We start from the raw sequence: 57,671 nt of genomic DNA on the forward strand, positions 1-57,671 counted from the left end.
GGCCCCACTCGTCACGGAAGACGGCCTCCAGCGCGGTCAGCGCCGCACCACCGGCCTGACCTCGACCACGCCGCCGAGCCTGGCGGCCGGGATCCGTGCCGCGATTTCGACCGCCTCGTCCAGGTTGGCCGCCTCGACGAGGCAGAAGCCGCCGAGGACCTCTTTGGTGTCGGCGAACGGGCCGTCGGTCATCAGTGTTCTGCCCTCCGACACGCGTACGGTGGTCGCGGTCTCGACCGGCTGCAGCTGGGCGCCGCCGACGCAGCGCGGGTCATCGCCGAGCGCGAAGTACTCGGCGTACATGGCCTCGCGCTCGGCCTCCGACACCGTCTCGGCCAGGCCGGGCTCGGCATAGATCACCAGGGCGTATTGCATCGCGACCTCCAGATCGTCTCACCGTACCTCTGACGACGAACGGCCCGGCGCCGGGGGGACGGCCGGTTCCATGAGAATGCGCCCGCGCGGGAAGTCGAAGGTGATCGCGTACGGCTTGAAGAACCGGTGTGTGGGCAGTCCGCCGATGCGGAAGTCGAAGTCGTGCTCGAACCATGAGGGGAACGCGCCGGTCAGGCCGTCCACGTCGCGGCCCGTGGCCGAGCCGAGCGTCACCTCGCGCAGGGTCACCGGATGGAATCCCCCGCCCGCAGGGATCTTGACTCCGGCGGCGGTGAAGGTGGAGGGGGGTGCGGTGAACCCGATGTCGCCGCCGCCGGTGTCGACGAAGAACACCATCGGGTCCAGGTCGTTCACGGTGCCGCGGGAGAGCAGGTAGTGGTCGCCCACCCACCACAGGGGCGCGCTGTGCCGGGCGTGTATGGCCGGGCGCCGGTCCCTGCGCAGGACGAGTGCCCGGCCCGGGTAGTCGAGGGTGGGCAGGAACCGCGCCAGGACGCTGGTGCCGATCGCGCCCTGGGTGGTCCTGCCGTCGGGCGCGGTCAGCCGGATGGCGTCGGGGATCGTGTGGACCGGGACGTTGCCGATGGTGAGGCCACCGGCCAGGGCGAGGGTGTCGACGCGGCCCTGGTGGGCCTGGTGCTCGCCGTACATCGTCCGGCCGGTGGTGTGGCCGTAGGTGGGGATGGCGAGCCGGTCGGCGTAGTCCTGGTTGAGGGCGAACAGGGCGCCGGTGTCGAGGAAGAACAGTTCGGGCGGGGCGCCGTTCAGTGACACCTCGATCATGGGCAGCGGGTCGGCCGCCGCGAACGGCACCCTGACCGTCGCGGGGCCGGAGATCGTGTACGGCCGCAGGCCCGCGAAGCTGCGCAGTTGTGCGGCGGTGGCGGTGGGGCCGTCCTTTTTCACCGAGGGCAGCAGTGCGGCCAGTTCGGCGAACTGGTCGGCGCGCCACAGCGCGTCGGCCAGGTTGCCCAGCGCGCGCGTGTTTCCCGGGTCGAGGCGCAGGACGTGCTTGAGCAGGCGTTTGGCCAGGGGCAGGTGGCCGGTCATGAGCGTGATGTAGGCGTGCCGGGCGAGCGCGTGCACGTGGTCGGGATCGCCGCCGAGGACCTTGCGGTAGAGCGCGCCGGCGGCGGCGAACTCGCCCGAGGCGAACAGTTCGTCCGCCCTGTCGAGGGCTTTCGGTGACGTGGCCGCCGCCAGGCCGGTGGCGATGGCGGATTTCAGGAGTGTACGGCGTGTGGTCATGACCATCCTTCAAATACCGATGAGTATCTGGATACCGATCAGTATTCGTATACTCTTGAGAATGTCAACAGCGGGGAAGGGATCGGTGCGGTGACAGATCGGCTCACCCGGCAGGAGCAGCGCGAGCGCAACCGGCTCAGGCTGCTGGAGGCCGCGGAGAAGGTGTTCGCGGAACGCGGCATCCAGGGCAGTTCCCTCGACGAGGTCGCCGCCGCGGCCGGTCTGACCAAGGGCGCCGTCTACTCCAACTTCGACGGCAAGGAGGACCTGCTGCTGGCGGTCATGCGCCACCGCCTGGGACAGGAGGCGCGGGCCCAGGCCGAACACCTGCTCCACTCCGGGCGCGAGGCCGGCGAACTGGGGGAGGAGTACGGGCGCTACTGGGCCGAACGGGCGCGCGGGGGCGAGCAGGACACGTTCGCGCAGATGACCGTCGAGCTCATGATCCACGCCACGCGTCATCCGGAGGTGCGCGCGGAGCTCGTCGCGCTGCTGTTCCCGCCCGGCGCTCCGGGCCGCCATCCGCTGGCGCCCGAGGGCAGCGCGCTGGGCGAACTGCCGTACGAGCAGGCGGACGCCGTCCTGAAATCTCTCGACATCGGGATGCGGCTGCTCACGCTCCTGGCCCCCGGGCACTGCCCGCCGGAACTGTTCGCGACGGCGCTGCGCCTGCTGACCGCCTCCTCAGGCGGGCGACCAGACCAGAGCCAGGAACGTCCGGCCCCCGCCGTCGGCCCCCGACAGGACTAAAACCCCCGCCACCTGCCCGTCCTCGTCCTCGACCAGCCGGCCCGTCCTGTCCAGGGTCGTGGTACGGCCGGCGAACACCCCCAGCGCCCGCGGCCCGCGCGTGGGCCCGGGCGGATCGTCGCGCAGCAGGCGTGCGTGGATCCGGCGCAGCTCGGCGCCCGGATCGGTGCCCAGTTCCTCGGCCAGCCGCAGCCTCAGCCGCTCGTACTGGGCCAGCGCCTCCGCCTGCCGCCCGCACCGGTCGAGCACGACCAGCAGCCGCTCCCACAGCGACTCCCGCAGAGGGTGCCGCGAGGCCAGGTCGAGCAGCTCCGCGACCAGCTCGCCGTGCCGCCCCCCGGCCAGGCGCAGGTCGATCCGCCGCTCCGCCGCGCTCAGATACAGCTCCTGCAGGTACGGGGTCAGGCTCGCGCACAGCCAGTCCGAGTCGATGCCCTCGAACGGCGGGCCCCGCCACAGGCGGTTCGCCTCCTCCACCAGCGCCGGCTCGGCCGCCGTGCCACGCGAACGTGCCGCGTCGTCCAGCAGCCGGCGAAAGCGCAGCACGTCGACCCGCTCGGGATCGGCCTGCAGCCGGTAGCCGTCGGGCATCGTGCGGATCGCCGCCCGGCCCACGACGCGGCGCAGCCTGGCGACGTAGGTCTGCACGCTGCGCCGCGCGTTGGCCGGCAGTCGCTCACCCCACAACGCCAGGGCCAGGCGCTCGAAGGTGACCGTGTCGCCGGCCGAGACCGCCAGCGTGGCCAGCAGTGTCCGCAGCCGGCCGGTGGTCAGCCGGATCGGTGTGGGGCCCAGCCGTACCTCCATGGGGCCCAGGAGCGCGACATCAAGACTCATGCGTTCACTGTCCCCGGCGGGGCGGCGCCGCACATCGGCCGCGCGATGCGCGCGAGGCTACACCCGGCGGCAGAGACGGCCGCCCCGGGCGCTGCCACGCCGGGATGACTCCGCGGCGCCCGGCTGCCGCTCCGGGCGCACCGCCGCGGAGCCCGATCAGCCCCGGCCGGCGCGTTCGCCGAGCTCGGCGATCAGGGCGCGCTGGTCGGGGATCAGGGAACGGGCCAGCGCGGTCGTGGGCACGTGCTCGCCCCGCGCGGTCACGGTCTCGGCCATCCGCACCCCGCTGCCCAGGTGCGTGGCCAGCAAGGACGCCCACAGCGTGTCGAACTCCGCGCCGCTGCGGCGCTTCAGCTCGGTGATCTGGACGGGGGAGAGCATGCCGGGCATGGCGTGACCGGCGGCCGGGGTGGTGGAGGGCACCGCCGTACCCCAGGAGCGCAGCCAGGAGGACATGAGCTCGATGTCGGCGCGCTCCTTCTTGATCAGCTCACGCGCGACGCGCCGGACGTAGGTGTCGCCGGACTTCTTCTCGGCCAGTTGCGCCACCTGGATGGTCTGCAGGTGGTGGGGGATCATCTGCTGGGAGAAGGCCAGGTCGGCGGTGTTGTATCCGGCGCCGGAGGCGATGGGCGCCCCCGCCGCCCGGCCGCAGCCGCAGGCCAGGGCGGCCAGGCACAGGGCGACGATCGCGGTTCGCGCTTTGCAGGAGCCTGTCATGGTCGATCCCTTCGGGAGCACTCATGACCGGATACGCGGCTCCCGCCGGACAGGTTCGGTTTCAGGCGGCGCGCAACTGGTTGAGCAGCCCGAGCCGGTCGATGACGGCGTGGCGTTCGCTGATGCGCTCGCCGGCGAAGCGGAACAGCGCGAACGCCTCCATGGACACCTCCCGGCCGGTCGGGGGGACGCCGAGCAGTTCGCCGCTGTGGGTGGCGGTCATGCGCCAGCGCACGGCGACCTGGTCGCCCTCGCCGAGGATGTCGAGGATCTCGAACCTGGGCGCGGCGTGCGTGGCGTGCACCTCGCGGATGGCCTCCTTGAAGCCCCGGGGCCCGACGATGTGCTGGTGCTCGCCTTCGGTGGTGATGAAGTCGGAGGTGAACAGTTCGTCGGCGATGTCGACGTCGCCGAGCTCAAGGGCCTTGTAGAGACGCCTGACGGTGTCCTTGCGCGCTTCGATGCTCACGAGGTCTCCTGTCGAGTTTCTGAGTGATTACTCAATAAAGCTACTCTTTCCTGAGCGATTACTCAATAAATTTGGGAGTGAAGCGATGACGGAATCCAGGCGCGGCCGCCCGCCCACGGGCGTACGCGAGGCGGTGCTGAAGGCGACGGAGCAGATCCTCGGCGAGGCGGGCCTGGCGCTGTCGACCAAGGAGATCGCCCGCCGGGCGGGGGTCGTGGAGTCGAGCATCTTCTACCACTTCGGCAACCGCCTCGGCCTGCTGCAGGCGGTCATCACCCTGCACCTGCCGGTCTTCGCCGACGCCACGGTGGTGCTCGGCCGCCCCGGCCGCAGCGGGGATCTGCGGGCCGATCTCGCCGCGGTCATCGGCGGCCTGGAGCGGTTCTACCTGCGGATCATGCCGATTCTGGGCGCGTTGCAGTCCGACCGCCAGCTCCGCGAGCTGCTGGTCGAACGCGAGGCGGAGGTGGGCCCGCATCTCGCGCTGAAGCCGGTCGCCGAGCTGCTGCGGGCCGAGCAGCGGGCCGGGCGGATGCGCGCCTCACTGGACCCGGCGGCGGGCGCCCTGCTGCTGATCGGGGCCGGGCATCAGCGGGCGTTGCACCGGTACCTGCTGGGGGATCTGGCCGCCGGCCTGCTGCCTTCGGTGGAGTCGGTGGCCGGGGCGTTGCTCCCGGCGTTCCGGGAGGGGTGAGCTCTTACCCGATGGCGCACCGGATGAGGGTCTCGGCCGCGGCGCGGGCGTGCGCCGCGGTTTCGGGGTCGCGCGTGATCGCGGCCGTGGCCTGGGCGCCCTCGGCGAGCAGGGCCAGCTGCGGGGCGAGGTGGTCGGGGCCGCCCGCGTCGCGGACCAGGCCGGCGACGTGGCGCAGGAAGGACGTCTTCTGCTCGCGTACGGCCGCGGCGACCTTGGTGTTGCCGCCGCCCAGTTCGCCGAAGAAGTTGATGAAGGCGCAGCCGCGGAAGTCGTCCTCGCGAAACCACTCGGCCAGGAAGTCGAAGACGGCCAGCACCCTGTCGCGCGGTGTCGCGGCCGCCGCGACGGCCTTGGCGATACCGGTGTTCCACTGCTCCGTCCGGTGCCGGAGCACGGCCAGGACCAGATCGTCCTTGGAGGGGTAGAGCGCGTAGATGCGCTTCAGCGACACGCCCGACGCGGTACGGACGGCGTCCATGCCGACGGCCTGGACTCCCTGGGCGTAGAACAGCCCGTCGGCGGTGGACACGACGCGGGCACGCGCCGCCTCCTCGTTGTTCATGACAGCTCCCGGGTTGCGCAGAGAACGTACGTTCTCTACTGTAGACCACAGAGCGGGAGAACGATCGTTCTCTGCCAAAAGGGAGGAAAGATCTCATGGGCCACATCAAGGTCGGAACGGAAAACAGCACCCCCATCGAGCTCTACTACGAGGACCAGGGCGCGGGTCAGCCGGTCGTGCTCATCCACGGCTACCCGCTGGACGGCCACAGCTGGGAGCTCCAGACCCGCGAACTCCTCGCCGCCGGCTACCGGGTCATCACCTACGACCGCCGCGGCTTCGGCCAGTCCAGCAAGGTGGGCGGCGGCTACGACTACGACACCTTCGCCGCCGACCTGAACACGCTGCTGGAGACCCTCGACCTGCGCGAGGTCATCCTCGTCGGCTTCTCCATGGGCACCGGCGAACTCGCCCGCCACGTCAGGAACCACGGTCACGAACGCGTCGCCAAGTTCGCGTTCCTGGCGTCGCTGGAGCCGTTCCTGGTCGAGGCCGACGACAACCCCACCGGCGTGCCCCGGAAGGTCTTCGACGGCATCGCCGCCGCGGCCCGTGCCGACCGCTACGCCTGGTTCACCCAGTTCTACAAGGACTTCTACAACCTCGACGAGAACCTCGGCACCAGGATCAGCCAGGAGGTCGTCACCGCGAACTGGAACACCGCCACCACCTCCGCCCCGGTCGCCGCCTACGCGGTGGTCCCGGCGTGGATCGAGGACTTCCGCGAGGACGTCGAGGCGGTACGCGCGGCCGGCAAGCCGTCGCTGATCCTGCACGGGACCAAGGACAACATCCTGCCGATCGACGCCACCGGACGCCCCTTCCACCGGGCCTTCCCCGAGGCGGAGTACGTCGAGGTCGAGGGCGCCCCGCACGGCCTGCTGTGGACGCACGCCGCCGAGGTCAACAAGGCACTGCTGGCCTTCGCCGGCAGGTGAGCGGTTCGTTCAAGACCGGAGCCCGACGCGGGATGAAGACTGCCCGGCATGACCGGACGAGCCTTCACTCCCGCCTTGGGCCGCTTCGCCCCCACCCGGCTGTACGACGCCGTAGCCGCGCTGACGCGTGAACGTCTGTGGCGCGGCCTGCTCGCGATGCACGCCGCGCCGCGGCCCGGCGACGTGATCGTTGACGTGGGCTGCGGCACCGGCTCGCTGGCACTGCTGCTGAACCGGGTCGAGCCGCGCGCCCGCCTCATCGGCGTCGACCCCGACCCGGACGTGCTGGCGCTGGCCCGCCGCAAGGCCGCCGCCGCGGGCGCCGGGCCGGAATGGCGCACCGGCATGGGCGACGCGCTCACCGAGATCGTCGAAGCGGGCTCGGCGAGCACGGCCGTCTCCAGCCTCGTGCTGCACCAGTGCCCGGTCGCGATGAAGCGGGCCGTACTCGCGTCGATGTTCGCGGTGCTGAGACCGGGCGGCCGGCTGGTCATCGCCGACTACGGGCTGCAGCGCACGGCGCTGATGCGCACGGCCTTCCGGATCGTCCAGCTCGCCGACGGCAGAGCCGACACCCAGCCCAACGCCGACGGCATCCTGCCCAGGCTCATGACCGAGGCCGGGTTCGGCGACGTGCGCGAGGCCGAGGTGGTCTCAACGATCACGGGCTCCATCTCGGTGTACGTCGCCCGCCGCGGCTGAGCGGCGCAGCAGGGGCGCCACGGCGGCCGGGGTGAGCCCCATCATCTCGCGCAGCCGCCGGGTGAAGTGCGCCTGGTCGGCGAACCCGCCCGTGATCGCCGCCTCGGCCGGCGACTGCCCGGCCCGCATCGCCTCGGCCGCCCGGCGCAGGCGCACCCAGATCCGCCAGCGCGACAGCGGCATGCCCAGCTGCCGCCGCGCCAGCGCCCGCAGCCGCTGCGGCGACAGCCCGACCCCGGCGGCCAGCGCGGGCATCGAGACGCCGACGCCCGGCCATCCGTCCCGATCGGCCGCGGCGGGCATCGTGGCCGGGGCGGGTGTCGCATCCTGGCCGGCCAGGGCGCGCATCGCCGCCACCAGGCGCGGGTCGAGCTCGCCGGACGGGTGCGCGCCGCCGCCGCGCACGTCGCGCTCGCGCAGGCCGCGCAGGTCGGCGGCGGCGGTGATCCCGGTGCCGCCGCGCGCCCGCAGCCGGTCGGCGAACGCGCAGTGCGGCTCGACGAAGAACGTGAGCAGGTTCTCCATCGCGAGGATCCGGTGCCACACCATCGGCGGCACCACCAGCGCCGCGGCGCGGTGCCGGGTCCGGCCGGCGTCCAGCATGGACACCTCGCCCTCGACGGCGATGGCGATCTGGAAGGCGGCGTGGCGATGCGCGACGCTGTCGGACACCGGGCCCCGATACAGCGCGTACCCCTCGTGGACGGCGAAGTACGGCGCCGCTCCGTCCCCGGACGTCACCCCGCCGATGCTGCCAGGTGCTGTCGCCGGTGGCGTCAGGGGGTGGCGGAGGCGTAGGCCCGGGCGAGCTTCGTCCAGATCGTGCCGGCCACGTCCGAGGCGGCCATCCGGTTGGTCACGACCATCAGCGTCACGCCGCGCGCGCGGTCGGTGGCGCCCATCGAGGTGAATCCGCCGTACGCGCCCGCGTGCCCCTGCCAGGTGCGCCTGCCGACCTTCGTGCGTTCGGTGGCCATGCCGTAGGTGCCGTCGGCGGCCCGCGACTGGGGTGAGGGCGTGGTCATCGTCTTGACGGTGGCGGGGCGCAGGAGCCGCCCGTCGGTGAACAGGGCGTCGAGGAAGCGGGCGCCGCCGGTCGCGGTTCCGGCGAACATCCCGTCGCCGAACGGCAGGCCGTACAGATCGGTGGGGATGGCCTTGGCGCCGTGGGCGGTGAAGAAGTCGGTCAGGGCGCCGCCGTCGCCGACGGTGTAGCCGTGGGCGAAGCGGGAGAAGGCCCGGCCCGAGCGCTCGGCGGTGAGGGAGTCGCCGGTCGTCGCCGCCCCGCGCAGGAAGCGGCGCAGGTCGCGTTCGAGCGCTTCGCCGCCGCCGGAGGCCTTGCTCAGCACGTGGGCCAGGACGATGAACCCGGTGTTGGAGTAGTCGTAGCGCTTGCCGGGGTTCACCGGCTTACGGATGCCCGGCGCGAGCATGGCGAAGGTGTAGGGCCGGTCCGGGTCGTACTTCTTGCCGCCCTCGAACAGGGGAGCGGTCTTGGGGTCGGCGTACATGTCCGGATAGCCGGCGGTGTGCGTGAGCAGCATCCGGAGCGTGACGACGGTCGAACCCGCCACCTTTTTCCCGACATAGGCGGAGATCGGGGTGTCCAGCGCCAGGACCTTCTTCTCGGTCAGGCGCAGGGCGTACGCGGCCAGGATCGTCTTGCCGAAACTGCCCAGGCTGAACATCGTCGAGCCGGTGACCGGAGCGGACGGTTCGTTGATCGCCCGGCCGGACCTCGCCGACCAGATCACCTTCCCGTCGCGCATCGCGACCGCCTGGGCGCCGGGATCACCGACGCTCGCCGCCGCCTTGGCGAACGCCTTGTCCAGCGCGGTCGTGAGCGGCACCTGGGCCGAGGCGGGCACGGTCAGCCCGCCCACGAGAAGGCCTAACGCCGGCACGAGTGTCCTGAAGATCATGGTGGTCCCTCCGTGTGTCGGTGGTCAGTGTCCATGCTTGTTCACGAACGCCGTGAGCGCGTCGAGATAGCCGGGGACATACAGGGACCGCGGGGCGGCGACGGCGGTGACCGCACCCCAGACGCTGCCGGGATCGTCCAGTTCGTGCCTGGCCGCGCTGTGGGAGCCGCCGCGCAGGACCTCGACGGTGAGCAGGTCACGGGGAAGGCTCGCGCGGTAGGCGGCCTCGGTCTCCTTGACGTCGACGTTGCGGTCGTGGTCACCGAGCAGGAGATACGTCGGGACGCGGACCCCGGGAAGCTGGTCGGTCACGTCGGCGCGGAAGTTGCGGAGCACGAACTGCCAGCGGTCCTTGCTCATCGGCGGGTCGTCCAGCCCCGAGGCGAGGTAGCGGTCGTGGCCCACGCCCGCCTCCAGCAGGCGGATCTGGGCGGCGCGCCGTTTGAGCTCGCCGTCGAGCGTGCTCTGGCCGCGCAGTTCCGCCCGCAGGTTGTACTCGCCCTGCCGCAGCCAGTTCACCGCCGGGCCCACGAGGATCATGAAGCGCACGTCGGTACGGTCACCGGCGACCTTGGGCAGCACCCAGCCGCCCTGGCTGATGCCCCAGAGCCCGAGCCGCCCCGGGTCGATCTCCGGCCGCTTCTTCGCCCAGTCCAGTGCCGCCTCCACCTCGGCGCTGCGATCGTCCATGCTCTGGTCGAGCCAGTTGCCCGGTGCGCCGCCGATTCCCGGCTTGTTCCAGGACAGCGACGCGTACCCGGCACGCGCGAACGCCTCCCAGATCGGGCGGTAGAACCCGTCCCGGCTCGCGTCCGCCTCGCCGTCCCCATGCGCGAAGACGACCAGCCCGTGCGGCCCCTTCCCCCGCTCCGGCAGCGCGAGCACCGCCTTCAACGGCTGCTTGGGCCCCGGGATGCTCACCTCCACCTCGCGCACGGCGAAGTCGTTCTGCACGACGACCCACACACCGGTCCCCGCGAGCAGGGCGAGCAGGCAGAGAACAACCCACGTTCTAACTCTCATATAACTATCGTAGCTGATGCGATCGTAGAGTTAGCGAACGTTGTGAGTGAGAGTGAGCATCTCGGCCACCGAACCGGCCGGATCGGTGATCGGGAACTGCACCGCCCGGATGACCGCGCCGGGATCGGCGAGCAGGCTGAGCCGCTTGAACCGGTCGACGCCGGCCGCGCGGAACGTCGGCAGCAGCAGCCCCGCCGCCAGCTTGCCGTCCTGGTCCGACAGGAGGGGATAAGGCAGCTTGGCGTGCTCGGCGAAGGCGGCCAGCTGATCGGGCCGCTGGGTGCTGACGCCCCGGATCTCGGCTCCGGCCGCGGCGAAATCGGCCCGCCGCGCGGCGTACGTGAGGGATTCCAGCGTGCAACCGGGCGCGCCCGGGATGTCGCCCCAGCCGGGCGGGTGGCCGTGCGTGCCGGGGGCGAAGGCACCGGGGAAGAGGTAGAGCACGCTCCAGGTATCGCCTGGCGCGCCGATCGCGACGGGCCGGCCGTCGTGGCGTTCCAGGACGACGTCCGGCAGCTTGCGGCCCACCAGATCGTGCACGCGGCGCGACTCCGCCGACCCGGGCTCACCGGTGGCGGTCAGCGCGCCGTCGCCCATCACGTGCCTGGTGCCCCAGTCCTGCAGGGCGATCAGCACCGGCAGCAGGCCCTCGCCCTTCGGGGTCAGCACGTAGTCGTGGCGCGGCGGCCGCTCGGAGTAGGGCCGCTTGTCCAGCACCCCGTGCGCGACGAGCCCGGCCAGGCGCTCGGCCAGCGCGCGCCGGCTGACGCCGAGCTCGCGCTGCAGGTCGTCGAAGCGGGTCGTGCCACCGGCGACGTCGCGCACCACCAGGAACGTCCACCAGTCGCCGATCACGCCGAGAGCTTGGGCGATGCCGCAGTCGGCGTCCTGGAGTTCAGCGCGCTTCACGCGCCCACTATAGTGCGTTTCAAAATGGAACTCACTAAGGGGGAAGCCGGGATGGCGAGCGTCTTCTGGCGGTGGTGGAGCGCCGGCACCACCAGCGCGATCGGCTCGGCGGTGGGCGGGGTGGCGCTGCCGCTGACCGCCCTGACGGTGCTCGACGCCTCCGCGTTCGAGATGGGCCTGATCGTGGCCGCCGGCTACGTCGCCTGGATCGTGATCGGACTGCCCGCCGGGGTGCTGGTGCAGCGGCTGCCCATGCGCGGTGTGCAGATCGCCGCCGACCTGGCCCGCGCCGCGGCGCTCGTCTCCGTCCCGCTGGCCTGGTGGTGGCAGGCGCTCACCGTCGCCCAGCTGGTGGCCGTGGCGCTCGTGATCAGCTTCGCGAACGTCGTCTTCGACGTCGCCAACTCGACCTTCCTGCCGTCCATCGTGAGCAAGGAACAACTGCAGTCGCGCAACAGCCTGACCTCGGGCACCCACGCCGTCACGCAGCTCGGCGGACCGTCCGTGGGCGGCCTCGTCGTCCAGTTGCTGGGAGCGGTCCCGACCCTGCTGGTGGACGCGGTCAGCTATCTCGTCTCCGCGCTGCTGCTGCGCACCCTGCCGGAACGGCGGGCCGAAGCCCCCGCCGAGTGGCCGCCGATACGCGCGATGATCGTCGAAGGCTGGCGCTTCGTCGCGCACCACCCGGTGATGGGCCCCTGCATGTGGGCCGCCACCGCGGCGAACGCGGTCTGCGGGGCCCAGCACGCGCTCTTCGCCCTGTACCTGGTGCGCGAGCTGCACGCCTCACCCGCCCTTCTCGGGATCCTGCTGGCCGCAGACGGGGCCGGCACGCTGATCGGCGCCGCGCTGACCAGCCGGATGACCGCCCGGTTCGGCAGCGCCCGCGCCCTGATCGGCGCCGGGTTCGTCGCGGTGGCCGGGGCGCTCGTCCTGCCCCTGGGCACGGGCGTGCCGGGGTTCACCGCCTTCGCCGTCGGCAGCGCCGTCTTCGCGGCCGGCGTGGTGGTGCTCAGCGTGGTGACCCGCACCTACCGGCAGCTCGCCAGCCCGCCCGCGCTGCTGCCGCGGGTCATGGCGACGGTCCGCTTCGTCTCCTGGGGCGCCATCCCGATCGGGGGGCTGCTCGCCGGAGGCGTCGCCGGCGTTCTCGGCGGCCGGGCCACCCTGCTGCTCTTCGTGGTGGTGGCCGCCGGTGTGCCGCTGATCCTGCTCTTCTCGCGTGTACGCCGCCTGCGCGACCTCTCCGACTACCGGCACGCCGCCATGTCCCCAGAATTGGGGTGAAACACTCTGCCGAGTCCGGACACGTACCCGGTGTAGGTGTTCAGGAAGAGAGAAGGCAGCGTGGACCCCCGTGATCGCAAACGGCGTTTCGAGGAGATCTACGCTGCCCAGTATCCCGATATCTTGGCGTACATCCGGCGGCGCATGGACGACCATGACGACGCCGCGGACGCCCTCGCCGAGACGTTCTCCATCGCCTGGCGCCGCCTCGACGACATCCCCGAGGGCCGAAGGGCCCGCCTGTGGCTGTACGGCGTCGCCCGCAAGGTCGTGGCCAACGGCCACCGGGCCGAGTCGCGCCGCGGCGACCTGGTCGAACGGCTCGGCCTGCACCTGGCCCAATGGGCGGAGGCCGCCGGGCCGGAGGACGTCACCGACGTACGGAAGGCCTTCTCGCGCCTGAGCCCGGAAGACCGCGAGGTGCTCTCCCTGGCCGGCTGGGAGGGACTGAGCTCGGCGGAGATCGCCACCGTCCTGGGCTGCTCGCGCGGCGCGGCCAGGATCCGCCTGCACCGCGCCCGCAAACGACTGGCCAGGGAACTCGAGGAGTCCGGGCTCGACCTGGCCCGCTACGGCTCGCGCGCGATCGCGCTGGCGAAAGGGGCGTTGTGAATGAACCGCATCGATCGCCTGGTCGCCGGCATCGCGCCCGACCCCGGGCCCGCCGCGGGCCCGCTGGCCGCCGAACTGATGGAACAGATCACCGCGCAGCCGGTACCCCCGAGTCCCGCCCGCTCACGGCGCCGCCGGTTCGTGGCGCCGGTCCTCGCCCTGATGACGGTCGTCCTGGCCGTGGGGCTGGGCCAGGCGCCGGCCGCCGCCCTCGACATCGACCAGGTGGGCGACCACTACGTCATCACGGTGAACGACCTGTTCGCCGATCCCCGCGTCTACGAGTCCGAGCTCAGGGCCCGCGGCCTGCGCATCACGCTCAAACTCGAGCCGACCTCGGCGAGCCTGGCGCGCAGCATCCTGGTGATCAACGATTCCGAACGGCTGAGAGCCGGCCACCGGGTGCCCGGAGAAGGCCCGGTCACGACGATCGAGGCGCCCGGTCCGTGCGACCGGTTCGGTGGCTGCCCGACCGGCCTGAAAGTGCCGATTAACTACGATAAATCGGCGGAAATCATCCTGGGCAGGCGGGCGCAACCCGGGGAGAGGTACACCCTGCCACCCGGCATCGCCATGCCCGGAGAACCCCTGCACTGCGTGGACTACGTCAACAAGAGCGTCGCCGAGGTCACGGCGCTGCTCCGCGCCCGCGACGTCGAGCCCGAGTTCATCTCCTACGGCGAGCGCGGCTCCAAGCCCGAGGCGCCCGCGGGCTGGTACGTCCACGACGGCGTGATGAGCGCCGACGGCCGCGCGCTGCTGCTGACCGGCCCGCGCCCCGGCCCCGCCCCGCAGAAGGCCGGCTGCTCCTGACACCCGCCTGCTCCTGACACCTTCCTGCTCCTGACACCCGGCTGCTCCTGACCTCTTCCTGCTCCTGACCCCGTCCGGGACCGCGCATGCCGCCATGCGCGGGTCCCGTCATGCCCTGATCCCGATCGGATGACGCGTGCTCACACAAACCCGGGTGATCCCGGCGGTACGGCGCGGCGCGCCGGCCGGCCATGGCGCGTTCGTCGTGCTCCTCGCCCTGGCCGCCGCGCTGCGCGTGGTGACGATGCTCGGCTACCGGCCGGCCCGGCTCTACTGGTACGACTCCTTCACCTACCTCGACACCGCCGTGCACCTGGCGCCGTCGGCGTCCTTCCACCCGATCGGCTATCCGCTGTTCCTGCGGGCGCTGCTGCCCTTCCACAGCGTCGAACTGGTCGCCGCCGTCCAGCACGCCCTGGGCCTGAGCGTCGGCGTGATGATCTACGCCGTGCTGCGCCGCAGGTCGGTGCCCGGCTGGGCGGCCACGCTCGCCACGGTGCCGGTGTTGCTCGACGCCTCGTTCCTGCGGCTCGAACACGCCGTCCTGTCCGACACCCAGTTCATCGCGCTGGTCGTGGCGGGTCTGGGCGTCCTGATGTGGTCGCCGCGCCTGAGCACGCGCGCCGCCGTCGTGGCGGGCCTGCTGTTCGCCCTGGCCGCGCTGACCCGCACGATCACGCTGCCGTTGCTGCTGCTGGTCCTGATCGTGCTGGCGGTGCGGCGGGCCGGGTGGCGGCGGCTGACGGCCCTGGCCCTGGCGGGCGTCCTGCCCTTGATCGCGTACGCCACCTGGTACGGCACGCACCACGGCAGATTCGCGATCAGCGGAGCCGACGGCGTCGCCCTGTGGGCCCGCACGATGACCTTCGCCGACTGTTCCGTCATCCAGCCACCCCCCGACCAGGCCGGGCTCTGCCCCAACGCGACCGTGCTGGACGCCGCCTCCGAGTACGTCTGGGCCCCGCGAGCCTCCCTGAACCAGCTGCCCGGCGACCGCTTCTCCCACAACGACCTCGCCCGCGCGTTCGCGATCCGCGCGATCCTCGCCCAGCCCCTGGACTACCTGGGCGAGGTGGTCCGCGACACCTCCATCGCCTTTTCCTGGACCCCGATCGCCCACCCCGCCCGCACCACCCCGGCCTTCGGCTTCGCCAAGGGCCACTGGCCCCTGCCCGAACAGCCGCTGATCGACAAGGTGAGCAAGGAGTACGACTCCGGTATCCGCGGGCTGTCGTCGGCCGGGCCGTACGCCGACTTCCTGGTCGTCTACCAGTACGGGGCCTATCTGCGCGGCCCGGTGCTGGCCGCGATCCTGCTGCTCGGCGCGGTGGCGGCGGCCCGCCGGCCGCGCGTGGCGCTGCTGCCCTGGGCGCTGGCGATGGGCCTGCTCGTCGGCCCGGTCGCCGTCCTCGACTTCGACCACCGCTACGTGCTGCCGGTGATCCCGGTCGCCTGCCTCGCCGCCGCCCTCTGCGTGCCCTGGAGGCGCCGTTGAGCGGCCCGCGGGTCAGGCGGAGCGGGCCGCCGACCGTCTCACGTACGCCCCCGGCGTCTGGCCGAAGTGCCGGCGAAAGGCCAGGATGTAGCCGTTCGCGCTGGTGAAGCCCACTCTGGCGGCCACCGCGCTGACCAGGTGCCCGCGATCCAGCAACTCCAGGGACTGGTTGAGACGCAGCCGCGTACGCCACTCGGAGAAGGCCAGGCCCGTCTCGGCCCTGAAGGCCCTGCGCAGGCTCGTCGAGCTGCTGTGCAGGCTGCTCGCCCACTCGGCGGCGGTGCGCGGGTCGCTGGGCGTACGGCTGAGCTGCTCGGCCACGGCCGAGGCCACGCGGCTGCTGGGCCGGGGGAGAGGCAGGCTGGCCCGATGGCCGGCCGACAGCGCGGCGAACACCTCCGCGTCGTCGGCCGGGGCCGATCGGCGCATCCGGCTGAGCAGCAGCCTGCGCTGCGGGTCGGTGACGTTCACGGTCGTGACCTCGGTGTGCGGCAGCCGGTACAGATCCGTCTCGAACGTCTCCACGACGATCAGCGAGTCGGGGCCGAACCTGGCGCTGTGCGGCACCCCCGCCGGGATCCACACGCCGACCGACGGCGACAACCGGTGCTCGCAGCCGTGCGCGGTGACGGTGATGCGCCCGAGCGGGACGTACAGGAACTGGTGGAAGTCGTGCGCGTGCGTCGGATGACCCCAGTCCGCGACGAACTCGTCGTCGGCCAGGACCTCCGGCGCGGCCACTGTCTCCGTCACGGTCGCACAACCTCCTCGTGGATGGGTGGCCCCTGAGTGTGAGCGGCCGCCCGCCGCGTTGGACCCGCCCGAGTAAGGTAAGGGTAACCTAATCTGCCGTTCGCCAGGTTAGGAGCCCAGGATGACCCATGACTGACACCCCGCAGCAGCCGAAACCGGTGCTCACCCGCGGCGTGGCGGTCGCCCTGCTCGCCGTCCTCTGCCTGGCCGTCGTGACCGTCGCGGGCATCGCCCTCGGCGCCCGCGACATCTCGCCGCTGGAGGTCGTCCGCGTCCTGGCCGACCCGGGCGGCGACAGCTACAACGGCCACGTCCTGTGGACCGAGCGCATCCCGCGCACCCTGCTCGGGCTCGCGGTCGGCGCCGCGCTCGGCGCCTCCGGCCTGATCATGCAGGCGCTCACCGCGAACCCGCTGGCCGACCCCGGCATCCTCGGCGTCGAGCAGGGCGCGGCCATGTTCGTGGTGCTGGGCATTCTGTTCTTCGACATCACCGGCGTGGGCGGCTCCTTCTGGGCGGCGCTGATCGGGGCGGGGCTGGCCGCCGCCCTCGTGTACGCCGTCGGCACCCGCAGCGCCATCGGCAGCACCACGATCGGGCTCGTCCTGGCCGGGGTCGCGGTGGCCGCCGTCATGAGCTCGCTCATCACCCTGCTCGTCGTCCGCGACGAAGCCGTCTACGCCCACCTGCGGTTCTGGTCGGTGGGTCAGCTCACCGGCCGGGCCGAGATCCTCGACGAGATCGCGCCGTTCGTCCTCGCGGGGCTCGTGCTGGCGTTGCCGCTGGGCCGTACCCTCAACATGCTCAGCATGGGCGACGACGCGGCCGCCGCGCTCGGCGTCAAGGTCGGCAGGGCGCGGCTGGGCGGCGCGGCCGTGGCGGTGCTGCTCTGCGCGGCGGCCACCGCGGCGGTCGGCCCCGTGGCCTTCGTCGGACTGGTCGGCGCGCACTGCGCCAGGATGCTCGTCGGCGCCGACCACCGCTGGTCGCTCCCGCTGTCCATGGCCTGCGGGGCCGTGGTGCTGCTCGGCGCCGACATCGCCGGGCGGCTCGTCCTGCGCAACGGGGAGATCCAGGTCGCGGTGATGACCGCGGTCGTCGGCACGCCGTTCTTCTTGTGGCTGGCCCGCCGCGGGAACCTGGTGCGCGTCTGATGAACCTGCTCGGTACCCGCGTGGGCGCGGGCTCCTCCGGCCGTGCCGCCGTGCTGGCCACGATCAGGCGTACGCGGCGTGGCCAGGTCAGGCGGCTGGCGGCGCTGGTCGTCCTGTGCTGCGCGCTGCTCATCACCCTGCTGATGGCGGCGATCTTCCTGGGCGGAGCACGCCGGGTCGATCCGGCCGACATCCTGCCCGCCGCCTTCGGCCTGCGTACCGGCCTGGCCGACTACGTGGTCTTCCAGAACCGGCTGCCCAGGGCCCTGGCCGCGTCGCTGTCCGGCGCGCTCTTCGGCCTGTCCGGCGCCCTCTACCAGCGGCTCATCCGCAACCCGCTGGCCACACCCGACATCGTGGGCATCTCGGCCGGCGGCGGAGCCGGCGCCACCACCGCCCTGGTCCTGGCGCCGTCCCTGCCCCTCGGCATCCCGCTGGCGGCGCTGTGCGGATCGTTCCTGCTGGTGGCGGCGATCCACGCCATCAGCTGGCGCCAGGGCGTGGACACCTACCGGCTGGTCCTGGTCGGCATCGGGCTCAGCGCCGTCTGCGTCGCGTACACCAACTACGTGCTCACCGCTGCCGACCAGCACAGCATCGCCATCGCGATGCGCTGGCTGGTCGGCAGCGTCAACGGCGTGAGCTGGGAGGGCGTCGCCACCCTCGCCGTGGCGCTGGTCCTGTGCGCGCTGGGCACCACGGCGCTGGACCGCCCGCTGGGCGGCATGGTCCTGGGCGACGACCTGGCCACCGGCCTCGGCGCCGCCGTGCCCAGAACCCGTGTCGCCACCCTCCTGCTGGGCGCGGGCGCCGCCGCGCTGGCCACCAGCGTGGTCGGGCCGATCGGCTTCGTGGCGCTGATCAGCGGCCCGATCGCGGTCAGGCTGACCGGCGGACGGCACACGCTCGCCCTGGCACCGCTCGTCGGCGCGGTCATCGTGCTCGGCGCCGACTTGCCGGCCCAGCACGCGCCCGTCATCAGCCCCGTGCCCACGGGCGTGCTCACCGCGCTGCTCGGCGCGCCCTATTTCTTCTGGCTGATCCTTCGCCGCGGAACCGGAGCCCCCTCATGACCCACCAGCTCGACACGGGCTACCAGCTCGAAGCCCGCGCGATCAGCAGCGGCTACGGCACGTCGCTGATCATCAAGGAGCTGTCCGCCGGCATCGCCGCCGGCCGGATCACCGCCCTGGTCGGGCCGAACGCGTGCGGCAAGTCGACTCTGCTCAAGTCCATCGCCCGGCTGCTGCCGCTCGCCGCCGGCGCGGTCCTGCTCGACGGCGCCGACATCCACGCCACCCCGACCAAGGAGGTGGCCCGCAGGCTCGGCGTCCTGCCGCAGTCGCCCGTCGCGCCGGAGAGCATCACGGTCGGCGACCTCGTCTGGCGGGGCCGCCACCCCCACCGCCGCTTCGGCCGGCGCCGTACCGCGGCCGACGAGGAGGTCATCGCCGACGCCCTGCTGGCCACCGGCACCGCAGAGCTGATCGACAGGCCCGTCGACCAGCTCTCCGGCGGCCAGCGGCAGCGGGTGTGGATCGCGCTCGCGCTGGCCCAGGACACGCCGACGCTGCTGCTCGACGAACCGACCACCTACCTGGACATCGCCCACCAGATCGAGGTGATGGACCTGCTGGCCGAGCTCAACGAGCGCACCGGCAAGACCATCGTGCTCGTCTCCCACGACCTCAACCAGGCCGCCCTGTACGCCTCGACCATCGTCGCCATGCGCGACGGCCGGATCGTGCGCCAGGGCCCGCCCGAGCACGTGCTCACCGAGGAGACCGTCGCGGAGGTGTTCGGCCTGACCTGCGCGGTCGTGCCCCACCCCGTCGACGGGACGCCACAGATCTTCCCACTGTCAAGGAGAAACCGATGAAGAAGCTCGTCGCGGCGGCCGCGGCCTGCCTGGCCCTGGTCACCGCCTGCTCGGCACCGGAGCGGCCCGCGGAAAAGGCCGCCGCCGCAGGCCCGGCGGGGGGCGCGTACCCCGTGACGCTCACCAACGCCTGGGGCCAGGACACCATCGACAAGAAGCCGCTGCGCGTGGCGACCGTCTCCGACGGAGACACCAGCATCGCCCTGGCCCTCGGGCTGGTACCGGTGATCACCCCCGACGCCGAGGACGGCGGGGCGATCCCCGAGTACAAGAAGCGGGCCATGGACAAGCTCGGCGTCAGCAGCCTGAAGACCTACGACGACACCGACGGCACCGACTACGAGGCCATCGCCGCCGAGGCGCCGGACGTCATCCTCGGCGTCAACACCTGGGGAATGGACACCGACTACGCCAAGCTCGCGCCGATCGCGCCGGTGGTGACCTACGCCCAGAAGAAGGACGCCGACACCCTGCCGTGGCAGGAGCGGCTGAAGGTGGCCGCCAAGGCGCTGGGCATGAGCGCCGAGGCGGAGGCGGTGATCGGCGCCAACCGCAAGGTCATCGCGGACGCCGCCGCCGCCAACCCCGCCTTCCGCGGCAAGACCTACACCTACGTCGTCGTCCACCCCGAGCAGATCACGTTCATGTCCTACGCCGGTCAGGACCCGGGCATCTTCGAGGATCTCGGCCTGCGCAAGACCGCCAACGCGGCCGGCTACACCGCCAAGGACAACGGGGTCAGCCTGGAGAACCTCGACCAGCTCGACGCCGACGTGGTCCTGGTCACCTACCCGTTCGGCGACAAGGGCCTGCTCAGCGCGTCTGAGCTGGCGGGCAACAAGCTCTTCCAATCGCTTGAGGCGGTCAAGAACAAGCACGTCGCGGTGGTGCCCGCCGAGAACACACTCTCCTCGGCGATCGCCTACCCCGACGCGCTCAGCTCCTCCTGGGTGGTCGAGCAGCTCACCCCGATCCTGGCGAAGGCGGTCGCCGGAGGCTGACGTCCTCCGCGGGGACGGTGAGCAGGCCCGCGGGCATGGACAGCAGGCGGCGGCCGCGCGCGATCGTGCCCGCCCGGTGGGCGATCACGATCAGGGTCCGGTCGCTGGCCGCGGCCGACAGCGCCCCCTCGATCATGGCGGCCGTCTCGTGATCGACCTCGGCGGTCGCCTCGTCCAGGATCAGCACCGCGGGGCCGGCGAGGGCCGCCCTGACGATGGCCACCAGCTGCCGCTCCCCGGCCGACAGGCGCGAGCCGTGCGTGCCCACCCTCGTGTCCAGCCCGCCGGGCAGCGCCGCCACCCATCCGGCCAGCCCGAGCTCGCCCAGCGCCGCCTCGACGCGGCGGCGGTCCGGGGGGACGGGCAGCATGGCCAGGTTCTCCGCGAGCGTGCCGTCCACCAGCAGGACGTCCTGCGGGACCAGCACGATGCGGGCCCGTACCCGGGCGGGATCCACGGCGGCCAGATCGTGCCCGGCGAAGCGGACGGCACCGGTGTCGGGCGCGTACAGCCCGGCCATGAGCTTGCCCACGGTGGACTTGCCCGAGCCGGTCCGTCCCGCGATCACCAGGCGCTCGCCGCTCGCGACGGTCAGCGACAGGCCGGCGACGGCCGTGCGCGTGCCGCCGTAGGAGAAGCCGACGCCGGACAGGGTGAGCTCTCCCCGTGCGGGCAGCTCGCCGCCGTCCGTGCCGCCGCCGGTGGGAGCGCTCGCCTCGATCAGGTCGAGTACGCGTGCCAGCCGTACGTGAGCCTCCCGCGCCTCGCCGATGGAGGCGGCCAGATCCTCGAAGCGGTGGAAGATGTCCCGGGTGGCCAGGACGAACACGACGGCCACGCCGACGCTGAGCAGGTCACGGCCGACCAGCCACGCGCTGAGGGCCAGCACCACCGCCACGCAGGCCGCCTGTAGCAGCGCGAGCCGGTTGAGCTCCAGCTCGGCGCGCACCTGCGCCGCCTGCGCGCCGAGCAGCCGGTCGTTGTCGGCGCCGAAGCGCGCCAGCCAGCGCGGCACGGCGCCGTTGACGCGCAGCTGCTCCTGAGCCGGAAGGGACTCGGCGAACCGCGCCGCGACCGTGGCCTCCGCCGCGGCGACCGCGCCGTACGCCACGCCGGCCCGAGCCTTGAACCGGCGCACGATCAGCACGGCCGGCGGCACGAACGTCACCAGCATCACCCCGGTCAGCAACCACGAGTACGCCGCCAGCATCACCACGGTGAACACCAGGACCGCGGCGCCGGTGACAAGATCGGGCAGCGTGGCCCCGGCGAACGAGCCCAGCCCGTTGATCTCTCCGGTCACCCGGCGCAGCAGTTCGCCCCTGCGGTTGGCCTCGACGAAGCGCAGCGGAGCCGCGCCGAGCGCGGAAACGGCCCGCTCGCGCAGCCCGGCGAGGGCGTGCTCACCCACTCTGACCAGCCAGTACCGCGACAACCACGCGAGCACGCCCCCGGCCGCGACCAGGGCGAGCAGCGTCCCCGACCACAGGGTCAGCGCGCCTGCCCGCCCGTCGCCGGCGGCGTCGATCACCCGGCCGATCGCCGCGGTCACGCCGACCGCCAGGGCGGCTCCGGTCAGGTTGAGCGCCACGACGGCGGCCAGCGCGAGCCGGTGCCCGCGCAGGAACACCGCCGCCCGGCGGAAGACGGCCCGCTGGTCCGGCAGGTCGGCGAGGATGGGCTGGTCAGGCATGGGTGGGCTCCTGCGTGAGTGTGCCGCCCGCGAGCGTGACCCGCCGGTCGGCGCGGGCGAGAACGGCCGGTGAGTGGCCGGCGAAGACGACCGCCTTACCCGCCGTCGCGCGGCGGAGCCGGTCCAGCACTCGTGCTTCGGTACCGGCGTCCAGCGCCGAGGTGACGTCGTCGAGCAGCAGCACGGGGCAGTCGCGCAGCAACGCCCTGGCCAGCACGATCAGCTGGCGCTGCCCGCCGGACAGCGCGCCGCCGCGTTCGCCCACCTGCGTGTCCCAGCCGTCGCCGAGCCCGCTCAGCGCGAGGTCGAGCCCGGCCGCGAACGCGGCACGCTCGATCTCGTGATCGGGGTGGTCGCCGCTCAGCCGCAGGTTCTCCGCGATCGTGCCGTGCAGCAGCAGCGGCCCCTGCGGGACGAACCCGAGCGTGCGGTAGAGGTCGCCGGGGTCGCTGCCCCGCAGCGCGACCCCGCCGAACGACGCCTCGCCCGTCGAGGGCACCAACTGGGCGATGGCCCGCAGGAGCGTGCTCTTGCCCGACCCGGTCGCACCGGTGAGCACGACCCACTCGCCGGGCGCGGCGCTCAGCTCCAGCGGGCCGAGCACGGGCCCGCCCTCCCGTTCGACGCTCAGCCCGCTGACCCGCAGCAGCCCGGCGCGCGGCAGGGCTCTCCCGCCCTCGGGCACGCCGGGCAACGCCAGGATCTCCTCGATCCGCCCGGCCGCGACGCGCGCCTCGGCCCGGTCGCCTAGCCTGGCGGTCATGACGGTGACCGCCAGCGACACCGTGCCCATCCACAACACGAACGTGGTCAGTTCGCCGACGGTGAGGCGTCCCTCCAGCGCCGCGTACCCGCCCGCGAACAGCCCGGCCACGACCGCCAGCCGGGGCACGACGAAGACCGCGGCCTCCCAGGCGGAGCCGGCCGAGGCCAGGCGCATCGTGTGGCGGCTCACCTCGGCGCTGTGGCGGTGATGGCGCTCGACCATGAGCCGGTCGGCGCCCACGCCGCGCAGGGGGAGCAGGGCCGTCAGCAGGTGCTCGGCCACCGACCCGCGCCCGCCGTGCGCCAGGGCCAGCTCTTCCGCGCGCCGGTCGAACAGCGGCGGGAAGACCCGGTTGACCGCCAGCAGCAGCGGCACGGTCAGCGCGGCGATCAGGAGCAGCAGCGGGTCGAGACCCGCCATCGCCGGGACCAGCACCAGCCCGGTGGCGCCGATCACCACCCACGTGGTGAGCCCGTGCACCCAGACCTGGACGGTGTCGACGTCACGCGTGGCCCGGGTGCTCAGGTCACCGAAGCCGCCGGCGTCGCGCCGCATCGTCTCGGTGTCGACCGCCAGAATGGCCCGCAGCAGCCGGGTACGCAGCCACGCGCCCGCCCGGACGTCGGCCAGCGTGGCCCATTTCTGCCAGCCCCGCATGCCCGCGTACTCGGCGGCGGCCACCACGACGAAGGCCCCGGCGTAACCGGCCGCCGCGGGCAGCGAGCCGGCCCGCACACCCAGGTCCACCGCCCGCCCGAGCAGCCACGGCAGGGCCAGGAAGGCGAGCTGCCTGACCACCGCCGCGGCGACCGCGCGCAGCAGATCCGCCCTCACCCGCACCAGGCACTGCCGCAGCAGCCGCCGTCCTCGCCGATTCGTCACGGCCGAAACCGTAGGTTCCGCACCCGCCCGCTGCTCCAAGGCAGAGCGCACGCCGTCGAAGCCGCCGCCCGATCGTGCGCGACAGTGGCACGGGCTGGACGCCTGGTTGGATCGCGCCCATGCCACCCGCCCTAACCTGGCGGTGTCGCCACGAGAAAGGAGCGGTGCGGATGCCCACCCGCAACCCCCGTACGGTCGTCACGTTCCCCATCGTGCTGAGGGAGCTGACCGTGCTGCGCGTCACGGATGTCACCCCGGGGATGCGGCGCGTCACGCTCGGCGGCGCACAACTGCGCGCCTTCCACCGCGACGGGTTCGACCTGCCGCCGCTGCGTTCGGAGGGCTTCGACGACCACGTCAAGTTCTTCTTCGCCGCCGATGACGGGGGCCCTCCCGTGCTGCCCCGCCAGAACATCAGCAGCCTCGACTGGCCGGCCGGCGAACGCCCGATCGCCAAGGACTACACCCCGCGCCGCTACGACCCCGACGCCGGGGAGATCGACTTCGATTTCGTACGGCACGGCAACGGCCCCGCGGCATCCTGGGCCGAACAGGCCACGCCAGGACAGACCGCCTGGATCGCCGGGCCGAAGATGTCCCACCACCACCCCGAGGGCGCCGACTGGATCCTGATCGCCGGAGACGAGACCGCGCTGCCCGCGATCGGCAGGTGGCTGGCCGAGATGCCGGAAGGCCTCAAGGCGAAGGTCTTCATCGAGATCGGCGACGACACGCACCGCCAGGACCTGCCGACCCGGGCCGCCGCCGACATCACGTGGCTCTCGCGCCGGGGCGCTCCGGCGGGCACGACCGACCTGCTGGAGCGCGCGGTCAGGCAGATGGACTGGCTGCCGGGCACCGTCTTCGCCTGGGCGGCGGGCGAGGCGGTCACCCTCAAGGGACTGCGCCGCCACCTCGCCACCGAGCGCCAGGTGCCGCGCGAGCAGACCCACATCACCGGCTACTGGCGCCTGAGCGAGGCTCCGCACGCCGCAGCGGAGGAGGACGACGGCGCGCACGAAAGGCTGCACGAGCTCACCGACCTGGCGCCGGGCTTCGCCATCAGGGCGGCGGTCACGCTCGGGCTGGTCGACCTGGTCCACTCCGGCGTGCGCGAGCTCGCCGGCCTGGCCGAGCGCACCTCGACCGACCCCGCCGGGCTCACCGCGCTGATGGACTACCTGGTCGCGATCGAGGTGTTCGCCGCCGGGCCCGACGGCCGGTACCGGCTCACGCCCGTCAGCGAGGAACTCGTCGAGGACGACCACTCGGCCGAGGAGTACCACCTCGGCGGCGCTCGGGCCGCGCTCGACCTGTCGCTGTCCGGGCTGGTGCGGACGCTGCGCACCGGCCGCGCCGGGTACCGCACCGATGCGGGCGAGCCGCTGGCGGCCGCGATGCCGTCCGACGCCCGCCTGGGCGGCTCGGCGCGCGAAGCCGTCGAGGAGAGCGCCCGCTGGGTCGCGCCCGGCGTCCTCGGCGCCTACGACTGGGCCGCGGTGAAGTCGCTCACGGCGGGCGGCAACGGCGCGGCGACCATCGTCAACGCCCTGGTCAAGGCCGACCCGGGACTGCGCGTGCGGATCGCGGCGATGCCGTCGGCGCTCGGCGTGCTGCGTGAGCGGATCCTCGACGCCGACGTGCTGGAGCGGGTGGAACTGGTCCCCGCGGTGGAGCCGGTGCCGCCCGCCGGGGACGACACCATCCTGCTGGCGCACGCGCTGACCTGGCTGTCCGACGAGGACGCCGAACTGGTGCTCGCCGAGACCGCGAAGAGGCTGCCCGCGGGCGGGACGCTGGTCATGGTGGAGGAGTTCCGGCCGGAGGGTCTCGACGACCCCGACGTGGTGCTGCACGATCTGCGGCTGCGTTGCGCCTTCGGCTCCGGCCTGCGTACGGCCGGCCGTATCGGGGAGCTCGCCGAGCGGGCGGGACTACGCGTGCGGACGGCCCGCGACATCGGGTGGGACCACCGCATGTGGGTCATGGACGCCTCGCCGGAGGGCCGGTGAAGGCGGACGGCGTGATCCTCGTGCACGGCGGGATGCACGGGTCGTGGTGCTGGTCACGGGTGCTGCCCCGGCTGGAGTTACCCGCCGTGGCCGTCGACCTGCCCCGCGACGCCGGCCTGGACGGGTGGGCGGACACCGTCGCCGGCGCCGCGGCCGGCATGCGGGCGGCCGTCGTCGTCGCCCATTCGCTGGCGGGCATCGTGGCGCTCCAGGCGCTGGCCCGCGCCGGGGACCGGATCCGCGGGGCCATGTTCGTCGCCGCCGTCGTCCCGCGCGACGGTCAGTCCTACTTCGACACGCTCCCGGCGCCCCTGAACCGCCTGCGCGCCCTGCTCGGCGTCGGCAGGCGTGGCGGCATCGTGATGCCCGCGCCGCTCGCCCGCCTGCTGCTGTGCCACGACCTGCCGCCGGACGACACCCGTACGCTGGTCGGCAACCTCACGCCCGAGCCGGTCTCCGTCCTGGGCACGCCGGTACGGCACCGCCTCCCCGACGGCGTCCGCCTCGCCTACGTGCACACCACCCGGGACCGGGCCGTCTCGCGCCGCGCCCAGGAGCTCTACGCGGCCCGGCTCCACCCTGCGGCCGACCGGCTGTACCTGGACTGCGGCCACAGCGCCTTCTTCAGCCGCCCGCACGAGCTCGCCGCCCTGGTCAACACGTGGTGCGCCGGCCTCACACCGGCCTGACGCGGATGACCGCCGTCATTCCCGTGACGCCGACGACCTCCAGCGTCACCGCCGGAGGAGCCGGTCTCAGGGCCGGAGGAGCCGGCGGATCTCGTGCACGATGACCTCGGGGTCGGTGAGCGGGACGTAGTGGCCGGAGCGGGGGGCGATGACATGGCGCCCGGCCGGTGACCGGGACGCGCGGTGGGCGTGGGCGGCGTTGGCCGCGGCCCTGGTGGCGGCGGGCATGCCGTTCCCCGCCCGGCCGCCGGAGACCACGGTGACCGGAAGGTCGCCAAGGTGGGGCGGGCTGAGCCGCCAGGCGGCGAGCTCGTCGAGGAACGTGCGTACCTGGGCGCGATGGGTGCGCATGGCGGCCGCGGTGAACGCCTCATGGCGCATGTCCCGCCGCGCGTCCGCAGGCAATGCCAGCATCGTGGACCGGTAGGCGAACCCGAGCAGGCCCAGGTGGGCCAGCAGGAGGTTGACCCGGACCGCCACCCTCTCCACCCGCCGGAAGGCCGGGCTGAACAGCACGTCGGCGGCCTCGTCGGCCGGGTCGACGAGCACCAGCCCGGCGACCCGCTCCGGGCGCGCCGCTGCGGCGAGCCGGACGATCGGGCCGCCGGCGCTGTGCCCGGCCAGCACGTACGGCCCGGCGCCGAAGTGGTCCAGCAGGTCGCCCAGGTCGCCGGCCATCCGGTGCAGCGTCCGCGAGGCTGGATCGGCGGGGGAGCGGCCGAGCCCGGCACGGTCGTACACGATCGCGCGCGCGAACGCGCCCACCGCGGGCTGCACGAGCGCCCACGACGACCGGCCGACCGCGGCCCCGGCCTCGAACACCACCGTCGGCGTGCGACCGGGCACCCCGGCCGACCCCGGACCGGCGGGGGCGCCCGGTCCGGGAACAGGCGCCGCCGTCGGTCCGGGACCGGGCAGCACCATGGCGTGCAGGCGTCGGCCGTCGCGCGTCGGCACCCACTCCGGCGTGCCCTGGATGTGGCTCACGGCCGCCCCCGATCAGTCAAAGTTACGCACCCTAACTTAGGGTCGCCTAACCTGAGCGGTCAAGCGGGTCACCCGAGAGGATCCCCCTCGCCGTCGTGGAGCCGCGCGGAGATGACCGCGCCGATCTCGGCGAGCGGTCCCGGCCCGGTCAGGTCCTTGGGGTCGCAGGCCACGTCGTGCGCGTCGATCACGCCGGTGATGTGCGGGCGCCACGCCCCGGCCGGCCGGCGGTCGTGGAGGGTGTCCGCGGTGGCCCGGAAGTACAGGGCGTCTCCCTGGTACACCCTCGTGTCGTGGCCGCGTACCAGCCGGTCGGTGTTGAGGTGGACGTCCCTGAGCTCGGCCAGGGCACCTGGGGGCAGAGCGGCCAGCGCGCTGCCCTCCCCGCGCAGGATCTCCGCGACCCGCTCCAGGGTGGGCGCGGCGCCGGGGGCGCGGCCGTCCATGGCCAGAAGCGCCTCCAGCGCCTCCGCCTCGTCGGGGGGCGGCAGCTCGCGCAGCGCCTCGGCGGGCCGGGCGTCGAGGATCGCCAGCAGCTGTACGTCGGCGAGCATCACAGCCAGTTCCTGGGCGATGACGCCCCCGGTGGACCAGCCGAGCAGATGGTAGGGGCCGTCGGGCTGGACCGACCGGATCTGGGCGGCGTAGTCGGCGGCCAGGTCCGTCAGCGACGCGGGCAGCGGGTGGCGGCGGGCCTGCAGGGCGTAGATCGGGCGGCCGGGCAGGTGCTTGATCAGCCCGCCGTAACACCAGCCGAGCCCACCGGCCGGGTGCACGGCGAACAGCGGCGGTCGCGACCCCGCCTGGCGCAGGGGCAGCAGCACGCCGAGGGGGTCCGCGCGGGTGCCGCCGTCGATCAGGCTCAGCAGGGCGGCCGGTGTCTGCGCCGCGAACAACGCGCCGACCGGCAGCGTGGTCCCGAGCACCTGGCCGATGCGGTCGATCAGCCGCACCGCGGCCAGCGAATGCCCGCCCAGCTCGAAGAAGCCGTCGTCGACGCCGGCCCGCGGCAGCCCCAGCACCTCGGCGAACAGCTCACGGAGGATCTCCACCCGGGGACCGAACGGCGCGCGCGCCGCCGTCGCGGCCTGCCCGGGTTCCTGACGCCCCGCGTGAACGAGGGTGCCGTCGCGCCGCCAGGTGGCCAGGCCGCCGGTGCGGTACATGCGCGAGCCGGGCGGGCCGAACGGGTCGGCGACGAACCGCTCGGCGGTCAGGCCGGGCCGGCCCAGGTAGCCGCGGGCCAGGGCGGGGCCCGCGGCGTACACCTCGCCCGTCACGCCCGGCGGGACCGGCTGCAGCCGCTCGTCGAGCACGTAGACGCGCGGGTCGCGGCCGCCGTCGCGCGGCCCGCCGGCGTCGTGCGGACGGCCGGTCTCGTGTGGACGGCCGGTCCCGTGCGGGCGACCGGCGCCGTGCGGACGGCCGGCGCCGTGCGGACGATCAGTGACGTGCGGGCGGCCGGTGACGTGCGCGATGGTCTCGGTGAGGCCGCGCACGGTGAGCGTCCGGGGCCCGTCCGGCCGCCAGTCGCGCAGGCGCGCGGCGTCCAGGACCGCACCGTTCAAGATCACGTAGCGGAGCGGCAGCTCGCGGCCGTCGTCGTCGGCCATGAGCCGGTCGAAGGCGGCAGGGGTCAGGTTGAGCACCGACACCTTCTCCCGCCGCAGCAGGGCGAGCAGCTGGAGCGGCGAGCGGCCGGCCGGGTGGGGCACGACGACGAGACGGCCGCCGGACAGCAGCGCGCCCCACAGTTCCCGGGGCGAAAGGTCGAAGGAGGCCCACACGTCGCGGCGGGTGAACCCGAGCGAGGCCCCGATGTCCGACAGCAGCCGCAGCACGTTGCGGTGCGTGATGAGCAGCCCGCCCGAGCCGGAGGAGTACGTCACGTACGCGGGATGGTCGGGCCGCGTCACACGTTCCGGGTTGTGGCCGAGCCAGTCGCCCAGGTCCTCCAGCCAGCTCTCGTCCACCACGCAGACCGGGCCGGCGTCGGCGAGCACGGCGTCGACGCGCTCGCGGGAGTCGGACGGGTCGAGCGGCAGGCACGCCGCCCCCGCCTTCAGCACCGCGAGGCTCGCCACCACCAGGTCGGGCCCCCGCGGCAGGTCCACGGCGACGACCGCCTCGGGACGCGCGCCGTGCGCGATCAGCTTGTGCGCGAGCTGGTTGGCGCGGGTGTTGAGCCTGCGGTAGGTGAGCGCGCCGACGGCCTTCGCCTGCGGGGTACGCCGCGCCAGCGCCTCGAACCGGTCGGGAACCGTGTCTCCGGCGACGGAGAAGGGAAGGGGGTCCGGGTCGGCGCCGCCGGTCAGCCAGGCGCGTTCGGCGGCGTCGAGCAGGTCGAGGCGGCCGATCGGCAGGTCCGGCTCGGTCACCGCCTGACCCAGCAGGTCGGTGAAGCGGGTGGCGAGGGACCGGGCGCTCTCGCGGTCGAACAGGTCGGCGCTGTACTCCAGGAAGCCGTTGCCGTCGGTGTCCAGCCGCAGGGTCAGGTCGAACGCGGCCGTGCCGGTGTGCACCAGCCGGGCCTCCGCGGCCTCGCGCAGCACCAGCATCACCTGGAACAGCGGGTGCCGGTCGCGGGCGCGGACCGGGTTCAGCGCCTCGACCAGCCGGTCGAAGGGCAGCTCCGGGTGGTCGAAGGCGGCCAGGTCGGCCTCGCGTACCCGATGCAGCAGCTCGGCGAAGGTGGGGTCGCCCGAGGTGTCAGCGCGCAGCACGAGCAGGTTGGCGAACGAGCCGACCGCCCCGCTCAGCGCGCTGTCGTGGCGTCCGGCGACCGGTGTGCCGGTCGGGATGTCGGTGCCGGCCCCCAGCCTGGTCAGCAGGGCGGCGAGCGCGGCGTGCAGCACCATGAACGGGGTGGCGTGGCTGCGGCGGGCCAGGTCCAGGGCGCCGGTCCAGATCTCCGGCGCGATCGCGACCGGTACGGTGCCGCCCGCGCCGGTGGGAACGGCGGGCCGCGGCCGGTCGGCCGGCAGGTGGAGCCGCTCGGGCAGCCCCGCGAGTGCCTTGGTCCAGAGCTCGCGGCCCGGCTCGCCGAGGTCGAGCTGCCACAGCGTGTAGTCGGCGTACTGCACCGGAAGGGGCTCGAACCCGGGGCTGTGCCCGGCGGCGCGCGCGGCGTAGGCGGTCTGGACGTCGCGTACCAGCGGGCCCACCGACCAGCTGTCAGCCGCGATGTGGTGCACGACCAGCATGAGGATGTGCTCGCGGGCGCCCAGCCGCAGCAGGTGCGCCCGGAAGGGCGGCTCGCGGGTCAGGTCGAAGGCGCGGCGGGCGATGGTGCGCATCGCGGTCTCCGCCATGTCCGGCTGCCACATGGGCAGCGCCACCGGCGCCGGCAACCGGATCTCCTGGTACGGCACGCCGTCCCGGTCGGGGAAGACCGTGCGCAGGATCTCGTGCCTGGCCACCACGTCGGCCAGCGCCGTGGACAGGGCCTCGCGGTCCATGGGCCCGCTGAGCCGTACCGCGATGGGGAGGTTGTACGCGGGCCCGCCCCCGCCGGCGCGGTGCAGAAACCAGAGCCGTGACTGCGCGGAGGACAGCGGCATCGGCTGCGGCCTGGGCCGGCGCCGCAACGGGGGCCGCGCGGCCCGGTCGGCCGGCAGCCGGGCGGCCAGCTCGGCGGGCGTGGGGCCGGAGAAGACGTCCCTGACCGGCAGCCGCACGCCGAAGCTCTCCCGGATGCGCCCGGCCAGCCGCCCCGCCAGCAACGAGTGGCCGCCCAGGTCGAAGAAGCTGTCGCGCGGCCCGGCCGCGACACCCAGCACCTCGGTGAACAGCTCGCACAGGGCCCGTTCCGCGGCCGAGCGGGCGTCGCTCTCCCGCCCGCCGGCGGCGACGGGCGCGGGCAGGGCGGCGCGCTCCAGCTTGCCGCCGGGCGTGCGGGGCAGCGTGGCCAGCGGCACGATCGCCGCGGGCGTGAGCGCGGCGGGCAGGTGTTCCGCCGCGTGCTCGCGCACGAGCAGCGGGTCGGCGGCGGGCGTCACGTAGCCGATCAGCCGGTCGCCGTGCACGGCCACCGCGGCCGCGCCGACGTCGGGATGGCTTTCCAGCACGGCTTCGATCTCGCCCGGCTCGATGCGCAGCCCGCGCAGCTTGATCTGCTCGTCGCCGCGGCCGAGCAGTTCGAGATGGCCTTCGGTGTCCCAGCGTGCCAGGTCGCCGGTGCGGTAGAGGCGCTCGCCACCCGGCGCGGCCACGAACCGTCCGGCGGTGAGCGCCGGCCGGTTGAGGTAGCCGCGGGCCAGACCGGCGCCGGACAGGTACAACTCGCCGACGACTCCGGGCGGCGCGGGCAGCAGAGCGCCGTCGAGGACGTGGACGCCGGTTCCCGCGGTGGGTCCCTCCCGGCCGTCTCCGAACCAGGTGTAGGCGTCGACGGTCGCCTCGGTCGGCCCGTAGTGGTTGACCGCCCGCGTGCGCTCGCGCAGGGCGCGCCACATCGGCTCCGGCACGGCCTCGCCGCCGACCACGGTGACGCGCGGCGGGGCGGCCAGCAGCTCGGGCAGCTCCTTCAGGTGCGACGGCGTGACGTCGAGGCAGTCGATGGCGTTCTCGCGCACGTACGCGGTCAGTGCGGCGCCGTCGCCGTGGACGTCCTCGCCGAGCAGATGGAGCTCGTGGCCCAGCACCATCCACAGCAGCGGGTCGAGGGCGGCGTCGAAGGAGAACGACGCGGTGTGCGCGACGCGCAGCCGCTGCCCGCCGGGGATCAGGCGCTCGCGGTGCCCGGCCAGGAGCGCGGCCAGGCCGCCGTGGGTGGCGACGACGCCCTTGGGCTTGCCCGTGGAACCGGAGGTGTAGATGACGTAGGCGGCGTCGCCGGGGCGCGGTTCGGCCATGCGGGTGCGCGGGACCTCGCCCTCCTGCGCCCAGCCGGGGGTGATGACGATCGAGGGGGCGGCGTCGGTGAGCATGAGGCGCCGCCGTCCGGCGGGGTAGGCGGGGTCGACCGGCAGGAACGCGGCACCGCAGCGCAGCACCGCCAGCAGCGCCACGACCAGTTCGGCCGAGCGGGGCAGGGCCAGGGCGACGGTCTGGCCGGGTCCGGCTCCTTCGAGCACCAGCTGGCCGGCCATGTGGTCGACCCTGGCGCCGAGTTCGGCGAAGGTCAGCTTCTCCTCCCTGCTGACGAGGGCGAGGTCGTGCGGCGCCAGCCGTACCCGCTCCTGGAAGGCGGCGACGACGGACGGCGGCGCGACGGGCGGGCGGCGCGGCACGGGCAGGGCGGCGCGGTCCTCGTCGGTCAGCAGGTCCAGGCGGCCCAGGGGCGTCCCGGCAGGCACGTCGGCGAGCGCGCCGAGGAAGCGGGCGAGGCGGCGGGTGTGTGCGGCCAGGGACTCGGGGGTGTAGCGGGCGGCGTTGCCGTCGAGGTCCAGGATCAGCTGGTCGCCGTCGAAGCTCAGCGTGATGGCGACGTCGTCCACCGGTCCGGCGGCGAGGTTGGTGACGGTGCCGGAGGATCCGGCGAACTTCACCTCGGTGGGGAAGGGCTTGATGTTGAGCATCGGGCCGAACAACGGGTGCCGGGTCCCGGCCAGCCCGAGGTCTCGGCGCAGGTCCTCGCCGCGGTAGCGGCAGTGCGCGCGCGCCTCGGCGATGCGCCGCGCCGCCTGCTCCACCAGCGAGCCCAGGGTACGGCCCTGCCGCACGTCCAGCCGCAGCGGCAGCACGTTGACCGCCAGGCAGGGCACCCGCAGCCCGGCGCCGGAGCGGTTCATCAGCGGCAGCCCGATCACCACGTCGGTGGCCCCGGTGACCCTGCCGACATAGCAGGCGACCCCGGCGGCGGCCACGTCCGCCCAGGTCGCGCGGGCCTGCCGGGCCAGGGCGTCCCAGTGCCGCGTGGGCGGCAGGGCTTCGCGGCAGCGGACGACCTCGTGGGCCGGGGTCGGCGGCTCGCGGGTGAGCCCGACCGGGTCCGGGCGGCCGGCGAGCCGCTCCAGCCAGTAGGCCCGGTCGGCCGCGAACTGCCGGGACTGGCGGTAGTCCCGTTCCTGGGCCAGCACGGGCGCGAGGGTGCCGAACGGGCTGGGGCCCGGCGCGAGCGCGTCGGTGAGCGCCGAGTAGATCTCCGCCACCCGGCCGACCAGGAGGGAGAGCGCGTAGGCGTCGATGAGGATGTGGTGGGCCCGCAGGTACCAGACCGTGTGCTCGTCGGACAGGCGCAGCAGCGCGTGGTGGTGCAGGGTCCCGGTGACCACGTCGACGGGGGCGCGCGTGTCGGCGCGCATCCACTCCTCCGCCGCCGCCTCCGGGTCGGGCTCGCCGCGCAGGTCGAGCAGGACCAGCCGGCCGCTGACGGAGTCCCAGTCGGGCACGTACTGGGCCGGTTCCTCGGTGAAGCGCAGCCGCATCGGCTCGGCCTCGGCCAGGCACCGGCGCAGTGCCCGCTCGAAGCGGGCGGCGTCCAGCGGGCCGTGGATGTCGAGCCGGTCTGCGGCGTTGTAGAGGGGGTTGCCGGGGTCCAGGCGCTGGGCGAACCAGATACCCGCCTGAGCCCCGGTCAGGGGCATGGTCATGCCAGCAGCTCCGCCCAGGCCGTCAGCGTCGGGCGCTCGACCAGGTCGGGGAAGGACACCTCCGCGCCCTCTGCCCGCCACCGCTCGGCCAGGGTCATCAGCCGGATGGAGTCCATGCCCGCCGCGAGGAGGTCGTCGTCGGGGCCGATCTCCTCCGGCTCGACGTAGAGCAGTTCGGCGACCTGCGCGCGCAGCCGCCGGGCCGTCTCAGACACCGGCCACCTCCCTGCTGAGGGCGCGGCTGATCTGCGCGGTCGTCGCGGTGACCGCGCAGCGCTCGGCGGCGTAGCGCAGCGCCATCTCGTGGTGTTCCAAGGAGAAGTCGGCCACCGCGTCGGCCACGACGAAGGGCTGCACGTCCCGCATGAACGCCTCGCACGCCGTCATCAGCACGCCGATGTGGGCGTAGACGCCGCAAATGATCAGTTGGTCGCGCCCCTTGTCCTTCGTCAGCCCGGCCAGGTCGGTGCGCTGGTAGGCGCTGTACCTCCACTTGGTGATCACCACGCCGTCGCCGCGCGGCGCCAGCCCGGCCACGATCTCGGCCTCACGGGGGTCGGCGCCGACGCCCTCACCCCAGAAGTCGCGCAGCAGGCCGCGGTCCTCGGTACTCTGCGCGCCCGGCTGCGCCGAGTAGACGATCGGCACGCCCAGGTCCGCGCAGCGCGCGCGCAGCGCCAGGACGTTGGCCATCAGTTCGATCAACGGGGACTGGCCGGGGGTGAAGGCGTCGAGGAAGTAGTTCTGCATGTCGTGGATGAGCAGGACGGCCCTGCGCGGGTCGGGCCGCCAGGCGACGCGATTGGCGGGTACCTGACTGGGCATCGGGTAGGGGGCGATCTCGGGAATGGCCATGGTCGTCAGGTCCTCTCGCGGAGATGTCGCTTGCTCACCTTGCCAACGGCCGTGCTGGGGAAGGCGTCGACGTATTCGAACACGTCGGGGATCTTGAAGGTGGCGATGCCGCGCTCGCGCAGGAACGTGCGCAGCTCGGCCTTGGGCGGTGGCGGGCCGGAGCAGATGACGTAGGCGCAGGCGCGTTCGCCGAGGTAGGGGTCGGGCAGGCCCACCACGCTCACGTCGTGGACCGACGGGTGGGCCAGCAGGTGGTTCTCCACCTCCTCGGCGGCGATCTTCTCCCCGCCGCGGTTGATCTGGTCCTTGGCGCGGCCCTCGACCACGAGGTGGCCGGTGGGCGTGAGCCGTACCAGATCGCCCGTGCGGTAGAAGCCGTCGCCGGTGAAGGCGTGCTTGTTGTGCTCCTCGGCGCGCCAGTAGCCGCGGATCGTGTACGGCCCGCGGGTGAGCAGTTGCCCGTCGTCCTCCACCACGACCTCGTCGGCGGGGGACAGGGGGCGGCCCTGCGTGGAGACGATGACGTCCTCGGGGTCGTCGAGCCGCGTGTAGTTCACCAGTCCCTCGGCCATGCCGAACACCTGCTGGAGGGTGCAGCCGAGCTCCGGGCGCACCCGCCTGGCCACCTCCTCGCTGAACTTGGCGCCGCCCACCTGCAGGACGTCCAGGCTGGACAGGTCGTACGCGGTGTCGCCTGCGGCACGCAGCCAGAGCAGCGCCAGCGGCGGCACCAGCGCCGCGATCGTGACCCGTTCGCGTTCGATCAGCGGGAAGCAGGTGCTCGGGCTGGGATCGGGTGCCAGGACGGAGGTGGCGCCCGCGCTCAGTGCCCCGAACACGCCCGGCGAGCTCATCGGGAAGTTGTGCGCGGCGGGCAGTGCGCACAGGTAGACGCTGTCCCCGCTCAGCCCGCAGAGGCGGGCGCTGGCGCGGAAGCTGTAGATGTAGTCGTCGTGGGTGCGCGGGATCAGCTTGGGCAGTCCCGTGCTGCCGCCCGACAACTGCAGGAACGCCACCTCGCCCGGATCGCGGCCGGGCAGCTCCACCGGCTCGGCCTCGGGAAGCTCGTCCAGGGTGATCGACGGCGTGCCCGGGGCGTACGCGCGGTGCGCCTCGTCCGGGCAGATGTAGGCCACGGCGTCGGTGAAGCCGCAGAAATGGGAGATCTCCGCCGACCGGTGCGCGGGCAGCGCGAAGACCGGCCACGCCCCGAGCCGGTAGAGGGCGAAGCAGACCTGATGGAACTGCGGCACGTTCGGCAACTGCACCACGACCCGGTCGCCCGGCCCGACGCCCCGCGCGCGCAGCCCGGCGGCCAGGCGGTCGGCGCGCTCGTCCAGCTCGAGAAAGCTCCATCGGGCCGGCGGCGAGATCAGCGCCGTCCGCTCCCCGTGGCGCCCGGCCAGCTCGCGCAGCAGGTCGCCGAAGCTGATGCCGCTCCAGTAGCCCGCGGCGCGGTAGCGGGCCGCCTCCTCGTCAGTCCAGTGCATCGTTGCCCGCCCCCAGCGCGTCCAGGACCGTGCGGAACTTGCTCGTGGTCTCGGCCAGCTCCCGTTCCGGGACGGATCCGGCGACGATGCCGGCTCCCGCGAACAGCCGCACCGTGTGCTCGTGCACCTCGCAGCAGCGGATGGCGACCGCCCACTCGCCGTCGCCCGCGGCGTCGCACCATCCGGCCAGGCCGCTGTAGAAGCCGCGCTCGACCGCCTCCAGCTCGCCGATCACCCGGCGGGCAGCGGCCTGCGGGGTGCCGCACACGGCCGGGGTCGGGTGCAGCGCCGCGGCCAGCGTCAGCACCGACGTCGCCGGGTCGCGCAGGATGCCGGTGATCTTGGTGGACAGGTGCCACATCGTCGCGGTGGAGGTGAGCTGCGGGGCCTTCGGCACGTCCAGGTCGTCGCAGTAGCGGCGCAGCCGTTCGGTGACGGCCTCGACGACCAGGCGGTGCTCGTGCAGGTCCTTCGCCGACTCCAGCAGCGCGGCGGCCCGGCGCGCGTCCTCCACGGGGTCGGCGCTGCGCTCGGCCGAGCCGGCGAGCGGGTTGCTGAGGACCTGCCTGCCGTGCCGGGCGACGAGCAGTTCGGGGCTGGCCCCGGCGAGGGTGCTCCCGCCGGGCAGCGGTGTGGCGAAGGAGTAGCCGTGGCCCAGCAGGGGGCGCAGCAGGTGCCGCAGGCTGATCGGCTCGTCGGAGCGCAGTTCCAGGGTGCGGGCCAGGACGACCTTGTCGAGGTTGCCCGCTTCCAGCTCGGCCAGGGCCAGCCGTACCGCCCGCATGTACGCGGCGGGGGCCGGGGTCTGCCTTCTCCACCAGCGCCCGCTGGGCACCGGCGGGGCGGCGGCCGGCAGCGGCGCCGACCAGGCCGACTCGGAGGGGACGAGCAGGTGCGCGGTCCCGTCGAAGGAGATAGCCCCGGCGGCCAGCCCGCCGGACTGACCCAGTAACGCGGGCAGCCGGTCGGCGAGGGTGGCCAGCTCGCCGCCGGCGATCGTGGATCTGCCCCGCGTGAGCAGCGTCCCCCGCGGGGAGGCGAACAGCACCGACCGGGTGCGCTCGTATCCCGCAAGCGGGTCCGCGGCGGTGGTCAGACTTTCCATCGAGTTCCAATCACTCAGGCGCGCAGGGTGGCGCCGCCGTCGACGAGAAGGTCGTGCAGGGTGATGTGCCGTGACCGCGCGGAGACCAGGAAGAGCACGGCCTCGGCGACGTCACGCGGTTCGGCCACGCGGCCGAGGGGGATGCCGGTGCGGAAGGTGGCCAGGTCTCCCGCGACGGGATCGCCCCCCTGGAGCGCGCGCAGCATGGCCGTGTCGGTGGAGCCGGGCGAGACGATGTTGCAGCGGATCCCGTGGCCGGCCAGCTCGAGCCCCAGGCATTGGGTGAACGCCCGCGCGGCCGCCTTGGACGCGGCGTAGGCGGCCATGCCGACGCGGGGGATCGTGGCGGCGTTGGAGCCCACGGTGACGATCGATCCCCGCCGCCGGGGGATCATGCGGCGGGCGACGGCCCGGCAGGTGTGGAAGACGCCGTCGGCGTTGACGGCGAATGTCTGCCGCCAGCGCTCGTCGTCGGTGTCCTGCGCGTGAGCAGGATGTAGCACTCCGGCCACGTTGACCAGGATGTCGATGGGGCCGAGCTCGCGCTCCACCCGGTCGACCAGAGTGTCCACCGCGCGCGAGTCCCGCACGTCCAGCCGGTACGGCGTGCCGTCGAGGTCGGCGGCGGCCACCGTGGCGCCCGCCTGGGTGAGTGTGGCGGCGACGGCGGCACCGATGCCCCTGCCCGCGCCGGTGACCAGAGCAACGGAGTCCCCGATGCCATCCAATCCTGAAGCCCCTCGTAGGTCAGAATGAAGTTAGGTAAGGCTAACCTAATTTGTACGTTTGCTGGGCATCTGTCAAGACTGTCCGGGCCTTCAGTGGCCACCGCCCGGCCCGTGTGGATCCATGGCCGCCACCTGCTTCGGCAGCACCACGAACGGGCGCATCATCTTGTGGTCCTCGTGCTCGTAGATGTGGCAGTGGTGCATGAAGCGCCCGACCGAGCCCGTGAACCGGCCCACCGTCGTGATCATCTCGCGGAAGCCGACCGCGATCACGTCCTTCCAGCCGCGCTCCTCCGGCCGCAGCGGCTCGGCTTCGAGGATCTTGATCGGCCTCTCCGTGCCCCCGCCGAGGCGGGTGGAGCCGCTGGTGGTGAAGTACTTGAACCCGGACGCGTCCAGCCGCAGCCGCTCCTGCGCCTGGAAGGAGAAGCCGTGGGCGTGCATGGGATGCGGCACCCCGCTGCCCTCCAGCGACACGAACCGCCAGGTCTCCCAGTCGCCGTCGGCCACGTGGAAGGCGACCGGGTCCGGATAGTCCCTGGACAGCCTGCGGTAGGTGGTGACCTGCCCCCGGGCGTCCTCGAACTGCACGATCCCGTCGGCGGGCAGCGGCCCGGGCGGCGCCTCGACGCGTTCCATCTCCCACATCTCCGCGTTGATGGGGAAGGCCGGGGTGATGAGAACGAGCCGTTCCTTGTGCTGGGGCAGGGTCGCGGGATCGACCTGCTCGAAGCTCGCGCTGATCTTGGATGGCAGCGTGAACCGCGGCGGGTGCCGGTCCCCGCCCACCCGGAAGTTGATCACCTCGGGCACCGGTGAGGCGATGAACGAGGCGTCCACCCACCGCAGCGACCGGCCCTCCAGTCCCGTGAAGTCGACCAGGACGTCGGCCCGCTCGGCCGGGGTGACCAGCACCCAGTCCTCGATGGGCACGGGGGCCGGCAGCAGCCCGGCGTCGCTGCCGATCTGGAACACCCTGCCCGGCACCGGCTGTCCGTTCTGGTCCACCAGGCGCAGCAGGTAGGGCCGGATGCTGGAGGCGTTGACGATCCTGAAGCGGTACCACGCCGGCTTGACCTCCGCGTATGGCCAGACCGTGCCGTTGACCAGGGTGTACGGGCCGGTGAAGGAGCGCACGACGGTCTCGGTCTGCTGCGGGTACTCCGTGATCTTGTGCAGCAGGCGGCCGTTCACCTTGCCGTCGGCGTCGGTGTCGAAGTTGCGGTCGCACAGCACGAGCGGGATCTCGTAGGGGCCGGAGGGCAGGCCGAGGTCGCGTTCCTCGTCGTCGCGGATCAGGTACAGGCCCGCGGTCAGCCCGGTCATGGTGTTGAACCGGGTGATGTGCATGGCGTGGTCGTGGTACCAGAGGGTGGCCGAGCGCTGGTCGTTGGCGTACTCGGCGAGCTGCGCGGCGCCGGGCGGGACCGCGTTCTCGGCCCAGCCGTCGTTGCCGCCGCCGGTGTGGGCGCCGTGCAGGTGCACCACGGCCCAGGGCGGCAGGGCGGCCACGTCGGCCCTGGGCGTCGCGCCGCTCCTGCCCGGCAGGTCCCAGACGGGCACCGGGCCCGGCGCCGCGCGGAGCTGCACGGCGGTGACCGGGTAGGCGCCGCTCAGGGCGTTGGCCCAGGTGACGCGGAGCCGTTCGCCGCGGCGGACCTCGATCGTCGGGCCGGGGAAGTGGCCGTCGTAGGCCCACAGCGTGGTCGGCGGCAGGTCCGCGTGCAGGCGGGCGGTCACGGTGCGCATGGTGACCGTCAGCGTGGACAGGTCGCGTTCGCGCCGCACTCTGGCGCGGGGCGGGACGCGCAGGCGGTCGCGGTAGGGGCGTAACTGGAGCACGTCGCCGGCGGCGGCGGCCGTCTGGACGAACACCGTCGCGGCGCCCGGTTCGCGGGCCACGGCCCCGAAGGCGGGAGCGTGCGTGGTGTGGGCGCGCGGGGGCGCGGCCGCGGAGCTCGGACTGAGGACGGCGTGCAGGCCGTACCCGCCGGCCACGCCGAGGGTGGTGGCGCCGGCGAGCAGGCTGCGCCGGGAGATCGAGGGTTGGTCCGACATCGGGCGGCTCCCGGGAAAAGGGTAGAGATCCGAGCCATGAAGTTAGGTTAGGCAAACCTAATAAACAAGACACTTGAAGGCTTGAAATGCGGACGGAACCACCTATGATCACGCGCCCGTCCGGGGGGCTGATGTTCTGCTCGGAGGCTCTTGTCAGAGAACTTAGGTTAGCCTAACCTAAGTTTGCTTCGTCCCGTCCGGGACGGTCAGGGGACCTTTCAGGAGGCGGACCACCCGCGATGGCAGCAGATTCCACACCGGCGTCCTACGCACAGCGAGCCCTTTGGTTCCTCCACCGCTGGAACGGCCCATCGGCGACCTACAACATGCCCTTCGCGCTGCGCCTGAACGGCATGCCCGACGAGCTCGCGCTCCGCCGGGCACTGGCCGACGTGGTGGCCAGGCACGACATCCTGCGCACGGTGATCGCCTCCGCCGGCGACGAGCCGTACCAGCGCGTGGAGGCGGGGTGGCGGGGCGATCTCGTGGTAGAGGACCTCGCGCAGCCGCAGGTGGAGGCGCGGGTGCGGGCGGCGGTGGCGCGGCCGTACGACCTGGAGAAGGAGCCGCCCTGGGGGGTGTGGCTGTTCCGGGTGGACGGCGGGGCGCCGGTGCTGCTGTTCGTGCTGCACCACGCGCTGGCCGACCAGTGGTCGTTCCAGGTGCTGGCCAGAGACCTGCACGTGGCCTACCGCGCGCGCCGGGCCGGGGGAGCGCCGTGGTGGGCGGCGCGGGCCGCGCAGTACGGCGAGTACGCCCGGTGGCAGCGCGAGCGGCTGGGCGACAAGCGGGACGCCGGGTCGCTGACGGCCCGGGAGATCGCGCACTGGCGGCAGGCACTCGACGGTCTGCCCGGGCACATCCCGCTGCCCGCCGACCGCTCCGGCGACGGCGACGAGGGGGCGGACGTGGGATTCGTCCTTCCGCCCGCCACCGCCGCGGCGCTGCGGACCCTGGCCAGGCAGAGCAAGGCCAGCCCGTTCATGGTGCTGCAGGCCGCCGTCGCCGCGCTGCTGCACCGGCTCGGCGCGGGCGACGACATCCCGCTGGGCGTCGCCGTCTCCGGCCGGGACGAGCCACGCTGGGACGACCTCATCGGCCTGCTCGTCAACTCCACGGTCCTGCGCGCCGACCTGTCCGGCCGGCCCACGCTGCGCGAGCTCCTCGCCCGCGTGCGCGAGCGCGGGCTGCGGGCCTACGGTCACCACGTCCTCCCGTTCGACCGCCTCGTGGACGGCCTCAACCCGGCCCGCTCGCCCGGCCACAACCCGTTGTTCCAGGTCATGACCGTGTACGAGAAGGCCGACGGGCGCCGGTTACCGCTGGACGACCTCCTCGGCCAGGTCATCCCCATCCCCGCGGAGAGCGCCAAGTTCGACCTCACCTTCGCCTTCGCCGACCACCCCGGAGACGGGCCGCTGGAGGGCGTGCTCAACGTCGCCACCGCCCGCTTCAGCCCCGCCGCCGCCCGGATCCTCGCCGAGCGGCTCGTCCGGCTCGTCGAGGCCGCCGTCGCCGACCCCGACCTCCCTCTCCACCGCGTCGGCCTCCTTTCCCCGGCCGAACACCGTGACCAGCTCGCCCTCGCCCAGGGCCCGCCGCACCACGTCGCGGAGCCGGAGTCCTGGGTGACCCGCCGCTTCGCCGAGCGGGCCGCCGCCCACCCGGAGCGGATCGCCGTGGGGCACCTGACCTACGGAGAGCTCGACCGCCTCTCCGGCGTCCTGGCCGCCGAACTGGCCGAACGGGGCGCCGGGCCCGAGAGCGTCGTGGCGCTTCCGCTCCCGGCGGGGGCGTGGAGCCTGGTCGGCGTCCTGGCCACGCTGAAGGCCGGTGCCGCGTTCCTGCCGCTCCATCCCGACCATCCGCCCGCCAGGAACGCCGCCATCATCGCCGACGCCGGAGCCCGCCTCGCGGTGACGGCCGCCGGATCGCCGGCCCTGCCCCCGGGCGTCGAGGCCGTGCGGGCGGACCGCCTCGGCCGCGACGCGTCCGGCGGGCCCGCACGAGCGCTGCCCCACCCCGGTCAGGCCGCCTACGTGATCTACACCTCCGGATCCACCGGCCGCCCCAAGGGAGTCGTGGTCGGCCGGGCCGCGCTGGCCGCCTACCTGTCGTGGGCGGTTGAGCGGTACCCGGGACTGGCCGGGACGGCGCTGCTGTCGGGCCCGCTCACCTCCGACCTCAACATCACCGGCGCACTCGGGCCGCTGACGGCAGGCGGGCGGGTGGTCGCCGGCGAGTTCGCGGAACCGGTCGACGGGCTGACCTTCGCCAAGTGCACCCCCAGCCACCTCGCCCTGCTGGACGGCGCCCGGGGCGGCACCCTGGGCGGACCGCACACGCTCGTGGTCGGCGGCGAGGCGCTGACCGGAGCCCACCTGCGGGAATGGCGCGCGGGCCGCACGGAGCCCGGCGCCAGGACCGTCGTGAACGAGTACGGCCCCACCGAGGCCACCGTGGGCTGCGTCCTCCACGAGCTCACCGACGGCGGCGAGCTTCCGGCCGGGACGGTGCCCATCGGCGTCCCCGCCCCCGGCTGCGCCGCCCACGTGCTGGACGACGCGCTGCGGCCGGTGCCGCCGGGGGTGACGGGCGAGCTGTACCTCGGCGGCGACCAGCTCGCCCGCGGCTACCTCGGCCACCCCGGCCTGACCGCCTCCCGCTTCGTCGCCAGCCCCTTCGCCCCCGGCGAGCGCCTCTACCGCTCCGGCGACCTGGCCCGCCGCCGCGGCGACGGACTGCTGGAGTACCTCGGCCGGGCCGACGACCAGCTCAAGATCCTCGGCAACCGCATCGAGCCGGGCGAGGTGGAAGCCGCGCTCACCACCCACGAGGACGTCGCCCTGGCGGCGGTGGCCGCCCACCGCGCCGCCCCCGGCGCCCGCGAACGCCTGATCGCCTACGTGGTCTCCCGCTCGACCACCCTGGACCCCGAGGACGTACGCGCCCACGCCGCCCGGCTCCTGCCCCAGTCCATGGTGCCCGCGGCCGTCGTGGTGCTGGACGCCCTCCCGCTCACCCGCGCCGGCAAGCTCGACCGCGCCGCCCTTCCCGCGCCGGCACCGCGCGCCCCGGCGGCGGGCCACGCAACCGCGGCGGAACAGCGGTTGTGCCATCTGTTCCGCGAGGTGCTCGACCTGGAGCGGGCGGGCCCCGACGACGGCTTCTTCGCGCTCGGCGGCGACAGCATCGCGGCCATCCGCCTCGTCGGCCGCGCACGGGCGGCGGGACTGCGCTTCACGGCCCGGGACGTCTTCCTCCACCAGAGCCCCCGCGCCCTCCTGAAAGCCACCGGGAACGAGCCCCCGTCCCGCGAACCGGGCTCCGGCGAGGTGCCGATCACCCCGATCCTGGCCGAACTGCTCGCCAGGGGCGGCCCGTTGACCGGCTACACACAGGCACGAGTCGTGAACCTGCCCGCCGACATCACCCCCGCCATCCTCACCGCCGCCGTCCAGGCCGTGCTCGACACCCACGACGCCCTGCGCTCCCGCCTGGTGCCCCCCGGCGGCACCGGCGGCTGGCGGCACGTGATCAGGGAACCCGGCACGGTCAGGGCCGAGCACGTCCTGGTCTCCGAAACCGGCGAACAGCGAGTCTCGGCGGGCCTGGACCCGCTGGCGGGCGCGGTGGCCGCCTTCGCGCGGCTGGACTCCCGCAGGTTGCTGATCGCCGTCCACCACCTGGCCGTGGACGCGGTCTCGTGGCAGGTCCTGCTGCAGGACCTCGCCACAGCCTGCGAGCAGGGTGTACGCGGCGAGCCGATCAGCCTGCCCGAGCCGGGCACGACGCTACGCGCCTGGGCGCGCCACCTGCGCGACCTGGCCGCGGCCGGGGAACCGGGCCTCGCCCACTGGCGCGACCTGGCCCGCGACGCGGGCGCCCCGCTCGGCGGCCGGCCGCTCGATCCCGTCCGTGACACCGTCGGCAGCACCCGATCCCTGCTCACCACCTCACCCTTCACCGCCCCGGGCCCCGACGCCCAGGCGACGTTGCTGCTCGCGCTGGGCCGGGCCGTACCCCGGTGGCACCCCGGCGGCGAGCCGCCGCTCCTGATCGAGGTCGAGGGACACGGAAGGGAGGAGTCGCTGCTGCCGGGCGCCGACCTCTCGCGAACGGTCGGTTGGCTGACCAGCCAGTACCCGGTCAGCCTCCGCCTGGGCCCGCACGACGACGTCACCACCATGCGCGAGCGCCTGTCACCCGGGCGCGGCGTCGAGTACGGGCTGCTGCGCCACCTCAACCCCCGCACGGAACCGGTGCTCGCGTCCCTGCCACGGGCGCAGATCGGCTTCAACTACTGGGGCCGCGCCCACGACCGGGCAGAGGGCTGGCAGCCCGTCGGGCAGGACGCCGTCGTACGCGGCCACGCCGACCCCGCACTGCCCCTGCCGCACTGCCTGGAGATCAACGCCGTGCTCCGCGACGGCCCCACCCTGCACGTGCAGTGGACCTGGGCGCAGGACCTTCTCCCCGAAACCGAGGTGCGCCGCCTGGCCGCCCTCTGGCACGAGGAGCTGAGCGGAGCGGACGAGGACCCGCTCATCGACGACCTCGATCCGGCCGAACTGGACCGGCTCCGGCGCGAGTGGAGGCACGCATGACCGCCCTGGAGGACGTCCTCCCCCTCAGCCCGCTCCAGGAAGGCATCCTGTTCCACTCCGGCGGCGGCCACGACCCCTACATCGTCCAGCTCGACCTGGAGCTCGACGGGCCCCTCGACGCCGGACGGCTGCGCGCCGCCGGCCAGGCCCTGCTCAGACGCCATCCCAACCTGCGGGCCGCGTTCGTGACCCGCGCCTCCGGCCAGGCGGTCCAGGTCATCCCGGCCGAGAGCGTCCTGCCCCTTCAGGTGTACGGCGAAGCCGGCAAGGACACCTACGCGCGGATCAAGGCGGCCGACGCGCTCCGGCCGTTCGACCTGACCGCCTCGCCCTGCCTGCGCATGACGCTGGTGACCGTGGAGGGGCGGCACCGGCTGCTGTTCACCTACCATCACCTGCTGCTGGACGGGTGGTCGAACTCGCTGGTCGTCGGCGATCTGCTCCGCCTCTACGACAACGGCGGCGATCCGGGGCTGCTCGCGCCCGCGCCGCCGTACCGGAACTTCCTGGCGTGGCTGCGTGAGCGGCGGCGCGACGGGGGCGACGACGCGGCGCTGGACGCCTGGCGGGAACGGCTCGCCGGGCTCGACGGGCCGACGCTGGTGGGCGTACCGGATGCTCCGTCGGGCGCGCGGCCGGAGCGGTCGCGGGCGGAGATGAGCGAGGAGACGTCCACGGCGGTGCGGGAACTGTGCCGGACGGCCGGAGTCACCCTGGGTACGGCGGCGCAGGCCGCGTGGGCGCTGGTGCTGCGGACGCTCACCGGCCGCGGCGACGTCGTCTTCGGGCTGACCGTCTCCGGGCGCGACGCAGAGGTGGCCGGTATCGAGTCGATGGTCGGGTTGTTCGTCAACACCGTCCCGGCCCGTGTGGTGCTGGATCCCGCCGAGTCCGTGGCGGCGCTGCTGCGCCGGGTGCGCGACGATCATGCCCGCACGCTCGGCGCGCAGCACGTGGGACTGGCGGCCGTTCAGCGGGCGGTGGGACGGCGGGCGCTGTTCGACACGCTGGTGGTCGTCGAGAGCCATCCGGTGGACGCCGCCGTTCTGGACGGGCGGCCGTACGGGGGACTGCGGCTGCGCGGGGTGAGCGGGACCGACGCCACGGGGTATCCGCTCACGCTGATCGTGGTCCCGGGGGCGCGGCTGCGGTTGTCGGTCGATCGGCTGCCGGGTGCGCTGCCGGAGCTCCCGGGGCTCGCGGATCTGGCGGAGCGGGTGGCGGCCGTGCTCGCCGCGATGGCCGCCGATCCTGGCGCCAGGGTCGCGGACGTGCTGCGGGAGGAGGCGGCTCCCGCCCGGGGGAGCGCGGTCGCCGTACCGGAGATCGATGTGGTGGCGATGTTCAGGGAACAGGCGGCGCTGCACCCCGATCGGCCCGCGGTCCGCGACGACCGGCAGGTCCTCACCTACGCCGACCTCGACCGGCGCTCCGAGCGGCTGGCCGGGGCGCTGCGCTCGCGCGGCGCCGGGCCCGAGCGGCTGGTGGGCGTGGCCCGCGCCCGTTCGGCCGAACTGGTGGTGGCGTTGCTGGCCGCGCTCAAGACGGGGGCCGGATACGTGCCGCTCGACCCCGAGCAGCCCGCCGCCCGGACGCGCGCGATCGTGGACGACACCGAACCGGTGTGCGTGGTGACCGAGGAGAGCCCGCCCGGCCCGGACGGGGTGCCCGATGAGGAACATCACCCGGACCGGGTCGCCTACGTGCTGCACACCTCCGGCTCCACCGGCCGGCCGAAGGGCGCCGCCATCACCCACCGGGCGCTGGCGAACCGGATCCGGTGGATGCAGCACGCCTACCCGCTGCGGGCCGATGACCGGGTGCTGCAGAAGACCCCCGCGGGCTTCGACGTGTCCGGGTGGGAGTTCTGGTGGCCGCTCACCCACGGCGCCCAGCTGGTGATGGCGCGGCCCGGCGGGCATCGCGACCCCGCCTACCTGGCCGAGGTCATGCGCGGCGAGCGCGTCACGGTCGTGCACTTCGTGCCGTCGATGTTGCGGGAGTTCCTGGACGGACTCGGCACCGCGGGACTTCCCGCCCTCCGGCGCGTCGTCTGCAGCGGCGAGGCGCTGCCCGGGGACCTGGTGGAGCGCGCGCGGGCCGCCCTGGGGACGGTGGCGATCGAGAACCTGTACGGCCCGACCGAGGCCACCATCGACGTCACCGCGTTCGAGGCGAACGAGGAGGCGGTCGTGCCGATCGGCCGGCCGATCTGGAACACCGCCACCCACGTGCTGGACACCTGGCTGCGCCCGGTGCCCGACGGGGTGGCCGGAGAACTGTACCTGGGCGGGGTGCAGCTCGCGCGGGGCTACCACGGGCGCGCGGGGCTGAGCGCCGGGCACTTCGTCGCCTGCCCGTCCGGCGCCGGTGAGCGGATGTATCGCACCGGCGATCTGGTACGCCGCCGCGCCGGCGGGGTGCTGGAGTTCCTGGGCAGGATCGACGGCCAGGTCAAGATCCGGGGCGTCCGGGTCGAGCCCGGGGAGGTGGAGGCCGCGCTGCGGACCCATCCCGGGGTGCGGGACTGCGCCGTCCGGGCGCCGCGCCGGGCTGACGGGAGTTCTTACCTGGTCGCCTATGTCGCCGGGCGGGACGGGGAGGTGGAGCCGGGCGCGTTGCGCGCGCATCTGGGTGAGTTGCTGCCCGCGGCGATGGTGCCCGCGCTGTTCGTGCCGATCGACGCGCTGCCCCGCACGGCCAGCGGGAAGGTGGACGGGGGCGCGCTGCCCGACCCCGCCGCCGCCTCGCGCGGGACCAGCCGGCCGCCGTCGGGGGCCGCGGAGGAGCGGCTGTGCGGGCTGTTCCGTGACGTGCTGGGGCTGGCGGGCGAGGCCGGGGCCGAGGACGACTTCTTCGAGCTCGGCGGGGACAGCATCACGGCGATGCGCCTGGCCAGCCGCGCGGGAGCGCCGCTGTCCGTGGGCGACGTCTTCGACCACCGGACCCCGGCCGCCCTGGCCGTCCTGTTCACCAAGGCCGCACCCGCGCCGGTCGCGAAGGCGGCCGAGCTTCCGCTGGCGGCGCATCGGCTGCGGCGCTCCGGGCTGCCGGTCGAGTCGTACCTGATCACCGGGACGGTCGAGGGCCGGGCGGTCGCCTCCGTGGCGGACCTCGCCGAGGCGGACCTGAACGAGGCGGTGCGCCTGGCCATCGCCACGCCGGACCGCAGGCCGTGGCGGGCCACGATCGTCCCCCTGGCCGCCGGCCTGCTCACGCACGACGGCACGGATCTGGCCGGAGCGCTGGAGCTCGCCCGCGAGGGCGTGGACCTGGCCGGGGGAAGGCCCCTGCGGGTGGTCGCCGTCGCCGGGCGGCTGGTGGCGGCCGCGCACGCCGCGGTGTTCGACGAAGCGTCCCTGCACCGCGTCCTGCACGCGCTCTCGACCGGGGAAGCGGCCCGGGCCGGCGCGCCCGCCCGGCTCCGGGCGAGTGAGGATGATCTCGAAGGCTGGCTCGGGCTGCTGGCGAAGGGCACGGCCGAGGTGTTCGGGCCCTGGTCGCCCGGCGCCGGGCCGCGGTTCAGGATGTCGGCGCCGGTCGGCTCGCTCACGTCCGCCGGCGTCCTCGCCGCCGCGGCGACGTGGCTGGGGCGGCCGACACTGCTGGCCGACCTGGAGATCACCCCGGCGGGGGGCCTCACCCGGATCTATCCCGCCATGGCGGGACAGGAGCCACCGGCCGACCCCCTCTCGTACGAGATCTTGCACCTGCTGCATCCCCAGGGCGGCGCGGCGCTGCGCGGCCACCCCCGACGCCAGATCCTCATCCGCCGGAGCCTGTTCGAACCCCTCGGCGACGAGGGCCGGTCCGACGCGCCCGAGCAGCACTATCCCCTGGTCATCTCCCACGCCGAGCACGCGGGCCGCCTCTGGGTGGCCGGCGACCCCGCCGTGATCGGCCGCGACGCCGCGGCCGGCCTGCTGGGCCACTTCCACGTCTGAACGCGATCTCTGGAGACACGAACGGTGACGATCCTGCCCCTGTCCCGCGCGCAGAGCGGCCTCTGGTTCGCCCAGCGGCTCGACCCGGACAACCCCATCTTCAACGCCGCCGAGTACGTCGAGATCACCGGCGAGCTCGACCCCGCGCTCCTGGTCCGGGCGATCGACCGGGTGATGGACGAGACCGACGTCCTGCGGGTGCGGTTCGAGACCGAGGGCGAGTCCGTCCGGCAGCGCGTCGCCGAAGCCACGCCGTACCGGGCCCGGGTCGTGGACGTCAGCGACGCCGCCGACCCGCACGGTACGGCGCTGGAGCGGATGCGGGCCGACCTGGCCGAGCCGCTCGACCTGACCGGCGACGACCTCGTGCGGCAGGTGGTGTTCACGGTCGGGGCCGATCGGCACTACTGGTACCAGCGGGCGCACCACATCCTGCTCGACGGGTACGCCCACGCCCAGCTGCAGCGCAGGGTCGCCGCCGTCTACACGGCGCTGGCCGCGGGGCGCGAACCCGGGCCGGCCCCCTTCCTGCCGCTGGCCGAGGCACTGGAGCAGGAGGCCGGCTACCGCTCCTCCGCCCGCTACGACGAGGACCGGCGGCACTGGCTCGACCGGCAGCGGCTCCTGCCCGCCGCGACCAGCCTGGCCAGGCGGGCGGGCGAGCCCGCCAGGAGCTTCGTGCGCGAGCCGGGCCGCCTCGACGCCGCGGCGACGGCACGGCTGAAGGACGGCGCCGCCGCCCACCGGGCGAACTGGGCCGAGGTCGTCATGGCGGCCGTGGCGGGATATCTGCACCGGGTGACCGGCGACCGGGCCGTCGTCGTGGGGGTGCCGTTCATGGGCAAGCCCGGGTCGGCGTACCCGCGGGTGCCGGGGACGTGGGTCAACGTGCTGCCGGTCGACATCGCCGCCGAGCCCTGGACCAGCGGGGCTGAGCTGCTGCGCCGTACCAGGGAACGGCTGGCCGAGGCGCGTGACCGGCAGGAGTACCGCTTCGAGGACATGCGCGGCGACCTGCGGGCCGAGACCGGCGACCGGGCGCCCTCGCGGGTGTGGCTCAACATCAAGCCCTTCGACAGCCCGCTCGCCTTCGCGGGCGCCCCGGGAGCCTCGCGCTATCTCGCGGCCGGGCCGGTGGAGGAGCTGACGATCTCCGTCTACCCGGCCGGGGCCGAGCTGGCCTTCGAGTTCGACGGCAACCCGTCGATATTCACGCGGGAGGAACTGGCCGCCCACCGGGAGCGGTTCCTGGACTTCCTGAGCCGGTTCGCGCCGGACGACCGGCCGATCGGCACGCTGGACACCGTGCCGCCCGGCCAGCGGCACACCGTGCTCACCCAATGGGCGGGACAGGCCGCCGGCGCCCCCGCGCTGTCGGTGGCCGAGGCCTTCGCGGCCGTGGTGCGACGCGATCCGGACGCCGTGGCGGTGCGGCACGCGGGCACCCACCTGACCTACGGAGAGCTCGACCGGCGCTCGGACGCGCTGGCCGCGCTGCTGCGCGAGCGCGGCGCGGGCCCGGAGAAACTGGTCGCCCTCTGCCTGCCCAGGACGGCCGAGCTGGTCGTGGCGGTGTTCGCGGTACTCAAGAGCGGCGCCGCCTACCTGCCGCTCGATCCCCGCTACCCGCTCCGGCGGGCGGCGTTGATCGCCCGCGACGCGGCACCCGTGCTGCTGCTGCGCGCCCCCGGCACCGGCCCGGGCGGCGACGACCTGGGCCTGCCCGAGCTCGTCCTCGACGGCCGGATCGCGCACAGCGGTGGCGAACCGGTCGCGCACGGCGCCGGCCCCGCCTCAGCCGCCTACGTGATCTACACCTCCGGCTCCACCGGCACGCCCAAGGGCGTAGTCGTCTCCAACGGCGGCGTGGTCGGCCTGGCCGCCTGGGCGCGCGAGATCCTCGGCGAGGAGCACCTGCGCCACGTCCTGCTGTCCACCTCGCTCACCTTCGACGTCTCCGCGCTGGAGATGTTCGCCCCCCTGCTGAACGGCGGCGCCGTCGAGATCGTCGAAGACCCGCTCGCCCTGCTGGAGGACGAGCGGCTCAACTGGCAGGGCAGCCTGATCAGCGGCGTCCCGTCCGTACTGGCCACCATCCTGGCCGACCCCTCCTTCCGGGCACGGGCGGGCTGCCTGATCGCCGCCGGGGAGGCGCTGCCCGCCGACCTGGTCGCGGCCGTGGCCGAACGCATGCCGGGCTGCACGGTCTTCAACATGTACGGCCCCACCGAGACCACCGTGATCGCCACGGCGGGAGCCGTCACCCCCGGCCGGGGCGCGCCCACGATCGGCCGCCCGGTGCCGGGCAGCCGCGCGTACGTGCTGGACGACGCGCTGCGGCCGGTCCCGCCCGGTGAAGCCGGCGAGCTGTACGTCGGCGGCGCGGCCGTGGCCCGCGGCTACCTCAACCGGCCCGGCCTGAGCGCGGGCAGGTTCGTCGGCGACCCGAACGGCCCGCCGGGCAGCCGCATGTACCGCACCGGCGACCTGGTCAGATGGCTGCCCGACGGCCGCCTCGACTACCTGGGCAGGGCCGACGCGCAGGTGAAGGTGCGCGGGTTCCGGATCGAGCTGGGCGAGATCGAGCACGCGCTGCGCGCCCTGCCCGGCATCGCCCAGGCCGCCGCCGACGTGCGCGGCCCGTCCCGGCGCCTGGTCGCCTACGTCGTGCCGGCGCCGGGCGAGGACGTCCCGTCGGAGGTGACGGCCGCCCTGCGCGAGAGCCTGCCGGAGTACATGATCCCCGCCCACGTGGTGTGGCTGGAGGCGCTGCCGTTGAACGCCAACGGCAAGCTCGACCGCGCCGCCCTGCCCGACCCCGCCGTGGAGGGCGCCGCCGCCCCGGCCGTGCGGGCCACCCCGGCCCAGGAACGGCTGTGCGGGATCTTCGCCGACGTGCTGGGCGTGCCCGCGGTCGGCCTGGGCGACGACTTCTTCCGCCTGGGCGGCGACTCGCTCGGCGCCGCCAAGGTCGCGGGCAGGATCCGGGCCGGGCTGGCCGTCAGGATCACCATGCGCGCGCTGTTCGACCACCCCACGGTCGCCGCGCTCAGCGCGTACCTGCGGACGGCGGAGCCGGAACGGGCGGCACCGCGCCGCAGCACGCGCCCGGCGCGCCCTCCGCTGTCGTCGGCCCAGCGCCGCCTGTGGGTCCTCTACCGCACCGACGGCCCCAGGCCCACCTACAACATCCCCATCGCGGTCGAACTGCGCGACCAGGCCGACCTTCCCGCCCTGCGGGAGGCGCTGACCGATCTGGCCGCCCGGCAGGAGAGCCTGCGTACCGTCTTCCCCGAGGACCTCGGCCTGCCGTGGCAGCGCATCCTGGATCCGCGCGAGGCGGCGCCACCGCTGGAGGTCGTCCGGGTGAGCGACGCCGGGCTCGGCGACGCGCTCGCCGCGGCCGCGCGGCATCCCTTCGACCTGGCCACCGAGCCCCCCATCCGGGCCCGGCTGTGCGAACGGGAAACCGGCGGGCAGGTGCTGCTGCTGGTCGTGCACCACATCGCCGCCGACGAATGGTCGACGGTCGTGCTCCTGGACGACCTGGCCCACGCCTACGAGGCCAGGCGCAGGGGTGTGGAGCCCGCGTGGGAACCGCTGGCCGTGCAGTACGCCGACTACGCGCTCCTGCAGCTCGAAGGCCCGGCGGGCGACGGCCCCGAGGCCCTGGCCGGAGTCAAGCACTGGGCCGCCCGCCTGGCCGGCGCGCCCGCCGAACTGGAACTGCCCGCCGACCGCCCCCGGCCGTCCCGGGCCGGACACCGGGGCGGCGTGCACGCCTTCGAGCTGAGCCCCGAGCTCCGTGCCCGGATGCAACGCCTGGCCGCCGACGCCGCCGTCACCCCCTTCATGCTCGTGCACGCCGCCGTCGTCGCCTTGCTGCACCGGATGGGCGCCGGCGACGACGTCTGCGTCGGCACGCCCGTCGCCGGTCGCGGAGATCCCGCGCTGGACGGGGTGGCCGGCTTCTTCGTCAACCTGCTGGCGCTGCGCGTGGACGTCTCCGGCGAGCCGACGTTCGCCGAGCTCCTGGACCGGGTCCGCGAGAGCGACCTGGACGCCTACGCCCACCAGGACGTGCCGTTCGAGCGGGTGGTGGAGGCCGTCAACCCGTCCCGGTCCCTGGCCCGGCACCCGATCTTCCAGGTGCTGGTCAGCTACCACGCGCTGCCCGCCGCCACGGGCGACGGCGTCCTGTACCGGGGCGAGCCGCGTCTGGTCGGCACCGGCACCGCCAAGTTCGACCTGACGTTCCGCGTCAGCGAGCGCGGCGAGGGCACGCCGCTGCGCGGGGAGGTCGAGTACGCCGCCGACCTGTTCGACCCGGCCACCGCCGCGCTGCTGGCCGAGCGGCTTGAGCTGCTGCTGGAAGCCGCCACCCGCGACCCGCTCGCGCCGCTCGCCGCCCTCGACCTGGTCACCGGCGCCGAGCGCGCCGATCTGCTGACCGCCTGGCAGGGCCCGGTCAGGCAGGTGACGGCCGCGCCCGTCGACCAGCTCGTCCGGCGGCGCGCCCACCGGCATCCCGGCGCTGTCGCCGTGCGCTGCGACGACGAGACGCTGACCTATGGGCAACTGGAGGAGCGGGTCGCGCTGCTCGCCGGTGACCTGCGGGCCCGGCTGCGCGGCCGCGAGCCGGTGGTCGCCGTCGCCCTTCCCCGGTCGGCCGAGCTGGTGGTGGCGTTGCTGGCGGTGTGGCGGGCGGGCGCCGCCTATCTGCCGCTGGATCTGGACCATCCGGGTGAACGGCTGGCGTACATGCTGGGTGATGCCGCGCCCGAGCTGGTGCTGACCACGTCGGGGACCGGGATCCCCGCGGGCGTGCCGAGGCTGGAGACCGGCCGGCCCCGCGTCGCCGGCCCTCTCGCCGAGAGCCCGTACGTGCCCGGCAGGGCCGCCTACGTCATCTACACCTCGGGCTCGACCGGCCGCCCCAAGGGCGTCGTGGTGCCCATGGCCGCCGTGGTCAACTTCCTGGAGTCGATGACCGGCCAGGACGTCGGCCAGGACGACACGGTCCTCGCGCTGACCACCGCCGGGTTCGACATCTCGGTGCTGGAGCTGTTCGCGCCGCTGATCGCGGGCGGATCCGTGGTCGTGGCCCGCGAGGACGAGGTACGCGACCCGGCCAGGCTGCTGGCCACCGTGCGCGCTCACGGAGCGAGCGTCGTCCAGGCCACGCCCACCCAGTGGCGGCTGCTGGCCGAAGCCGACGGGGACGGCGCGCTCGACGGCATCCGGGCCCTGACCGGCGGCGAGGCGCTGGACCGCGACCTGGCCACCCGCCTGCGCGCCCGCGGCGCCGAGGTCGTCAACCTCTACGGCCCCACCGAGACGACCGTCTGGTCCACCCGCGCCCCGCTCGGCGGCGACCTGCCCGCCGAGCCGCCCATCGGCGCCCCGATCGCCAACACCGTCGCCTACGTGCTGGACGAACGGCTCCGCCCGGTCCCCGCCGGGGTGCCGGGCGACCTGTACCTCGGCGGAGCCGGGCTGGCCCGCGGCTACCACGGCCTGCCCGCGCTGACCGCGGCCCGCTTCGTGGCCGACCCCTTCACCGGCGCCGGCCGCCTCTACCGCACCGGCGACCGGGCCCGCTGGACCGGCGCCGGCGCCCTGGAGTTCCTCGGCCGCGAGGACGAGCAGGTCAAGCTGCGCGGCTTCCGCATCGAACTGGGCGAGGTCGCCGCCACCCTGAACGCCCACCCCGCCGTACGGCAGGCGACCGCGGCCGTTCACCGGGACGCCTCCGGCCACCGCAGGCTCGTCGCCTACTACGTCCCCGGCACCGAACCACCCACCACGGCCGAGCTACGCGCCCACCTCGGCGCCGCCCTGCCCGGCCACATGATCCCCGCGCACCTGCTCGCCCTCCCGGCCCTGCCCACCACCCCCAACGGCAAGGTCGACAAGCACGCGCTGCCCGCCCCCGGCCAGGACGCCCCCGCCGGCCGCCCGCCCGCCACCGCCGTGGAACGCCACCTGTGCGCCCTATACGACGAGGTCCTGGGCCGCACCGCGACAGGCGTGGACGAGGGCTTCTTCGAGCTCGGCGGCGACAGCGTGCTCGTCGTCAGGCTCGCCGGCCTCGCCCGGCGGCAGGGCATCGTGATCACCCCCGCCGACGTGTTCGCCCACCCCACCGTGGCAGGACTGGCCGCGCGGGCCCGCCACGACACCACCACGGCCCCCGGCTGGACGCCGCCCGCGCTCAGCTCGGCCGACGACGCCGCGTTGCGCGCCCGCCACCCCTCCCTGCGCGAGACCTGGCCGCTCACCGCCCCCCAGGAAGGCATCCTGTTCAGGAAGGAGACGACCGCGGGCCCCGACCCGTACCTCATCAGCTGGACCCTCGACCTGTCCGGCCCCCTGTCACCCGGGCGCATGCGCCGCGCGAGCGCCGCGCTCATCCGCCGCCACCCCAGCCTGCGCAGCTCCATCACCCGCACCCCCTCCGGCGTCGCCGTCCAGGTCGTGCACACCGAAGCCGAACCCCGCTGGGGCGGCGAGGAACCGTCCGACCTGACCGCCCCCTCGCTCATCCGCTTCGACCTCCAGCCCACCGCGCTGGACCGCTGGCGCCTGACCGTCACCACCCACCACGTCGTCCTCGACGGCTGGTCGCTGTCCGTGCTGGTCGAAGAGCTCCTCACCCTGTACGGCGCCGCCGACGACGACAGCGCCCTCCCGCCGCCGCCCGACCCCCGCGCCCACCGCGCCTGGCTGGCCGGACAGGACCGGGAGGCGGCCCGCGAGGCCTGGCGGAACCACTTCGCCGGCCTGGCGGAACCCACCCTCCTCGCCCCCTTCGACGAACCCGTCCCGCTGCCGGAACGCCTCGACGTCGACCTGCCCGCCGGGCTCACCGCCGCGCTGACCCGGCTGGCCAGGCGCAACGGCCTGACGCTCAACACCGTCGTGCAGTGGGCGTGGGGCATGTTGCTGGCCCACTGGACGGGCCGCGACGACGTGGTCGTGCTCGGCATGACCGCCGGCCGCCCGCCCGAGGTGCCGGGAGCAGACCGGCTCGTCGGCATGCTCGTCAACACCGTCCCCGCCCGCCTCCGGCTCCGTCCCGGCGACACCGCGCTGCGCAGCCTGCGCCGGGTCCAGCGGGAGCAGGCCGGGCTCATCGCCCACCACCACCTCGGCCTGGCCGACATCCAGCGCGCCGCCGGGCACGCCGACCTGTGCGACACCTTCGCCGTCTTCGACAACTTCCCCTTCGACCAGCGGCGCCTCGACGCGCTCGCCGCCGCCTCGGGCCTGTCGGTGACCGCCGTGGACGGCCACGACGCCACCCATTACCCGATCGGGATCACCGCCCTGCCCGGCGACAGCCTGCGCCTGGTGCTGCGGCACCGGCCGGGCGTGCTGCCCGGCGACCTGGCCCGATCCGCCGGTCCCGCGCTGACCAGGCTGTTCGCCGCGCTGGTCGCCGACCCCGAGCGGCGCGTGGGCGCCTTCGACCTGCTGTCGCCGCAGGCCCGCGGGCACATCCTGCTGGAGGGCAACGCCACCGAGGCCGACGTCGCACCGGCCACCTGGCCCGAGCTGTTCGCCCGCCGGGCCGCCCGCGACCCGCGGGCGCTCGCCGTCGAGATGGACGGCACCCGGATGACGTACGGAGAACTGGACGAGGCGGGTTCGCGGCTCGCCGCGGCGCTGGCCGGGCGCGGCATCGGCCGGGGAGACCTGGTGGCGTTGCTGGCGCCCCGCTGCCCCGAGGCCATCGTCGCCATGCTGGGCGTGCAGCGGGCCGGGGCGGCATACCTGCCCGTGGACCCCGCCTACCCGGCCGAGCGGATCGCGCTGATGCTGCGCGACGCCGATCCCGTCGCGGTGCTCACCACCCGCGAGACCCTGCCGGCGCTGCCCGCGGGCCTGCCCGGACCGCGGCCGGTGCCGCTCGACGAGCTCGACCTCGGGCCCGCGGGTACGCCGCCGGAGCCGGGGACCCGGGTGGACGACGCCGCGTACATGATCTTCACCTCGGGCTCGACTGGGCGGCCCAAGGGAGTCGTGGTCACCCATGCCGGGCTCGCCGACCTCGGCGTCACCCTGGCCGGCGCGATCGGCGCCGGGCCGGGCAGCCGGGTGCTGCAGTTCGCCACGCTGAGCTTCGACACCTCCGTGTGGGAGATCGCGATGGCGCTGCTGACCGGCGCCGCGCTCGTCTTCGTGCCCGACTCGCGGCGCCTCGGCGCACCCCTCGGCGGGTTCATCGCCGAGGCCGGGATCACGCACTGCACGCTGCCACCGTCCGCGCTGGCGGAGATCGCCGAGGAGGAGATCCCGCCGGGCAGGGTCGTGGTCGTGGCGGGGGAGGCCTGTCCCGCGCCGCTCGCGGCGCGCTGGGCGGTGCGCCACCGGGTGTTCAACTCCTACGGGCCCACCGAGACCACCGTGGACGCCACGCTGTGGCGCTGCCTGCCCGGCGACGACGCCGGGCCACTGCCGATCGGCCGGCCGGTGGTCAACACGCAGGTGTTCGTGCTGGACCGGGCATTGCGGCCGGTGCCCGACGGGGTGGCCGGCGAGGTGTACGTCGCGGGTGCCGGGCTGGCCCGCGGTTACCACGGGCGTCCCGGGCTGAGCGCCGGCCGGTTCGTGGCGCATCCGTTCGCCGCCGGGCGGCGGATGTACCGGACCGGGGACCTGGCGCGGCGGCGCTCCGACGGGAGCCTGGTCTACCTCGGGCGTACCGACGACCAGGCCAAGATCCGTGGCTTCCGGGTCGAGCCCGGTGAGGTGGAGTCGCTGCTGACCGGCCATCCCGCGGTCACGCAGGCGGCCGTCATCGTGCGCGACGATCCGCGTGGCGAGCCGCGGCTGGTCGCCTATCTGGTGGCCGAGCCGGCGGCTCTCGATCGGGTGCGCGAGCTGGCCGCGGCGCACCTGCCCGAACATCTGCGGCCGTCGGCGTACGTGCTGCTCGACCGGCTGCCGCGCACCCCGCACGGCAAGCTCGACCGGTCCGCGCTCCCGGATCCCGGGCAGGCGGCGCCCGTGCGGGAGCCGTCCCTTCTGACCGGGGCGCAGCGGGTGGTGGCCGAGGCGTTCGCCGCCGTCCTCGGCGTGGAGGTCACGGCGCCCGGCGACGACTTCTTCGAGCTGGGCGGCCACTCCCTGCTGGCGATGCGCCTGGTCAC

Annotated in this window: 38 protein-coding genes (1 of these 38 running past the window's edge); 17 read left to right on the top strand and 21 right to left on the bottom strand. The window is 74.0% G+C overall.

Annotated features, from left to right (window positions below; genetic code table 11):
- Positions 1 to 36: 36 nt before the first annotated feature.
- Positions 37 to 375 carry a YciI family protein gene (locus ACIBKY_RS25925; protein ID WP_397100232.1) on the bottom strand — a complete coding sequence of 113 codons (339 nt, stop codon included), beginning with the start codon at positions 373 to 375 and terminating at the stop codon, positions 37 to 39.
- A gap of 18 nt (positions 376 to 393) precedes the next feature.
- A complete protein-coding gene (locus ACIBKY_RS25930; RefSeq protein ID WP_397100234.1) occupies positions 394 to 1,644 on the bottom strand; it encodes an aspartyl protease family protein in 1,251 nt (416 codons plus the stop codon).
- A gap of 90 nt (positions 1,645 to 1,734) precedes the next feature.
- On the opposite strand from ACIBKY_RS25930, the gene ACIBKY_RS25935 reads away from it, so the two are divergent.
- Entirely contained in the window at positions 1,735 to 2,394 is a 660-nt protein-coding gene (locus ACIBKY_RS25935; RefSeq protein ID WP_397100236.1) for a TetR/AcrR family transcriptional regulator, read from the top strand.
- Here ACIBKY_RS25935 and ACIBKY_RS25940 read toward each other — a convergent pair.
- The 3 genes from ACIBKY_RS25940 to ACIBKY_RS25950 form a co-directional block, all read right to left on the bottom strand.
- Positions 2,329 to 3,231: a BTAD domain-containing putative transcriptional regulator gene (locus ACIBKY_RS25940; protein ID WP_397100238.1), complete on the bottom strand. Its 903-nt coding sequence runs from the start codon at positions 3,229 to 3,231 to the stop codon at positions 2,329 to 2,331. The genes ACIBKY_RS25935 and ACIBKY_RS25940 overlap by 66 nt on opposite strands.
- Before the next feature lie 156 nt (positions 3,232 to 3,387).
- The gene (locus tag ACIBKY_RS25945; protein WP_397100240.1) at positions 3,388 to 3,951 is read right to left on the bottom strand and encodes a DUF305 domain-containing protein; all 564 of its coding nucleotides are present in this window, start codon (positions 3,949 to 3,951) and stop codon (positions 3,388 to 3,390) included.
- 61 nt (positions 3,952 to 4,012) lie between these two features.
- Positions 4,013 to 4,420, bottom strand: coding sequence for an ester cyclase (locus tag ACIBKY_RS25950; protein WP_397100242.1), 408 nt, complete (start codon positions 4,418 to 4,420; stop codon positions 4,013 to 4,015).
- A gap of 85 nt (positions 4,421 to 4,505) precedes the next feature.
- Between ACIBKY_RS25950 and ACIBKY_RS25955 the strand changes: the two genes are divergently transcribed.
- Positions 4,506 to 5,114, top strand: a complete 609-nt coding sequence (locus ACIBKY_RS25955) for a TetR/AcrR family transcriptional regulator (protein ID WP_397100244.1) — start codon at positions 4,506 to 4,508, stop codon at positions 5,112 to 5,114.
- A gap of 4 nt (positions 5,115 to 5,118) precedes the next feature.
- Here ACIBKY_RS25955 and ACIBKY_RS25960 read toward each other — a convergent pair whose 3' ends face one another.
- Positions 5,119 to 5,679: a TetR/AcrR family transcriptional regulator gene (locus tag ACIBKY_RS25960; protein ID WP_397100246.1), complete on the bottom strand. Its 561-nt coding sequence runs from the start codon at positions 5,677 to 5,679 to the stop codon at positions 5,119 to 5,121.
- A gap of 95 nt (positions 5,680 to 5,774) precedes the next feature.
- Between ACIBKY_RS25960 and ACIBKY_RS25965 the strand changes: the two genes are divergently transcribed.
- Entirely contained in the window at positions 5,775 to 6,617 is an 843-nt protein-coding gene (locus ACIBKY_RS25965) for an alpha/beta fold hydrolase (protein WP_397100247.1), read from the top strand.
- 48 nt (positions 6,618 to 6,665) lie between these two features.
- The gene (locus ACIBKY_RS25970; RefSeq protein ID WP_397100249.1) at positions 6,666 to 7,319 is read left to right on the top strand and encodes a class I SAM-dependent methyltransferase; all 654 of its coding nucleotides are present in this window, start codon (positions 6,666 to 6,668) and stop codon (positions 7,317 to 7,319) included.
- Here the strand turns inward: ACIBKY_RS25970 and ACIBKY_RS25975 are convergent.
- From ACIBKY_RS25975 to ACIBKY_RS25990, 4 genes are read right to left on the bottom strand one after another with little or no spacing between them, the layout of a single operon-like run.
- Positions 7,272 to 8,060, bottom strand: a complete 789-nt coding sequence (locus ACIBKY_RS25975; RefSeq protein ID WP_397100251.1) for a helix-turn-helix domain-containing protein — start codon at positions 8,058 to 8,060, stop codon at positions 7,272 to 7,274. The two genes, ACIBKY_RS25970 and ACIBKY_RS25975, sit on opposite strands and share 48 nt — an antisense overlap.
- Positions 8,061 to 8,095: 35 nt before the next feature.
- Positions 8,096 to 9,241, bottom strand: a complete 1,146-nt coding sequence (locus tag ACIBKY_RS25980) for a serine hydrolase domain-containing protein (RefSeq protein WP_397100253.1) — start codon at positions 9,239 to 9,241, stop codon at positions 8,096 to 8,098.
- 24 nt (positions 9,242 to 9,265) lie between these two features.
- Positions 9,266 to 10,264 carry an alpha/beta hydrolase family protein gene (locus ACIBKY_RS25985; RefSeq protein WP_397100255.1) on the bottom strand — a complete coding sequence of 333 codons (999 nt, stop codon included), beginning with the start codon at positions 10,262 to 10,264 and terminating at the stop codon, positions 9,266 to 9,268.
- A 30-nt stretch (positions 10,265 to 10,294) separates the two neighbouring features.
- Entirely contained in the window at positions 10,295 to 11,173 is an 879-nt protein-coding gene (locus ACIBKY_RS25990; RefSeq protein ID WP_397100257.1) for a winged helix-turn-helix transcriptional regulator, read from the bottom strand.
- A gap of 24 nt (positions 11,174 to 11,197) precedes the next feature.
- On the opposite strand from ACIBKY_RS25990, the gene ACIBKY_RS25995 reads away from it, so the two are divergent.
- From ACIBKY_RS25995 to ACIBKY_RS26010, 4 genes are all read left to right on the top strand, one after another.
- Positions 11,198 to 12,460: an MFS transporter gene (locus ACIBKY_RS25995; protein WP_397100259.1), complete on the top strand. Its 1,263-nt coding sequence runs from the start codon at positions 11,198 to 11,200 to the stop codon at positions 12,458 to 12,460.
- A 60-nt stretch (positions 12,461 to 12,520) separates the two neighbouring features.
- Positions 12,521 to 13,072 carry an RNA polymerase sigma factor gene (locus ACIBKY_RS26000; RefSeq protein WP_397100261.1) on the top strand — a complete coding sequence of 184 codons (552 nt, stop codon included), beginning with the start codon at positions 12,521 to 12,523 and terminating at the stop codon, positions 13,070 to 13,072.
- Positions 13,073 to 13,885 carry a hypothetical protein gene (locus tag ACIBKY_RS26005; protein ID WP_397100263.1) on the top strand — a complete coding sequence of 271 codons (813 nt, stop codon included), beginning with the start codon at positions 13,073 to 13,075 and terminating at the stop codon, positions 13,883 to 13,885.
- A 136-nt stretch (positions 13,886 to 14,021) separates the two neighbouring features.
- Entirely contained in the window at positions 14,022 to 15,380 is a 1,359-nt protein-coding gene (locus ACIBKY_RS26010; protein ID WP_397100265.1) for a hypothetical protein, read from the top strand.
- A 12-nt stretch (positions 15,381 to 15,392) separates the two neighbouring features.
- On the opposite strand, the gene ACIBKY_RS26015 is transcribed toward ACIBKY_RS26010, so the two are convergent.
- Positions 15,393 to 16,133 (bottom strand): helix-turn-helix domain-containing protein, encoded by a 741-nt coding sequence (locus ACIBKY_RS26015; protein WP_397100267.1) that lies wholly within the window; start codon positions 16,131 to 16,133, stop codon positions 15,393 to 15,395.
- 128 nt (positions 16,134 to 16,261) lie between these two features.
- On the opposite strand from ACIBKY_RS26015, the gene ACIBKY_RS26020 reads away from it, so the two are divergent.
- From ACIBKY_RS26020 to ACIBKY_RS26035, 4 genes are read left to right on the top strand one after another with little or no spacing between them, the layout of a single operon-like run.
- Entirely contained in the window at positions 16,262 to 17,287 is a 1,026-nt protein-coding gene (locus ACIBKY_RS26020) for a FecCD family ABC transporter permease (protein ID WP_397100269.1), read from the top strand.
- Positions 17,287 to 18,360 (top strand): FecCD family ABC transporter permease, encoded by a 1,074-nt coding sequence (locus ACIBKY_RS26025; protein ID WP_397100271.1) that lies wholly within the window; start codon positions 17,287 to 17,289, stop codon positions 18,358 to 18,360. Before ACIBKY_RS26020 ends, ACIBKY_RS26025 begins: the two co-directional genes overlap by 1 nt.
- Positions 18,357 to 19,166: an ABC transporter ATP-binding protein gene (locus tag ACIBKY_RS26030; RefSeq protein WP_397100273.1), complete on the top strand. Its 810-nt coding sequence runs from the start codon at positions 18,357 to 18,359 to the stop codon at positions 19,164 to 19,166. The genes ACIBKY_RS26025 and ACIBKY_RS26030 overlap by 4 nt, the downstream gene beginning before the upstream one ends.
- Positions 19,163 to 20,167, top strand: a complete 1,005-nt coding sequence (locus ACIBKY_RS26035) for an ABC transporter substrate-binding protein (protein WP_397100275.1) — start codon at positions 19,163 to 19,165, stop codon at positions 20,165 to 20,167. The genes ACIBKY_RS26030 and ACIBKY_RS26035 overlap by 4 nt, the downstream gene beginning before the upstream one ends.
- On the opposite strand, the gene ACIBKY_RS26040 is transcribed toward ACIBKY_RS26035, so the two are convergent.
- Complete coding sequence (locus ACIBKY_RS26040) at positions 20,130 to 21,860, bottom strand: ABC transporter ATP-binding protein (RefSeq protein ID WP_397100277.1); 1,731 nt, start codon at positions 21,858 to 21,860, stop codon at positions 20,130 to 20,132. The genes ACIBKY_RS26035 and ACIBKY_RS26040 overlap by 38 nt on opposite strands.
- The gene (locus ACIBKY_RS26045) at positions 21,853 to 23,508 is read right to left on the bottom strand and encodes an ABC transporter ATP-binding protein (RefSeq protein ID WP_397100279.1); all 1,656 of its coding nucleotides are present in this window, start codon (positions 23,506 to 23,508) and stop codon (positions 21,853 to 21,855) included. The genes ACIBKY_RS26040 and ACIBKY_RS26045 overlap by 8 nt, the downstream gene beginning before the upstream one ends.
- A 170-nt stretch (positions 23,509 to 23,678) precedes the next feature.
- Here ACIBKY_RS26045 and ACIBKY_RS26050 point away from each other — a divergent pair, with 170 nt between their 5' ends.
- Both ACIBKY_RS26050 and ACIBKY_RS26055 read left to right on the top strand, forming a co-directional pair.
- Positions 23,679 to 25,520, top strand: coding sequence for an SIP domain-containing protein (locus ACIBKY_RS26050; protein ID WP_397100281.1), 1,842 nt, complete (start codon positions 23,679 to 23,681; stop codon positions 25,518 to 25,520).
- Positions 25,517 to 26,209 (top strand): alpha/beta fold hydrolase, encoded by a 693-nt coding sequence (locus ACIBKY_RS26055; protein WP_397100283.1) that lies wholly within the window; start codon positions 25,517 to 25,519, stop codon positions 26,207 to 26,209. The genes ACIBKY_RS26050 and ACIBKY_RS26055 overlap by 4 nt, the downstream gene beginning before the upstream one ends.
- A 66-nt stretch (positions 26,210 to 26,275) precedes the next feature.
- On the opposite strand, the gene ACIBKY_RS26060 is transcribed toward ACIBKY_RS26055, so the two are convergent.
- The 8 genes from ACIBKY_RS26060 to ACIBKY_RS26095 form a co-directional block, all read right to left on the bottom strand.
- The gene (locus tag ACIBKY_RS26060) at positions 26,276 to 27,196 is read right to left on the bottom strand and encodes an alpha/beta fold hydrolase (RefSeq protein WP_397100285.1); all 921 of its coding nucleotides are present in this window, start codon (positions 27,194 to 27,196) and stop codon (positions 26,276 to 26,278) included.
- Positions 27,197 to 27,264: 68 nt separating this feature from the next.
- A complete protein-coding gene (locus tag ACIBKY_RS26065) occupies positions 27,265 to 33,729 on the bottom strand; it encodes an amino acid adenylation domain-containing protein (RefSeq protein WP_397100287.1) in 6,465 nt (2,154 codons plus the stop codon).
- Positions 33,726 to 33,944: a phosphopantetheine-binding protein gene (locus ACIBKY_RS26070; RefSeq protein ID WP_379621142.1), complete on the bottom strand. Its 219-nt coding sequence runs from the start codon at positions 33,942 to 33,944 to the stop codon at positions 33,726 to 33,728. Before ACIBKY_RS26070 ends, ACIBKY_RS26065 begins: the two co-directional genes overlap by 4 nt.
- Entirely contained in the window at positions 33,937 to 34,584 is a 648-nt protein-coding gene (locus ACIBKY_RS26075) for an isochorismatase family protein (RefSeq protein WP_397100289.1), read from the bottom strand. Before ACIBKY_RS26075 ends, ACIBKY_RS26070 begins: the two co-directional genes overlap by 8 nt.
- 5 nt (positions 34,585 to 34,589) lie before the next feature.
- Positions 34,590 to 36,074 carry a (2,3-dihydroxybenzoyl)adenylate synthase gene (locus ACIBKY_RS26080; protein WP_397100291.1) on the bottom strand — a complete coding sequence of 495 codons (1,485 nt, stop codon included), beginning with the start codon at positions 36,072 to 36,074 and terminating at the stop codon, positions 34,590 to 34,592.
- Positions 36,061 to 37,179, bottom strand: a complete 1,119-nt coding sequence (locus tag ACIBKY_RS26085) for an isochorismate synthase (RefSeq protein ID WP_397100293.1) — start codon at positions 37,177 to 37,179, stop codon at positions 36,061 to 36,063. Before ACIBKY_RS26085 ends, ACIBKY_RS26080 begins: the two co-directional genes overlap by 14 nt.
- A 14-nt stretch (positions 37,180 to 37,193) precedes the next feature.
- Positions 37,194 to 37,907 (bottom strand): SDR family oxidoreductase, encoded by a 714-nt coding sequence (locus ACIBKY_RS26090; RefSeq protein WP_397100294.1) that lies wholly within the window; start codon positions 37,905 to 37,907, stop codon positions 37,194 to 37,196.
- Between the two features lie 90 nt (positions 37,908 to 37,997).
- Entirely contained in the window at positions 37,998 to 39,965 is a 1,968-nt protein-coding gene (locus tag ACIBKY_RS26095; RefSeq protein ID WP_397100296.1) for a multicopper oxidase family protein, read from the bottom strand.
- A 239-nt stretch (positions 39,966 to 40,204) separates the two neighbouring features.
- On the opposite strand from ACIBKY_RS26095, the gene ACIBKY_RS26100 reads away from it, so the two are divergent.
- The 3 genes in view from ACIBKY_RS26100 to ACIBKY_RS26110 are tightly spaced (at most 24 nt apart) and all read left to right on the top strand, a layout consistent with a single transcriptional unit that may run on beyond the window.
- Positions 40,205 to 44,572, top strand: a complete 4,368-nt coding sequence (locus tag ACIBKY_RS26100; RefSeq protein ID WP_397100298.1) for an amino acid adenylation domain-containing protein — start codon at positions 40,205 to 40,207, stop codon at positions 44,570 to 44,572.
- A complete protein-coding gene (locus ACIBKY_RS26105; protein WP_397100300.1) occupies positions 44,569 to 48,516 on the top strand; it encodes an amino acid adenylation domain-containing protein in 3,948 nt (1,315 codons plus the stop codon). Before ACIBKY_RS26100 ends, ACIBKY_RS26105 begins: the two co-directional genes overlap by 4 nt.
- A gap of 24 nt (positions 48,517 to 48,540) precedes the next feature.
- Positions 48,541 to 57,671 carry the 5' portion of an amino acid adenylation domain-containing protein gene (locus tag ACIBKY_RS26110; RefSeq protein ID WP_397100302.1) on the top strand. It continues 6,616 nt past the right edge of the window, so 9,131 of the gene's 15,747 nt are visible here — the first part of the coding sequence; the start codon lies at positions 48,541 to 48,543; its stop codon lies off the right edge, out of view.

The organism is Nonomuraea sp. NPDC050394 (assembly GCF_044459065.1).
Lineage (GTDB): Bacteria > Actinomycetota > Actinomycetes > Streptosporangiales > Streptosporangiaceae > Nonomuraea.

What these genes read in the sequence shown, in the direction of transcription:
- ACIBKY_RS25970 (WP_397100249.1), top strand. Translation starts at nt 6,666, where the DNA reads ATGACCGGACGAGCCTTCACTCCCGCCTTGGGCCGCTTCGCCCCCACC.
- ACIBKY_RS25965 (WP_397100247.1), top strand. Translation starts at nt 5,775, where the DNA reads ATGGGCCACATCAAGGTCGGAACGGAAAACAGCACCCCCATCGAGCTC.
- ACIBKY_RS26075 (WP_397100289.1), bottom strand. Translation starts at nt 34,584, where the DNA reads ATGGCCATTCCCGAGATCGCCCCCTACCCGATGCCCAGTCAGGTACCC.
- ACIBKY_RS26065 (WP_397100287.1), bottom strand. Translation starts at nt 33,729, where the DNA reads ATGACCATGCCCCTGACCGGGGCTCAGGCGGGTATCTGGTTCGCCCAG.
- ACIBKY_RS26030 (WP_397100273.1), top strand. Translation starts at nt 18,357, where the DNA reads ATGACCCACCAGCTCGACACGGGCTACCAGCTCGAAGCCCGCGCGATC.
- ACIBKY_RS25940 (WP_397100238.1), bottom strand. Translation starts at nt 3,231, where the DNA reads ATGAGTCTTGATGTCGCGCTCCTGGGCCCCATGGAGGTACGGCTGGGC.
- ACIBKY_RS26035 (WP_397100275.1), top strand. Translation starts at nt 19,163, where the DNA reads ATGAAGAAGCTCGTCGCGGCGGCCGCGGCCTGCCTGGCCCTGGTCACC.
- ACIBKY_RS25980 (WP_397100253.1), bottom strand. Translation starts at nt 9,241, where the DNA reads ATGATCTTCAGGACACTCGTGCCGGCGTTAGGCCTTCTCGTGGGCGGG.
- ACIBKY_RS26095 (WP_397100296.1), bottom strand. Translation starts at nt 39,965, where the DNA reads ATGTCGGACCAACCCTCGATCTCCCGGCGCAGCCTGCTCGCCGGCGCC.
- ACIBKY_RS25925 (WP_397100232.1), bottom strand. Translation starts at nt 375, where the DNA reads ATGCAATACGCCCTGGTGATCTATGCCGAGCCCGGCCTGGCCGAGACG.
- ACIBKY_RS25945 (WP_397100240.1), bottom strand. Translation starts at nt 3,951, where the DNA reads ATGACAGGCTCCTGCAAAGCGCGAACCGCGATCGTCGCCCTGTGCCTG.
- ACIBKY_RS26025 (WP_397100271.1), top strand. Translation starts at nt 17,287, where the DNA reads ATGAACCTGCTCGGTACCCGCGTGGGCGCGGGCTCCTCCGGCCGTGCC.
- ACIBKY_RS26020 (WP_397100269.1), top strand. Translation starts at nt 16,262, where the DNA reads ATGACTGACACCCCGCAGCAGCCGAAACCGGTGCTCACCCGCGGCGTG.
- ACIBKY_RS26050 (WP_397100281.1), top strand. Translation starts at nt 23,679, where the DNA reads ATGCCCACCCGCAACCCCCGTACGGTCGTCACGTTCCCCATCGTGCTG.
- ACIBKY_RS25985 (WP_397100255.1), bottom strand. Translation starts at nt 10,264, where the DNA reads ATGAGAGTTAGAACGTGGGTTGTTCTCTGCCTGCTCGCCCTGCTCGCG.
- ACIBKY_RS26085 (WP_397100293.1), bottom strand. Translation starts at nt 37,179, where the DNA reads ATGGAAAGTCTGACCACCGCCGCGGACCCGCTTGCGGGATACGAGCGC.
- ACIBKY_RS26005 (WP_397100263.1), top strand. Translation starts at nt 13,073, where the DNA reads ATGAACCGCATCGATCGCCTGGTCGCCGGCATCGCGCCCGACCCCGGG.
- ACIBKY_RS26080 (WP_397100291.1), bottom strand. Translation starts at nt 36,074, where the DNA reads ATGCACTGGACTGACGAGGAGGCGGCCCGCTACCGCGCCGCGGGCTAC.
- ACIBKY_RS25955 (WP_397100244.1), top strand. Translation starts at nt 4,506, where the DNA reads ATGACGGAATCCAGGCGCGGCCGCCCGCCCACGGGCGTACGCGAGGCG.
- ACIBKY_RS26040 (WP_397100277.1), bottom strand. Translation starts at nt 21,860, where the DNA reads ATGCCTGACCAGCCCATCCTCGCCGACCTGCCGGACCAGCGGGCCGTC.
- ACIBKY_RS26105 (WP_397100300.1), top strand. Translation starts at nt 44,569, where the DNA reads ATGACCGCCCTGGAGGACGTCCTCCCCCTCAGCCCGCTCCAGGAAGGC.
- ACIBKY_RS25995 (WP_397100259.1), top strand. Translation starts at nt 11,198, where the DNA reads ATGGAACTCACTAAGGGGGAAGCCGGGATGGCGAGCGTCTTCTGGCGG.
- ACIBKY_RS25930 (WP_397100234.1), bottom strand. Translation starts at nt 1,644, where the DNA reads ATGACCACACGCCGTACACTCCTGAAATCCGCCATCGCCACCGGCCTG.
- ACIBKY_RS25960 (WP_397100246.1), bottom strand. Translation starts at nt 5,679, where the DNA reads ATGAACAACGAGGAGGCGGCGCGTGCCCGCGTCGTGTCCACCGCCGAC.
- ACIBKY_RS26100 (WP_397100298.1), top strand. Translation starts at nt 40,205, where the DNA reads ATGGCAGCAGATTCCACACCGGCGTCCTACGCACAGCGAGCCCTTTGG.